We start from the raw sequence: 55,988 nt of genomic DNA, 5'->3' as shown, positions 1-55,988 counted from the left end.
GGCCGGCGAGCTCGACGACCTTGGCGTTCGCCTTGTCCTTGAGCTGCTCGCCGATGTAGTGCCCGGCGTTGAGACCCATGCCGTAGTTGTCGCCGCCGACCCAGCAGCGGTAGGCCTGCGGTGAGGCGAAGATACGGTCCAGGTTGACGACCGGGATGCCCGCCTTCATGGCCTCGAGGCCCACCTGGGTGAGTGCCTTGCCGTCCGCGGGAAGGATGACGAGGACGTCGACCTTCTTGTTGATGAGGGTCTTGACCTGGCCGATCTGGGCGGCGGTGTCGTTGGATCCCTCGGTGATCTCCAGGGTCACCTCCGAGTACTTCTCCGCCCGCGACTTGGCGTTCACGTTGATGGCGTTGAGCCATCCGTGGTCGGCCTGCGGCCCGGCGAATCCGATGGTGACCGGGGTACCCGGCTTGTCGTCGGCGGCGGGCTGGTTGCTCGGCGCGGCGGCCGCCTTGGGCTCGTTGCTGGTGCAGGCGGTGAGGAAGGCTCCCGCGGAGACGGCCGCGGTGCCGAAGAGCAGTCCTCTGCGGCTGGTTTCTGGCATGGCTGTGGAACCCTTCATCCGGGTGGTGCGTACGGAACAACGGGTGGGTGATCAGTGCTCCGGCGGGGAAGCGGCGCTCTGTTCCAGGGGAGCTGCTCCGTCAGGGAGCAACCGCTCCGTCACGGAAGAGCTGCTCTCCGCCGCAGGCGGAGCTGCTCAGGTCTCTCCGCCCCGCAGGGTGCGGCGCTGGACGAGGACGGCGGCGACGATGATGGCGCCCTTGGCGATCTGCTGGACGTCGCTCTGAAGGTTGTTCAGGGCGAAGATGTTGGTGATCGTGGTGAAGATCAGGACTCCGAGCACGGAGCCGACGATGGTGCCCCGGCCTCCGCTCAGGAGGGTGCCGCCGATGATCGCGGCGGCGATGGCGTCGAGCTCGTACAGGTTGCCGTTGGTGTTCTGGCCCGACCCGGACAGGATGACGAGCATGAAGGCGGCGATGCCGCAGCACAGGCCGGAGAGCAGGTAGAGGTAGAGGCGCTGACGGCGTACGTCGATGCCCGCGAGCCTGGCGGCTTCCGCGTTGCCGCCGACGGCGACCGTACGGCGTCCGAAGGTCGTCCGGTTCAGGACGAGCCAGCCGGCCACGGTCACCGCGGCGAAGACGAGGACCAGCGGCGGGATGCCCAGGACGTAGCTGTCGGGCAGACCGAGGTCCAGGACGGACTGGACGGTGACGATCTGCGTCTTGCCGTCGGTCAGCTGCAACGCCAGGCCGCGCGCCGAGGCGAGCATGGCCAGCGTCGCGATGAACGGGACCAGCCCGCCGTAGGCGATCAGCAGCCCGTTGACGAGCCCGGCGGCGAGGCCGACGACCACCGCGGTGAACAGGATGCCCGCGAAGCCGTACTCCTGCGTGGCGAGGGTCGTCGCCCAGACGGAGGCCAGGGCGACCATCGCCCCGACCGAGAGGTCGATGCCGCCGCTGATGATGACGAACGTGACGCCGACGGTGACGACCCCGATCACCGAGGACTGCGTCAGGATCAGCTGGAGGTTCCCGGTGTCCAGGAACGCGTCCGGTTCGGTGAGGCCTCCGACGGCGATCAGGACGGCGAGGACACCGAGCAGCGACAGGTTGCGGACATCCGCGCGCAGGCCGAGTGCGCGCAGGCCACCGCTCTGCTTCGAGGGCGGTGCGGCCGCGGGACCGGGCACGGTCCCCTTCTGCGGCCCGTGGTGCTGCGCCGACGGTGCGGGCTGTGTCATGACGTCGGGCTCCCTTCCATGACGAGGTCGAGGACGCGGTGCTCGTCGAGCTCCCGGGCGTCGGCCGTGTGCACGACACGGCCCTCCCGGAGCACCAGCACCCGGTCGGCGAGGCCCAGCACTTCGGGCACTTCGCTGGATACGAGCAGTACGGCGAGGCCTTCGTCGGCCAGCCGGCGGATCACGGCGTAGAGCTCGGCGCGGGCGCCGACGTCCACACCGCGGGTCGGTTCGTCGAGCAGCAGGACCCGGCAGCCGCGCAGCAGCCAGCGCGCCAGGACGGCCTTCTGCTGGTTGCCGCCGGAGAGGGTGCGCACGGCGGCGTCGGGATTGTCGGGGCGCAGGGAGAGTTCGCGGGTGGCGGTCCTGGCTGCCTCGCGCTCGGCGCCCCGGTCGAGCCAGCCGGCCCGGGCGAAGCGGGACAGCGAGGAGACCGAGACGTTGCGGGTCACCGACTCCGTCAGCAGCAGGGCCTGCGCCTTGCGTTCCTCGGGGGCCAGACCGATTCCGGCCGTCACCGCCGCCCGGACGCTGCCCGGCCGCAGTGGTGCGCCGTCGACGAGGACACGGCCGGCGGTCGGCTTCCTGGCGCCGTAGACGGTCTCCAGGATCTCGGACCGTCCGGAGCCCACGAGGCCGGCGAGGCCGACGATCTCCCCGGGCCTCACCACGAGGTCCACGGGTTCGAACTCGCCCTCGCGGCAGAGCCCTTCGATGGTGAGTACCGGCTGGGCGGCATCGCGTGCGCCGGGCGCGGGACGCTCGGGGAAGACGTACTCGACGTTGCGGCCCGTCATCATGGCAACGATGTCGCGCGTGGGGGTGGAGTCGGCGGGGAGGCCGACCGCGACGGCCCTGCCGTCCTTGAGGACCGTCACCCGGTCACCGATGCGGCGGATCTCCTCCAGCCGGTGCGAGATGTAGACGACGGCCACCCCGTCGGCGGTGAGCCCGGCGACGATGCGGAAGAGGTTGTCGACCTCGTCGGGGTCCAGCGCCGCCGACGGCTCGTCCATCACGATGAGCCGTACGTCGTGGGAGAGGGCCCGTGCCATGGAGACGATCTGCTGGTGGGCCGCGGAGAGGTCGCCGACCAGGCGCGCCGGGTCGATCTCAGGGTGCCCGAGGCGCTTGAGGAGGGCGGCGGCCCGGGTGCGGGCCTCACGGGTCCGTACGACGAACCCGGCGCTGGTGGGCTCGTGCCCCAGGAAGACGTTCTCGGCGACCGACAGCCCTTCGACCAGGTCGAGTTCCTGGTAGATGGTGGCGATGCCCAGCCGCATCGCGGTGATCGGTGAGGAGAGCTGGACGGTCTCCCCGGCCCAGGTGATGGCGCCGCCGTCGGGCTGGTGGGCACCGGCGAGCACCTTGATGAGCGTGGACTTTCCGGCGCCGTTCTGGCCGAGGAGGCAGTGCACTTCACCGGCCAGCACCTCCAGGTCCACGCCGTCGAGGGCGCGCACACCGGGGAACGACTTGGTGATGCCGGACATCGTGAGCAGGGGTGGTTCTGGTGCCATGACGAATCCCCTCGGCGAACGGGGTCTCCCCTGCTCGGACGGGACCGAGCTGCTCGGGGAAGGCCGGTGAGCGGGCAGGGCGCAGTGCCGGCGGTGCCGTACTGCTGACGGGACTGCTGGGTCTGTCTACTGGTGCGCGGTGCTCGTGCGGTGCGGTGCGGTGCGGTGCTCGTGCGGTGCGGTGCTCGTGCGGTGCGGTGCGGTCCTGCGTGCGGTGCGGTCCTGCGTGCGGTGCTCGGGACAGGCTGCTTACGGAGGTGGCTGCGGAGCGTGTGCCGTACGGCGCACCGGCCCGGACATCAGGCCGGCGAGAACAGGTGGTCGCTGATGAGCCTGGCCGCGCCGGTCACTCCGGCGACGGGCCCCAGCTCACCGAGGACGATGGGGAGGTTGCCCGTGGCCAGGGGCAGCGACTGCCGGTAGACCTGGGTACGGACGCTGGCCAGCAGGTTGTGGCCGAGCCCGGTCACCCCGCCGCCGATCACGACGAGGCCCGGGTTGAAGAAGCTGACGAGTCCGGCGATGACCTGGCCGACCCGGTTGCCGCCTTCGCGGATCAGGTCCAGCGCGGTCGGGTCGCCGGCAGCAGCGGCGGCGGCCACATCGACGGCCGAGAGCTTCCCCGCCGCGTCCAACCGGGAGGCCAGCTCCACGGACAGTCCGGCGCGGGCCGCGTCCTCGGCGTCGCGGGCGAGTGCCGCGCCGCTGAAGTGGGCCTCCAGGCAGCCCCGGTTGCCGCAGGCGCAGGCGCGCCCGTCGGGTTCCACCTGGATGTGCCCGATGTCTCCGGCGCTGCCCGTCGTACCGCGGTAGACCTCGCCGCCCACCACGATGCCGCAGCCGATGCCCGTACCGATCTTGACGCAGAGGAAGTCGCCCACGGAACGGGCGACGCCCGCGTGCTGCTCCCCCAGCGCCATCAGGTTCACGTCGTTGTCGACCATGACGGGGCAGCCCAGTTCCTGGCTGAGCGCCTCCCGGACCGGGAAGCCGTCCCAGCCGGGCATGATCGGAGGTGCGACCGGAATGCCCTCGGGGAACCGGACGGGCCCCGGCACACCGATGCCCGCACCGTCGAAGCCTTCGGCGAGGCCGGAGGCCCGGAGCTTGGACGCCATCTCCAGCACCTGCTCGAAGACGGCGACGGGCCCGTCCCGTACGTCCATCGGGTGGTTGAGGTGGCCGAGGACCTCCAGCTCGGCGTTGGTGACGGCCACGTCGACGGAGGTGGCGCCGATGTCGACGCCGAGGAAGCGCAGTCCGGGGGCGAGCCGGATGTTGTGGGACCGCCGTCCGCCGCGGGAGGCGGCGAGTCCGTCGGCGACGACGAGTCCGGTCTCCAGGAGCCGGTCGACCTCGACGGCGAGCTTGGAGCGCGAGAGGTCGACCTGGTCGCCCAGCTGCGCACGGGAGTTGGGTCCCCCGTCGCGCAACAGTCTGAGCAGCCGCGCCTGATGCGTGTTCGCGGGTCGTGCCGTCATGCGTCTCACGCGTCCCTCCCCCGCCACTTCGGTCAGTCCGTCTGGCTTTCGAGGGGAACGTAGCAGCGGTTTACCTGAGTGGGAAGAAGTTGAGCAGGAATCCGATCCAACTTTCTCCACACTCAGGACAAAGGTGGGCCCGCGGAGGAACGGACGGTCTCCGGCCGACGGCCCGCACGGCGGGTCCGCCCCTCTTCCGGCGCACCGCCGAGACGGCCCGTCCTCACCCGTACGTACGCAGTCCGGGCCACATGGCGCCCCAGCGCCGGCGGGGGCCCGTGCACGCGTAGACGTGACCGCCCCATTCGATGGTGTGCACCCCCTCGGGGCTGGAGAGGGTGGTGGCCACCGAGACGTGGCGGAAGTACCGGCGCAGGTGGCCGGCCACAGCCGCAGACCCGCTTCCGAGACCCGGACAGGGACAGCGAGCCCCCGGCCAGCAGCGGTGCGAGCAGCGGCTGGTCGACGTAACCCGCCTGGAGGTGCCGGGCGGAGTCGAGGAAGTAGAGCTCGTCGATGGGGAAGCCGCAGCGCGGGGGGCAGTGCCATCAGCACGGCGAAGACCGCGCCTGCGACGGCGAACACCCGCCGGTCCAGCGGCGCGATCCGCCCACCGGCCGCCCCGGCTTCGCCCGCGCTCCCGATGTCCTTTCCGTACGCCGTGCCGCCACCCCCGGTCCCCGCCGCACGACCGCTCCGTCGGCGGCGGGGGCGGCCCGGGTGCTCACGGCCGCCGGGCCGCTCGCACTCTGTGCCTCCGCTCCGTGAGCGGCGAAGTCCCTCCGGACGGTGGGCGTATGACGGACCGGGCGGCCCTTGCGGAGAGGCGACGCGCCCGGACGCCGGGGTCTTCCGTCGCCGGGAGCGTCAGGACCGTTCGCGCTGGTGATACGTCTCGCGCGTGTGCTCGGTGTGGGCGCGCATGATCGCGGTCGCCCGCTGTTCGTCCCTGGAGGCGATCGCTTCGATCAGCTCGCGGTGCTCGATCCAGGACTGGGTGCCGCGCCGGCGGGCCACCGGCGTGTAGTACCAGCGGACACGGCGGTCCACCTGGGCGGCGAGCTCGGACAGGACCACGTTGCCCGCCAGCTCCATGACCTTGGCATGGAAGGCGGCGTTCGTGGCCACGGCGAGGTCCACGTCGTCGGCGGCGACCGCCCGCTCCCCCTGCGAGCAGAGCTCCTCCAGGGCCTCGATGCCCGGCCGTCCCGAGTGGGCGGCGGCCAGCCGGGCGGCCTCGGCCTCCAGCAGGGTGCGGACCGAGAGCAGTTGGTCCGCCTCCTCCTCGGTCGGTTCGTGGACGAAGGCGCCCTGCGCGGGGCGCAGATCGACCCAGCCCTCGGTGTTCAGCCGCTGGAGTGCCTCGCGTACCGGCTGCCGCGACACCCCCAGATGCCCGGCCAGTTCACTCTCGACCAGATGCTGGCCGGGGCTGAGGGCGCGCGTGGTGATCAGCTCGAGGAGAGCCTCGTAGACACGCTCGCGCAACGGCCCCGGCCGCTCCAGCTTCGGCACCGTTCCTTGCGGCAGTCCTGTGGACAACATCGCGGTCCCCCTCCGGGCGCCGGGCAATTGCTTATCGTCTACAGTCTACCGAGCGCAATGCCTCGACGGGGGACTCAGGGACAGCGGATCACCTGGCCCGCGTACGAGAGATTCCCGCCGAAGCCGAAGAGCAGGGCCGGCGCACCGCTCGCGACCTCGCCCCGCTCCACCAGTTTGGACAGGGCCATCGGGATCGACGCGGCCGAGGTGTTGCCGGAGTCCACCACGTCCCGTGCGATGACGGCGTTGACCGCGCCGATCTTCCGGGCGACGGGTTCGATGATCCTCAGATTGGCCTGGTGCAGCACCACCGCGGCGAGATCCTCGGGCGCGAGCCCCGCCCGCGCGCAGACCTCACGGGCGATCGGAGGCAGCTGCGTGGTGGCCCAGCGGTAGACGGACTGGCCCTCCTGCGCGAAGCGCGGGGGCATGCCCTCGATGCGTACGGCGTTGCCCATGGAGGGCACCGACCCCCACAGGACGGGGCCGATCCCCGGCCTGTCACCCCCGTCCGGATCCGCGGTGACGACGGCGGCACCCGCACCGTCGCCCATCAGCACGCAGGTGGAACGGTCCGTCCAGTCGACGATGTCGCCCATCTTGTCGGCACCGATGACGAGGGCGCGTGCGGCGGCACCGGCCCGGATCGCGTGGTCGGCGGTGGCCAGGGCGTGGGTGAACCCGGAGCAGACGACGTTGATGTCCATCACGGCCGGAGCGCCCATGCCCAGGCGCGCTGCGACCCGGGCGGACATGCTCGGGGAGCGGTCGACGGCCGTGGAGGTGGCCACGAGGACCAGGTCGATGTCCGAGGGCTGCAGTCCGGCCGAGGCGAGTGCCTTGGCCGCCGCGTGCGCGGCCAGTTCGTCCACGGGTTCGTCCGGGCCGCCCACGTGCCGGGTCCTGATGCCGACCCGGCTGGTGATCCACTCGTCACTGGTGTCGACCATGGCCGCCAGGTCGTCGTTGGTGAGGACCTTGGCAGGCTGGTAGTGGCCGAGCGCCACGACACGTGAGCCGGTCATGTACGGGTTCCCCTCGCTACGTTTGGCAGGAACTATCCAGTCTTGGTTGCTACCGATCGGTACAGAGGCATGTAACCCCACAGGAATCCGGCCCTGAGGTTGGAGCGTCTCGAACAGCTCCCCGGGAACTTTCACGGACATCCCCGCCACGACCGGGACACCGGCCCGGCAGGCCGTGCTCCTCGGCTTCGCCCGCCGGGGGCCTCGTAGCCCGACGAGCTGGACGTCCCGCTCACCTTCGAGGGCACCCGTGCGGCCGGCACGACGCCCGGTTCGGTGGCCTCGTCGACGGACCTCTCGACCACCCGCGCGCCGCCGAGTGGGCCGAGGAGTACGCGGCGCGGCCCGGACGCTTCGGCGCCGAGGCCGCCCGGGCCGACGAACAGTGCGTGTCACGGGCACAGGGGGACGAGACCGCGCAGACGCGGACCACGACCGTCTGCGCGTACTGCGGAACGGGCTGCAACGTGACACCCCCCGTGCAGGAGAACGAGATCGTCGAGGCCACCTCGCCGCACGACAACCCGGTGACCCGTGGCAACCTCTGTATCAAGGGCCGTTTCGGCTTCCAACACGTACAGAATCGGGATTGACGGCTATGGGACGGGTCACCGAGCGTCGCCGCACCATCCGCATCCGGGACGGGGCGGTCACGACCCGCCCCGACACCCTCGTCGCGGAGGAGCCGCTGGAGATCCGGCTCAACGGCAGGCCGCTCGCCATCACGATGCGGACCCCGGGCGACGACTTCGCGCTCGCGGCCGGCTTCCTGGTGAGCGAGGGCGTGATCGGCGAGGGCTCCGAGGTGCAGTCGATCGTGTACTGCGCCGGGGCGACGGCCGACGGTGTGAACACGTACAACGTGGTGGACGTGAAGCTCGCGCCCGGCGTCGTCGTCCCCGACATCACGCTGGAACGCAACGTCTACACCACCTCGTCCTGCGGCCTGTGCGGCAAGGCGAGCCTCGACGCCGTACGCACCACGACCCGCCACCCCGTGTCCGACACTCCCCCGGTCCGGGTGACGCCGGCCCTGCTCTCCGCCCTCCCCGACCGGCTGCGCGAGGCGCAGCGGGTGTTCGACCGGACCGGGGGCCTGCACGCCGCGGCACTGTTCTCGCCGGAGGGCGAGCTGCTCGACATCCGGGAGGACGTCGGCCGCCACAACGCCGTCGACAAGCTCGTGGGGCGCGCCCTCACGGACGACCGCCTGCCGCTCTCCCGGTCCGTCCTGCTGGTGTCGGGGCGCGCCTCCTTCGAGCTGGCGCAGAAGGCGGTGATGGCGGGGATCCCGGTGCTCGCGGCGGTCTCCGCGCCGTCGTCGCTGGCCGTGGACCTCGCGGCCGAGAGCGGACTGACCCTCGTCGGCTTCCTGCGGGGCCAGTCCATGAACGTGTACGCGGGAGACCACCGCATCGCCCTCGGGGCGGCGGTGGGCCAGGGCTGAGACCGGCCCGCACGGGGCAGGGGTCCGGCCGGCGGGGAGCGCCCCGTGCCGGCCGGGCCCTCTCAGGCGTGCGTCAGCTCACGGGAACGGGGTGCTGCGCCACCGTTCCGGTGTCCGGCTGAAGGTCGCGGGAGCGGCGCTTGGCGATCACCGCACAGACCATCAGCTGCATCTGGTGGAAGAGCATCAGCGGCAGCACAGCGAGGCTCGCGTGCGCACCGAACAGGACGCTCGCCATCGGGAGCCCGGCCGCCAGGCTCTTCTTCGACCCGGCGAACTGGATGGCGATGCGGTCCTCACGCCCGAAGCCCAGGCGCTTCGCGCCGTACCAGCTCAGCGTGAGCATGAGGGCGAGCAGCACGGCCTCGGCGGCGAGCAGCCCGCCGAGCCGGAGCGGGGTGACCTGGTGCCAGATCCCGGCCACCATGCCCTCGCTGAAGGCCGTGTAGACCACGAGCAGGATCGAGCCGCGGTCGACGTAGCCCAGCACCTTGCGGTGGCGGCCGATGAATCCGCCGACCCAGCGGCGCAGCAGCTGTCCCGCGAGGAAGGGCACGAGCAGCTGGAGGACGATCTTCACCAGGGCGTCGGTGGAGAACCCTCCCGCGCTCCCGCCGAGCAGGACCGCGGCGAGCAGCGGGGTGAGCACGATCCCGGCGATGCTGGAGAAGGAGCCGGCGCAGATCGCGGCCGGCACGTTGCCGCGGGCCATCGAGGTGAAGGCGATCGACGACTGGATGGTCGACGGGACGAGGCACAGGAAGAGGAAGCCGTCCTGGAGCTGCGGGCTCAGCACGTAGGGCACCAGCCCGTGGCCGGCGAGCCCGAGCAGCGGGAACACCAGGAAGGTGCAGGCCAGGACGGTGAGGTGGAGCCGCCAGTGCTTCAGCCCGTCCAGCGCCTCGGCGGTCGACAGACGCGCGCCGTACAGGAAGAAGAGCAGGGCCACCGCACCGGTCGACGCGCCGCCCGCGATGTCGGCGCCGGTCCCCGACACGGGGAGGAGCGCCGCGAGGACCACCGTGCCGATCAGCGCCAGGATGTACGGGTCGACCGGCAGCCAGGACGGCAGCGCGGGTATACGGCGGCTGGTGCGGCGGCTCATGTGCTCCGTGCCCTCTCGGTGGAATCGTGGCCTCCCATCCTGCTCCTGAACACTGCGATCGGGAATCCGGTACACCGCACTGACTGTCATCACGAAAGGCGATAGCCTCGGCCGCGTGTACGACCCCGTCCAGCTCCGCACCTTCCTGGCCGTCGCCCAGACCCTGAGCTTCACCCAGGCGGCGCGCCGGCTCGGCGTGCGCCAGTCGACCGTCAGCCAGCACGTCCGCCGCCTGGAGTCCGAGGCAGGCCGGCAGCTGTTCGCCCGGGACACGCACCGGGTCGACCTCACCCAGGACGGCGAGGCCATGCTGGGGTTCGCCCGGACGATCCTGCAGGCCAACGAGCGGGCGGCGGCGTTCTTCACCGGCACGCGGCTGCGCGGCCGGCTGCGGTTCGGAGCCTCGGAGGACTTCGTCCTGACCCGGCTTCCTGAGATCCTGGAGTCCTTCCGGCGCGATCACCCCGAGGTCGAGCTGGAGCTGACGGTGGAGCTGTCCGGTGCGCTGCACCGCCAGCTCGCGGCGGGCCGGCTCGATCTGGTGCTGGCGAAGCGCCGTACCGGTGACACCCATGGTGAGCTGGTCTGGCAGGACACCCTTGCCTGGATCGGCGCCCCGCAGCTGCGGATCGACCCGGACCGCCCGCTTCCGCTGATCGCCTTCCCGCCCCCCGGCATCACCCGGGCCCGTGCGCTGGAGGTGCTGGAGGAGCACGGCAGGGCCTGGCGCTTCGCGTGCACGAGTGCGAGCCTCAGCGCGCTGGTGGCGGCGGCGCGGGCGGGCCTGGGGGTGATGGCGCACACCCGGGGGCTCATTCCGCCGGGTCTCGTGCCGGTGCCCGCCCGGGCCGGCCTGCCGGAGCTGGGAGATGTGGATTTCGTGCTGCTGCACGGACGCCGCCGGGACACGGCCCAGGAGGCCGCGGACGCCCTCGCGGCGGCGATCCTGGCGGGCGGGGACCGGCTCCACCGCGGTCCGGTCCTGCCCGCGCACCCGGATCCGGCGTAAGCGCCGCGTACAGATTCGGTGGAGATTCCCGCCCCAGCTACTTACCCGGTGGTCAGAAGTGCGCCCGAGCCTTGCCCTTCTGGCCCGATTTCTACGGTCGGACTGGCCAGATGCCACGTTTTCCGGAGACTTCGGACCCTCCCGGATGCCCACGCGGTGAGGTAGCGTCGCGGCGCCGTGCGGAGCCACAAGGAGCAGGTCATTGCGTGAGTTCACCGTCCCACCCATGGCCGCTGCCCCTCAAGTCGGCGGTCTTGCCGATACCGTCTTCGATTTCGCGGAGGAGGATCCGCACCGGACCGCCCTCGGCCGCAAGGACGCGGAGGGGCACTGGCACGACGTCTCGGCCGCAGCGTTCCGCGACGAGGTGCTGGCCCTGGCGAAGGGGCTGATCGCCCAGGGTGTCCGCTTCGGCGACCGGGTCGCCCTGATGTCCCGTACGCGCTACGAGTGGACGCTGTTCGACTTCGCCCTCTGGACCGTGGGCGCCCAGTCCGTGCCGATCTACCCGACCTCGTCGGCCGAGCAGGTCCTGTGGATGCTGCACGACGCCGAGGTCGCGGCCGTCATGGTCGAGCACGAGGACCACGCCATGACGATCGGCTCCGTGATCGACCGGCTGCCGCATCTGCGCCGGCTCTGGCAGCTGGACGCCGACGCCGTGGCCGAGCTCACCGAGGCCGGGGCACTGATCGACGACGAGGTCGTCCACCGGCACCGCCGCGCGGTGACCCCCGACTCGGTGGCGACCGTGATCTACACGTCCGGCACGACGGGGCGCCCCAAGGGCTGTGTCATCACCCACGCCAACTTCATGTTCGAGGCCGACACCATGGTCGCCCGCTGGCACCCGGTGTTCCTCTCCAAGCCGGGCGAGGAGGCGGCGACGCTGCTCTTCCTCCCGCTCGCTCACGTCTTCGGACGCATGGTGGAGATCGCGGCGCTGCGCGGCCGGGTGAAGCTGGGGCACCAGCCGGAGCTGTCCGCGAAGGCGCTCATGCCGGACCTGGTGGCCTTCCGGCCCACCTTCATCCTGGCGGTGCCCTACATCTTCGAGAAGGTCTTCAACGGCGCCCGGCGCAAGGCGGAGTCCGAGGGCAGGGTCGGAGCCTTCGACAAGGCCGTCGACATCGCGGTGAAGTACGCCGAGGCCCTGGAGGACCGCGCCTTCGGTACCGGCCCCGGACCGTCCGCCGGGCTGCGCATGCAGCACCAGTTCTTCGACAAGGTCGTCTACCGCAAGGTCCGCGAGGCGATGGGCGGCCGGGTGAGGCACGCGATGTCGGGCGGCTCGGGCATGGACCGGCAGCTCGGCCTGTTCTTCGCGGGCGCGGGCGTCACGGTCTACGAGGGCTACGGGCTCACCGAGACGACCGCCGCCGCGACGGCCAATCCGCCGGAGCGGACCCGCTACGGCACGGTCGGCCAGCCGATCCCCGGATCCTCGGTGCACATCGCCCGCGACGGGGAGATCTGGGTGCACGGCTCCAACGTGTTCTCCGGCTACCTGGGCGACCCCAAGTCCACCGACGCCGTGCTGAACGACGGATGGCTGGCCACCGGCGACATCGGCTCGCTCGACGACGACGGCTATCTGACCATCACCGGCCGCAAGAAGGAGATCCTCGTGACCTCCGGGGGCAAGAGCGTGGCCCCGAGCGGCCTGGAGGAGCGGGTGCGCGCCCATCCGCTGGTCGCGCAGTGCATCGTCGTCGGGAACGACCGGCCGTACATCGCGGCGCTCGTCACCGTGGACCACGAGTCGGTGGAGCACTGGCTCGCCATGCAGGGGCGTACGCCGATGCGCGCCGCGGACCTGGTGCGCGACTCCGAGCTGGAGATGGAGGTGCGCCGGGCGGTGGTGGCCGCGAACACGGCGGTGTCGCAGGCGGAGTCCATCCGCACGTTCCGCATCCTGGCCCACCAGTTCACCGAGGAGCACGGACTGCTGACCCCGTCGCTCAAGCTGAAGCGGAAGGCGATCGAGACGGCGTACTCGGCCGAGGTCGACGCGCTCTACCGGTGAGCGCACCCCGGCCGGTCTGACGCGCCATCAGGGGCACCCCGTCCGGTTCACCGGATCGAGGAAGCCGGGAATGCTCGGGCCGCCCCGATCGTTGTCCCCACGAGAACCGACCGACAACGTAAGGATCGACTGCTCGTGAGCCAGGTCCCCACCATCACCCTCAACAACGGCCTCGAGATGCCACAGCTCGGCTTCGGCGTCTGGCAGGTGCCGGACGACGAGGCCACGGCGGCCGTGACCACGGCCCTGGAGGCCGGGTACCGGAGCATCGACACCGCCGCGATCTACGGGAACGAGGCGGGAACCGGAAAGGCGCTGGCCGCTTCCGGTGTGCCCCGTGAGGAGCTGTTCGTCACCACCAAGCTGTGGAACAGCGAGCAGGGCCACGACTCGACGCTGCGCGCCTTCGACGCGTCGCTGGACAAGCTGGGTCTCGAGTACGTGGACCTCTACCTCATCCACTGGCCGGTGCCCGCGAAGGACGCCTACACCGACACGTACAAGGCCTTCGAGAAGATCCTCGCCGAGGGCCGCGCGAAGGCCATCGGCGTCTCCAACTTCCACCCGGAGCACCTGGAGCGCCTGCTCGGCGAGACCTCCGTCGTCCCGGCGGTCAACCAGATCGAGCTGCACCCGCAGCTCCAGCAGGCCGGGTCCCGCGCCTTCCACGCCGAGCACGGCATCGTCACCGAGGCCTGGTCGCCGCTGGGCTCTGGCAAGGGCCTCCTGGACGTCCCCACGGTCGTCGCCGTCGCGCACAAGCACGGCAGGACCCCTGCCCAGGCGGTGCTCCGCTGGCACCTCCAGACCGGCCACGTGGTGATCCCCAAGTCCGTGACGCCGTCACGGATCGCGGAGAACATCGATGTCTTCGGCTTCGAGCTGGACGCCGACGACCTCGCCGCGTTCGCCGCCCTCGACGAGGGCAAGCGCCTCGGCCCGGACCCGGCCGAGTTCAACGCCGGGGCCTGAGCCCCTTCCGTTCGCATGAGGGTGCCCCACCGTGTCCGCGGTGGGGCACCCTCATGCGGGCGTCCCCCGGACGGGACGGGGCAGGCACCACGCTCACCCGCGTGCCCGGAACGCCAGCAGCCGGTACGCCGGGTCGGCGCGGGGGGTGTCGGGGTCGGGCAGCGCGACGAGTTCGTCCGCGAGCCGGGTGGCGTCCGTCCCGGACAGGGCCAGCCGCGACGCGTAGTCCCCGCGCAGCACGGCCCTGGCCACACGCCGGGGCGAGCGTCCCTGCCCATGACCGGCGAACCCGGCGTCACCGGCCGGTTCCAGGCCGACGTGGCCGGCGTACCCGGTGACCAGGTCCGCGGCGTCGGCGGGCCGGGCGCTGAGACAGGGGGCGAGCACCGCGTCGATGTCGCTGCCCACGTCGTGGCCCGCATCCTTGTCGACGGTCGCGACGAACACCCCGCCGGGCCGCAGCACACGGGCCGCTTCCGCCACCACCTCCCGGACCAGGCCGTCGCCGCGCAGCAGATGCAGCAGCCAGACCGCGCTCACCACGTCGACCGTGCCTGCGGCCAGGGGCAGCCTCCGCACATCGGCCAGGGCGACCGCGCCGACACGCTGCCGGGCGAGCCGCGCCATGCCGTGCGAGGCGTCCGCGCCGAACACGCGGAGCCCGGGGCGCCCCAGCGCGATCCGCTCGGTGACCAGCCCGGTCCCGCAGCCGATGTCCAGCAGGGTGCGCGCGGTCGGAGGCACGAGCCGGAGGACCGCACCGGCGGCGGCCTCGGCGCGCGGCGTCCCGCCCCGGGTGGCGTCGTAACGAGCGGCTTCCGTGTCGTAGTCCAGCACGGGACGATCCTACGAGGATGCCGGTGTCCGGTGCGGTGGCTCCTCACGACGAGCACCACGGACGAGGGGCCCCTGGCTGCCGTCGAGGCGTGCGGGCCGGCCGCTCCTTGACCCTGACACCGTGTCAGATGCTGAACTCGGAGACATCATGTTCACCATCGGAGACTTCGCCCGCCACGGCCGCGTCTCGGTCCGGATGCTGCGCCACTACGACGCGACCGGACTGCTGCGCCCCGCCCATGTCGACCCCGCCACCGGCTACCGCTCCTACACGGCCTCCCAGCTCGGCCGCCTCAACCGCGTGATGGCGCTCAAGGACCTCGGCCTCACCCTTCGGCAGGTCCGGCGGATCCTGGACGAGGAGGTCAGCACCGAGGAGCTGCGCGCCATGCTGAGGCTGCGGCAGGCCGAACTGGAGGCAGGCATGGCGGCGGCCGCCGCGCGGCTGGTCCAGGTCGAGGCGAGGCTCCGGTCGATCGAGAGCGAGGGGCGCATGCCCACGGACGACATCGTCATCAAGAGCCTTCCGGCGATCCGGGTGGCGGAGCTGACCGCGACCGCCGCGAGTTTCGAACCCGAGGACATCAGCCCGGTCATCGGGCCTCTCTACGAGGAGCTGTTCAGCCGCTTGGAGGCGGCGGGCGTCGTGCCTTCGGGTCCCGGGGTCGCGTACTACGAGGACGCACCGGAGGGCGGAGGCCGGATCAGCGTCCACGCCGCCGTCCAGGTCTCGGCCACGCTCCGGGACGGTGGCTACCAGGTGCTCGACCTGCCGTCCGTCGATCAGGCGGCGACCGTGTTGCACCACGGCTCGATGGACACCGTGCTGCCCACGTCGCAGGCGCTGGCCCGCTGGATCGACGGCAACGGGTACCGCTCCACCGGCTACCCGCGGGAGATCAGCCTGGAGTGTCCACCGGACCGGGACGAGTGGGTGACCGAGCTGCAGGCGCCGGTGGCCGGGTCCTGACACGCGGGCACCGCGGGCACGGCTGACCGGTCACCTCGGCCGCGCAGGACGGCCGGCCGGGGGCCACCGGGACCTCGGCCGGTTGCTCCGGGCCGGGAGCCCCTTGGCCGGGAGATCCCGGCCAAGGGGCTCCCGGCCGGGCCGCCTCAGGAGCGAAGCCTCTCCACGTATTGCCGAGGGACGCCATCGCCCCTACCGTGCGCGCATGGAGCTGGAGTTACGTCATCTGCGTGCCGTACGGGCCATCGCCGACACCGGCAGCCTCACCAAGGCCGCGGCGGCTCTCGGGCTGGCGCAGCCCGCACTCAGCGCCCAGTTGCGGCGGATCGAGAAGACCCTCGGCGGGCTGCTCTTCGAGCGGGACCACACGGGCGCACGGCCCACCCCGCTCGGCGAGTTGGTGCTGGAACGCGCGCGGGTGGTGCTGCCCGCGGTCAGCGGGCTCCAGGAGGAGGCGGTGCGCTTCGCCAACGCGTGGGCCACCGTGGAGCGGTTCCGGCTCGGCGGCACGCACGGCCCTCTGCTCGGCGGGCTCGTCGACCGGCTGGCCGCCGCGCATCCCTCGGCACCGGTGACCACGCACACCTCGTGGTCGGTCGCGGAGATCGCGTCGCTGCTGATCGACGGCAGGCTCGACTTCGCGCTGATCGGCGCCTGCGGGGAGAGCCCGCCGCCGATGGCCGAGCGGCTGGTCTGGGAGGTGATCGGCGTCGACCCGGTGTTCGTCATGCTGCCCGAGAACCATCCGCTGGCCGGTGAACAGGAGCTCGGGCTCTCCGCGCTGGCGGACGAGTGCTGGGCGGACGTGCCGGGCGACGGCTGCTTCGCCGACTGCTTCACCACGGCCTGCGCACGCGCCGGCTTCACCCCTGTGTCGGTGTACGAGACGGACACGGCGTCCGTCGTCCACCTGGTCCAGGTGGGCAGGGCGATCGGACTGTGCCGGGCCACCTTCCCGCCGACGCCGGGCCTGGTGACCCGGCCCCTCGCGGGCTCACCGCTGAGCTGGCGCCATCTGCTGGGGCGGCACCCGCGCTCCGTCGCCGCGGGTGCGGCGGCCGCGGCGGTGACCGGGCACACCCGGGCGGCGTACGCTCAGGCGGTGCGGCGCAGCGGCAGCTACGCGGGCTGGCTCGCCGCACACCCCCGGTTCGGTCCGGCGCTCTGATCTCCCGTACGGCGGCGCCTACTTCGCCCCGTGCCCCGCAGCGATCGCCTCGACGCGCGCCGCCAGCGCGAGGTCCTTCCGTGTGACGGCGCCGCCCGCGTCGTGGGTGTGCACGGCGAGGGCCACGGTGTTGTAGCCCAGCGTCAGGTCGGAGTGGTGGTTGAGCTCCTCCTGGATCTGGGCGACGTGGACGGTCAGCCCCGCCGCGGCGAAGTGGGAGGGCAGCCGGTAGGTGCGGGTGATCCGGTCCCCCTCCAGCTGCCAGCCGGGCAGTTCATTCAGTCCTGCCTCGATGTCGTGTGCGGAGAGCGGTTCGGCGGGCATACGGCGACTCCTGGGGCGTATCGGTGCGGGCAACAGTGCCCGTGACGTTACGGTCCGGGTCCGCCGGCTGTCGCGCCCGACACAGGACGAAGCCGCCCCCGCGGCCCGGCCCGCTTCATCCGGCTTCGGGCGGCCGTGTCCAGGGGGCGTCGCTCCGGGCGAACAGGGTCGCCGCGGTGGTCACCGCGGCGAGGAGGACCACGGCGATCAGCAGGGGCAGGGCCGTGTGCCCGTTCAGCAGGGCCAGGGCCCCGAGGAAGGCGCCGGCCAGCATGGCCGCGGCGGACAGGGCGCGCCGCCCCGCCCGACTGCCGGGCCCCTTGGCGAGCCGGCTGTCGGCGATGGTCCCGGTGAGGGTGCGGGTCAGCACGGTCGTGGTGAGATCGGGCACCGCGAGTGCCCGGACGACGGCGTTCTGCACGCCGAGTCCCAGGCCGAGCAGCACGATGAGCGCGAAGCGGGCCCCTCCGGTGTACGGCCCTCCGGAGACGAGGGCCACCGTCAGGGCGGCGGTGACGAGGACGGTCTCGACGAGGAGCGCGTGCTGCAACTGCCGGCCCCGGTGGGCCCCTGCCCGGTGGACGGTGAAGCCTCCGGTCAGGGCCCCGGCCGCGAACGAGGCGAGCGCAGCGGCGGAGGCGGGCGTCGAGAAACCCGGTGCGCCGGCGAGGGAGAAGCCCATGAGGACGACGTTGCCGGTCATGTTCGCGACGAAGACATGTCCGAGGAGCAGGTAGCTGAACGCGTCGACCGCCCCGGTGAGCACGGTCAGCACCAGCATCACCGGCGGCAGCGGCCCGTGCGGCCCGGCCATGTCGGGTACGAGCGTGTCCCGGGCGTCACGCAGCACGGCAGGCACGAGCGGCACGCTCCGTTCACTGGTCGTGGTCAGGATTGTGCCGCAGCCCGCCGGGCTGCCCGGCCCGTACGCGCCGGACGGGGTGCACCGGGGGTGCGGGTCCACCCGGCCCGGCGCGTACGGGCCCACGGGCTACACACGTGCTCCCGCGTCGTCCGGGTACCGGCGTGTCCGCCCGCGCTTCGTCCCGCGCTGCGGCGCCCGCTTCCCTGTGGGAGGCGGGGCCGTGCGGCGCCTCTCGAGAAGGACTGCTCCCGGCACCGCGGTCAGCACCGAGGAGTAGGTGCCCACGCAGATGCCGATGAGGAGGGCGAGGGCGAAGTCCGCGAGCGAGTCACCGCCCAGCACGGCGAGGGCGACGAGGATGAACAGGGCGCCCATCCCGGTGTTGACGGTGCGCGGGACGGTCTGGAGGACGGCGCGGCCGGCCACCTCGGCGAACGGGGTGCGCCGGCTCCGGGCCCACAGCTCCCGTACCCGGTCGAAGACCACGACGGAGTCGTTGACGGAGTAGCCGATGACGGTCAGAAGGGCCGCGAGGAAGATCCCGTCGACGGGGCGGCCGAGCCACGCGAAGGCACCGACGAGCACGACGACGTCGTGCACCAGCGCCCCGACCGAGGCCACGGCGAACGTCCAGCGGAACCGGACCGCGAGATAGGCGAGTTGCACGAACACGGCGATGCCCAGGGCGATCAGGGCGTTGCGCCGGAGTTCGTCGCCGAAGCTGGGCCCGATGAGCTCGTCCCGCACCTTGGCCGTCGCGCCGCCCTCCTCGGCCAGCGCGGCGCGCAGGGCGTGTTCCCCGTCGTTGTCCAGCGTGCCGGTGCGTACGGAGAGGTCGCGGTCGCCCGCGGTGGTGACGTCGGCATCGGTGAAGCCGGCGGCGGCGATCGCGTCCCGGGCCGCCTCGGCACCGACGGGGCGGCTGGTGGAGTACTCCATCAGCCGGCCGCCGGTGAACTCGACACCCAGGTCGACGCCGCGCACGAGAATGCCGGTCACGGAGAGGAGGACGAGTGCGATGGAGACCGTCAGCCAGCGGCCCGGCGACCGGAGGAGCCGGGGGTCACGCGTACTCAGCCAGGTGCGCAGGCGCCCGGGGCGCGCGATGCCGTTGACACCCGGGTAGTCGTTGACGAAGCGGGAGCCCGCCGCGATCTCGGTGAGCGCCCGGGCGATGACGAGCGCCGAGAACATGGAGGCCATTACGCCGATGCCCAGCGTGACCCCGAAGCCCTTGACCGGTCCGGAGCCCAGGAGGAAGAGCAGACCCGCTGCGATGAGCGTGGTGACGTTGGAGTCGGCGACCGCGCTCCGCGCGTGACAGAAGCCTGCCGTCAGTGCGGAGCGGAGCGGTCGGCTCGTCCGGTGCGCGTACTCCTCGCGGGCCCGTTCGAAGACGAGGACGTTGGCGTCGACCGCCATGCCGATGGCGAGGACGAATCCGGCGAGGCCCGGCAGGGTCAGGGTGACTCCGAGAGCGACCAGGGCGGCGTAGGAGATCACCCCGTACGCGGCGAGCGCGAGGGCGGCAAGGGCTCCGGAGAGCCGGTACGCGTAGGTGATGAAGAGGGCGGTGGCCGCCGCGCCGATGAGTGCGGCCCTGGCGCTCGCGTCGATGGCCGCGGCGCCGAGTGTCGGCCCGACGGTCCGCTGTTCGACGATCTCGACGGGCACCGGGAGTGCGCCGCCCTTGATCAGCAGCGCGAGGTCACGTGCCTCGTCGGCGCTGAAGGAACCGGTGATGCGGGTGGAGCCGGAGGGCAGTCCGCCCTCGCAGGCGACCGACGGATCGACCTGGGGCGAGGAGATGACCTTGCCGTCGAGGACGATCGCGACGCGTCGGCGTTCGTCCCCGGCCGGATGGCAGGCGGCGTCCCCGGTGAGCCGCTTCCACTCCTGTCCCGCGTCCTGGTGGAAGTCGAGGGAGACCGCCCAGCCCGTGCCCTGCTGGGCGTCGAAATCCGCGGTGGCGTCCTCGACCCCCGCGCCGGTGAGCCGCTCCGGGCCGAGGACGAGGAGAGCGCCCTGTTCGTCGGGCAGGGTCGTTCGCCCGTCCTCCTCCGCCCCGGTCCCCCGCACGGGGTGGAAGCCGAGCTGGGCGGTCCTGCCGATGACCTCGGCGGCCTGGCGCGGGTCCTGGACATCGGGCAGTTCGACGATGATGCGGTCCTCGCCCGAGCGGGTCAGGACCGGTTCGGCGACACCGAGCGAGTCGATGCGCTGCCTCAGCACCTCCAGGGTGCGATCGGTGCTCTCCCGGTCGGCCTTCGCCGTTCCGGAGTCCTTGGCCTGCAGCACCATCCGGGTGCCGCCCCGGAGGTCGAGGCCGAGTCCGGGTGACATGGTCAGCGTGATGAGCACGGCGACGAGCAGCACGGCGGCAGCCAGAACCGCTCGCACCGTGGTGGCGCGAGACATGGGATTCCCCTCGGATGGGCGTCGTCCACCCCGGGCTCAGAGGGGTCGGGACGACAGGTCTGCGAAACGGGACCGGTGGACGGCCGGCTGAGCGGCCGTCACACCCGGAGGTCCCCGTACACCGGGAAGCGCCGCCCCGGTCCGCACGACGACGAGGGGAACGGCGTCTGTCGTCCCGGGCCCGACACCGCGCAGGGGAAGGCCCTGTGCGCGGTGTGGCAGGGCGCCGTGGCCCGGCGGGGGCGTGGGGTGCGAGGAGTGCGGCCGGTCGGCGCCCGCGCGCGGCCGGGGTACGGGGTCGGCGTCGGCCCGCACGGCGCGGGCGGGCCGGGTCGCCGCCGACGGCCCGGAGACGTCCGCGACTCCGTGGAACGCGGACGCGCCGCCCCGGATCGTGTGCGCGGTCAGGTGGGCGGCATACGTGTGCCGGAGCACGACCGGGCTTGCCGGAAGGCCGGCGTGCGCGGCCGGGCCTGCCGGACGGCCGGCGTGGGCGGCCGGGCCTGCCGGACGGCCGGCGTGCGCGGCCGGGCCCGAGGGATGGCCGGCGTGGGCGGCCGGGCCCGAGGGATGGCCGGCGTGGGCGGCCGGGCCCGAGGGATGGCCGGCGTGGGCGGCCGGGCCCGAGGGATGGCCGGCGACCGTGGCCGTGTGCAGGGGGAGCGCGGCGCCGGCCGTCGCCGGTGCGCCGCCGAGCAGCGTCAGGACGGCGAGGACCAGCCCGGCGAGGAGGTGCCGTGCCCCTCGCGGCGGCATCGAGTCGTGCGGCGGGGTGCGGCGGGGCCGTCGTGTGCGGTGCGGGCCCGCCGGAGGCGCGTTCCCCCGGGGTGCGCCCGGGAGGGGGCTCACCTCGGCCGGACCGGGGCGGCGTACGCCACGTGCGCACCCGGAGCACGCAGGGCGGAGCCGAGGATCAGCGCGGCGCCCCGCACGACAGCGGTCGCCGGGTCGTGGTCGACGCGCACCGGCACCCCGAGGCTGTCCGCGATCCGGGCGGTGACGTCGCTCCGCAGCGCTCCGCCCCCGGTGAGCACGGGACCGCGGCGCAGCGCTCCGCGTACCGCACCATGCCGGTCCTCACGCCACATGGACGCGATCATTCCGAGCACGTGGCGTACGACGCACGAGGACAGCGACAGTGCGTCGAAGTCGCTGAGCCCCACGTCGGCCTGGCGGGCGTCGACGACCGCTCCGTCGACGAGCAGGGCCACCTCGGTCAGTTCGGCGCCCATGTCGACCACCAACACGGGGCCTCTTCCGGGACTCCCGGCGCAGGCGGCGGCCGCACCGGCGCTGTTGAGGACCACGACGCCGGACGGCCCCAGGGCGGCGAGGAGTTCCCTGGCCGACGACCGGTGCTCCGGTCCGGCCAGAACCGGATGACTCAGCACGATCACACTGTCCCGCCGGTGCTCCCCCAGCGCGCGGTCGGCGACGCGGTCCAGCAGCCGGGCACATGACTCCGCGTCGACGATGCGTCCCCTGCGCACCGGGCGGACGGCTTCTTCGTCCCAGCCGGCGGGCCCGCAGGGGACGAGGCCCTGCCCCAGGACCCACGCACGGGTCCCGGAGCTGCCGAGGTCGATGGCCAGCCCCGGGGCGGGGCGGGGGCCGCGACCGGCGGCGGTGAGGGTGCCGCGCCGCCGATGGAGCTGCGGGCCACGCCGCCGTCCGTCACGCGAAGAACGCATCGACCCTCATCCTCCGGTCCCCACCACACACCCGCGCTATGGATAGCAAGGCATGATCGAACCCTCACTATGCAACACGGAGGCCGGAAACACCACCGCCTGGGCAAATCCAAGGTCCGTCGCCGCGGGTGTCGTTCATGCCCCCGAGGCGAGGTGCGCCTCGACCAGCTCCGCGAACTCCTCAGGGGCAGCTATTGGGACCCCCAGATCCTCGGCCTTGGTCCGCTTGGATCCGGCCTTCTCCCCGGCGACGAGCAGACTCGTGCGCGTGGAGACCGAGGAGGAGGACTTCCCTCCCGCCCGCTCGATCAGCTCGTTCATCTGGTTGCGCGAGAGCTTCTCCAGGGCCCCGGTCATGGCCCCGGTGACCACGACGGTCATGCCGGCGAGCGGCAGTCCTGTCTCACCCTGCGTCTCGGCACCGGCCTCCGGCTCGGCGCCGGGCTCGGGCGGCGGGGTCGCGCCGGGCTCCGTCATGTTGACCCCCGCCGACACGAGCTTGGCGATCAGAGGAGCCAGCTCCGCCAACTCCGTGACGACGGCGGCGGCCTTCTCCTTGCCTATGCCGTCGACCCGCTGCAACCCTTCCGCGTCGGCGGCCACGATCAGCTCCATCGAGGCGAAGTACCGTGCGATCCTGCGGGACATGGAGCGCCCCGTGCCACGGACGCCGAGGGCGCAGAAGACCCGGGAGAGCGGCCGGTCCTTGGCCACGGCGATGGCCGCCAGCAGGTTGTCGGTGGACGTCTCCCCCATCCGGTCCAGGGAGAGCAGCTGGTCCCGCTCCAGCGTGAAGAGGTCGGCGAAGTCCTGGACGAGGCCCGCGTCGACGAGCTGGACGACGCGGGTGGCGCCGAGACCCTCGATGTCGAGCTGATCGCGGCCGGCCGCATAGGAGACGGAGGCGACCAGGCGACAGTTGCGACCGCGGGTGCAGCGCCAGCGCTGCTCGCTCATGTCGATCTCCGAGCCGCACTGCGGGCACACCTCGGGGAACTCGACCGGCTGCTCCTCACCCGTCCGCAGATGCGCCACGGGGGCCTCGATGCGGGGGATGATGTCACCCGCCTTGTAGACCATGACGTGATCGCCCAGGCGCAGGTCACGACGGGTGATGTCGGCCGGGTTGTGCAGCGTGGCGTAGCCGACGGTGGATCCGTCGATCTCGACGGGCTCCAGCACGGCACGCGGCGCGATGATCCCGGTCCTGCCGACGTTCCACTCGACGGAGAGCAGCCGGGTCACCTTCTCCACGGCCGGCAACTTGTAGGCGATGGCCCAGCGCGGCGCCCGCGTCCCGGACCCGGCGTCACGCTGGTCCGCGGCCAGGTCGGCCTTGATGACGATGCCGTCGATCCCGAAGGGCAGCGAGGCGCGCAGGGCCGCTATGCCCTCGACCCCGGCCTGCACCTCCTCGACCGTGGTGACGGTGCGCGGGGCCACCGCGGTGTCCGCCGCCGTGTGCACGCCGAGCCCCGCGACGTACTCCAGGACCTCGCTGTGCGGGAGTTCGGCGAGGGTCTCCGTCAGCCCGCCCGAATCCGGGAGGGCGAGCGCGCCGTAGGCGAAGAAGGTCATCTCCACCCGGTACGGGCGGTCCTTGGCGCGCAGCGTGCCGGCAGCGCCGTTGCGCGGATTGGCGAAGGGGGCCGCACCGTGCGCGGTGCGCACCGTGTTCGCCTGCTCGAACTGCTCGTCGGTCATGAGGATCTCGCCGCGCACCTCGAGGGTGACGGGAGCTCCGAGCCGCTCGGGCAGGCCGAGCACCGTGCCGATCGCGTGCGAGACGTCCTCCCCGGCCGTCCCGTCGCCGCGGGTGATCAGCTGGTCGAGGCGGCCCTGCCGGTAACGCGCGGCGACGGCCAGTCCGTCGAGCTTGGGCTCCACGCTCCAGGCGGTGACGGGCCTGCCGATGCGCCGCTCGACGGACGCGGTCCAGGTGACGAACTGCTCTGCGGAGAAGACGTTGTCCAGCGAGAGCATGGGCACGGTGTGCGGCACGTCCCCCGACACCGCTCCGCCCGCCACCTTCCCGGTGGGCGAGGATCCCAGGACCTCCTGCGGGTGCTCCTCCTCGTAGGCCGCGATCGCGCGCACGAGCCGGTCGTAGGCGTCGTCGTCGAGCCTGCTCTCGCCTGCGGTGTAGTACGCGGCGGCGGCACGCTCGGCTTCTTCGACCGCGGCGGCGTAGGAGGCGGTGTCGGCGAGCGCACCGGCTGAGTTCGTCGTCATGACCACCATCCTGCCGTTCCCCACTGACAACGCCCTTCGGCCACCGTTCGGACCACCTCCCGAGAGAGCGCTCTCCCGGTCAGGAAACCCCGAACTCCGCGCAAAATGGACATAATTGAGGGTCACCGCCAGAGTCTTGACATGCTTCGGTCACACTTCTACGTTCCATGAGAGAGCGCTCTCCACCCTGGCCGGACCACCGGTCAGAGGAACCCCACTTCCTCGGAACAGGAGTGCCGTGCCCTTCTTCACGAGACGCACGACCGAACACCGCGCGCGCAGAACCCTGGCGCCCTGGCGCTACCGGATCGCGGGCCTGGCAGCCGCCGCACTGGCCCTCTCCCTCGTCCAGGCCACCGCGGGCAACGCCGCCGGCGACCGTGCCCCTCAGGCCGGGGCCGCGGCGGCCGCCGACGTGGTCAGGGTCGCCGAGTTCCTCGCGGAATGCCCCTACACGCACCGGGCCCCCGACGACCCGATCGTGCTGCCCGGTCTCCCCGGCGCCTCGCACATGCACAGCTTCTTCGGCAACGACACCACCAACGCCCACTCCGACCTGGCCTCGCTGGAGAAGGGCCGCACCAGCTGCGCGCCCACCACCGACCTCTCCTCGTACTGGGTCCCCACGCTGTACGACGGCGACAAGGCGGTGGAGCCGACCGGCACCACCTTCTACTACCTCGGCGAGGGCGTGCGGGACGACATCATCCGGACGATCAAGCCGCTCCCCCGCGGGCTGCGCATCGTCGCGGGCAACGCCAAGGCCACCGGGCCGGACGACAACACCATCTCCCGCTGGTCCTGTCTGCACCACGGCGAGGTCGACCCGTCCCACGACTTCGTCAACTGCCCCGCGGGCTCCATGATGGAGAGCTACCTGGACTTCCCGCAGTGCTGGAACGGCAAGGATCTCGACTCGGCCGACCACAAGAGCCACATGGCCTATCCGGTGGGCGGGGCCTGCCCGTCGACCCACCCGGTCCCGGTTCCGAAGCTGCGTCAGGTCCTGCGCTATCCGGTCAACGGCGACCCCGCGCGTCTGAGGCTCGCCTCCGGGCGCGGCTACACGATGCACGGCGACTTCTTCAACGTGTGGCCCGAGGCGGAGATGGCGCAACGGGTGCGTGACTGCATCAACGCCATCATCAAGTGCGGTGCCGACGGCACCCCCTGACTGCACGTCATCCCACCGTCCGACAGTGCCCGTCCGGGTCCCAGCGGCCCGGACGGGCGCCCCGCGCAAGGACTTCCTGCCGATGGCTGCTCTCCGTACCGCAGCGCTGCTGCTCCTGCTCGCCCTCCTGACCGCGTGCACCGGGGAGGGAGACCGCCGATCGGATCCGGTGTCCGGCCCGTCCCCCACGACGGCCCCTCCCGCACCCTCCGCGAACCCGACGGACGCCGCATGGGTCCAGCTGATGATCCCGATGGACGAACAGGCCCTCGCCCTGCTGGACCTGGCGGCCGGGAAGGCCACCACCCCCGGGCTGCGGTCCTGGGCGGCCGGCCTGCGGACCGGGCAGGCCGGGGAACTGGCCGGGCTGCGGGGGCTGCGGGACCGGATGGGGCTGCCGGACACCGATCTGCACAAGGGCCACGACATGCCGGGCATGGTGACGGCCGGGGATCTCGACCGCGCCCGCGCCGCCCGGGGCGCGTCGTTCGACCGCCTGCTCGTGACGCAGATCCACGACCATCTGCGCCAGTCGGAGCAGGTCTCCCGCTCCGAGACGTCCGCCGGCGGCTCTTCTGAGGCCAGATCGCGGGCACGGACCCTGGTCGCCGCGCGCGGGGAACAGCTGACGGCGCTGACGGAGCTCTGCGCGGGCAGGGCCGCTGACGTGCCGGAACCCTTCGCCTGCCCATCGGATCACCCGGTATAAAGACTGCATGACTGCCGACGTCTCACCGCCCGTACGCCCCGCCACCTTGGAGGACGTGGCCGCGGTGGCTGGCGTCTCCCGGGCCACCGTGTCCCGCGTGATCAACGGAGCGACCACGGTGGACCCGGCCCTGCGGCGCGTCGTGGAGGAGGCGGTGTCCACCACGGGGTACGTCCCCAACCGTGCGGCGCGCTCGCTGGTGACCCGGCGGACCGATTCGATCGCCCTCGTGGTGTCCGAGCGCGAACGGCGGGCCGTCTCCGAGCCCTTCATCGGCCGGATGTTCTCGGACCCCCACTTCGGGCGGGTGGTCGAGGGGCTGATGGATGTGCTGCGCCCCGCCGGCATCCAGATGGTGCTGATGCTGTCCGACGACGAGGCCTCCCGGAACCAGCTCCTGTCCTACCTGCGCCAGGGGCACGTCGACGGGGTGGTGCTGATCTCCTCGCACGCCGATGATCCGCTGCCCGGCCTGCTCCACGACACCCGGCTGCCCGCCGTGCTGGCGGGCCGGCCCCGCCGCCCCTCGCCGCTCACCTACGTCGAGGCGGATCAGCGGGCCGGGGCCCAGATGGCGGCCGAGCATCTGGCCGTTCTCGGGCGGCGTCGCATCGGAACGGTGGCGGGCCCGCAGGACACGCCGGCCGGGCAGGTGCGGCTGACCGGCTTCCTGGACGCGCTCGAACAGCACGGCATCGGGGACGTGGTGACCGCCGAGGGCGACTTCACCCACGCGGGCGGGGCCTCCGCGATGCGGCAGCTGCTGCGCGAGCGACCGGACCTGGACGGGGTGTTCATCGCCTCCGACCTGATGGCGCTGGGCGCCCTGCCCGTGCTGCTCCGTGCGGGCAGGGACGTCCCCGGGGACGTGGCCGTGGTGGGCTTCGACGACAGCAACGCGGCGGTGGCGTGCGATCCGCCGCTGACGACCGTGCGTCAGCCGGTGGAGGAGATGGCCTCCGAGATGGCCCGGCTCCTCCTGAAGCAGATCGGCAAGCCCGCCGACGGCCCCGCACCGTCCGTGGTCTTCCATCCGACGCTGGTACGGCGCGAGTCCGCCTGACGCCGCGGCCGGTCACCCGCGAGTGCCCGGCACGGCGTCGCCGGGATCAGGGACGGCGGGGAGCGGTGCGACCGCGCGGGCAGGAGCGTCGGAACCGTGCGCACCCTCCGGACGGACCGGCCGGCCGTCGGTCCCGTCGGCCGGCCGGATCGGGGAGGACGCGTCCGGGAAGGGCTCGTCCGCCCGGGCCGGCCCGGTGGAACCGGCCTGCCCGAGCGGCACCTGGGGTCCGGAGAGCTCCCTGAGCCAGCGGGCCAGCACCCGGTGCACCGCCTCCGCCCCCACGGGACCTGCCTGAGCCACCCCCGCGGGACCCTCCGCGGACGTGCCCGGGGGCGCGTCCGCAGCCATCGCGTCGAGCGGGTTCGTCAGCGTCCGCGGCCAGAGCAGGAACGGGCGGGACTGTTCGCCGCCGAGCCCGCCGTGCGAGCCGATCTGCTCCTCGAAGGCGTGCACCCGGCCGGTCCCGGGGTCGTACATGGAGTTGACCATGACGTCCGCGACGTGCGGGAACCCGTCGGTCCTGCGCACCGCGTCCGCCGCGCCGGCCCCGAAGACGGCCATCGGTCCCTCACCGTCCGTCAGTTCGGCCACCGGGATCTCCGCCCCTCCCCCGCCGAGCACCACCGAGCCGTGCTTCTCGCTCCGCACGAGCAGGAAGCCGATTCCGGGATGGGCCGCCAGGGTGCTGAGCAGGGCGGGGTGGCGGCGGTCGAGCTGCTCACGCGAGGCACGCCCCTCCATGTCCGGGAACGAGAGCAGCCCCAGGTTCCCGGAGGCGAGCACGACCGGGTCGGAGGATTTGGGGTGGTCCGACTCCTGCTCCCCGGCGACCGGCCGGTGCAGGGCGATCCGCACGGCGTCGCGGGCCTCCGAGGCACTGCGGGTGCGCTGCGCCCTGCGGGGCACGGGGAGGCCGCATCCGGCCCGTACGAGGTCCTTCAGCGTGAGGCCGTACCGCCCCGCGAAGGTCTCCCCGGGGCTCTGGCCGTGGTCGGACAGCAGCACGATCCGGTAGGCGCGCGGGGTGTGGTCGGCGATCTTCAGGATGAGGCCCAGCGAGCGGTCGAGCCGTGCGAGGACCTTCTCCGCGTCCCTGCTGTGCGGCCCGGAGTGGTGGGCCACCTCGTCGTAGGCGACCAGGTCGGCGTAGACGGCGGTGCGTCCCGCGAACATGTCGCCGATCACCGCCGCGACCACCACGTCGCGCTCCACGACGGTGGCGAAGGCCCTGATGAAGGGGTAGAGCCCGCCTCGCTTCACCCGGGGGGACTCCTTCCGCACCCGTGCGCGCACCGACTGGCCGATCTCGCGGCCCACCTCGGCGACGAAGGAGAGTGCCGTGCGGACGGCGTTGGCCGGGTCGGAGAAGTAGGCGAAGTAGCCCGAGCGCGAGCGGCGCCCCTTGCCCAGCCGGGCCGCCATGGACAGGACCAGGGCGAGCTGGTCCGCCCCGCCGCTGAAGAGGTTGCCCCGGCTCGCGCCGTCGACGGTGAGCAGGCCCCCGTCACGGGTGCGGGCGATGGCTCTGCGCTGGAGTTCGAGTGCGCTCGCCGGTCTGCTGGAGACCATGACGGTGCCGCTCTCCTTCTCGAACCAGCGGAACGCCGGGACGTCGAAGTTGCTGCCGTGCAGGATGCCGAGCTGGCTGGCTCCCGTCTGGCTGGACCAGTCGGTGGTCCACGGGGTGAGCCGGTGGCCCGCCTCGTCGGCGAGCAGACCGGCCACGGTCGGCATGATCCCGTCGGCCGCCGCCTGTTCCAGCACGTCGTGGCCCACCCCGTCGAGCTGGACGAACACGATGCCGGGCGGCCCGGCGCGTCCGCCGTCCGCGCTGTGCGGGACACCGCTGCGTCTGCGGCGCCGGTCGGCGAGCCGGGAGAGCCTGCGCCGGTAGGCGTCGTCGTCACGTACCGCGAGGGCCGTGGAGACCGCGGAGGCGACGGCGGACATCACGGCTGCCACGACGACGGCGGTCTCCGGGTTGGCGTCGCCGCGGCCGTCCGGGATGAGCCGCAGGGCGATGAGCAGCAGCGAGCCGTTGAGGAAGAAGACCAGTGCGCCCAGCACCAGGGCGGGCACGATGAGCAGGGCTCGGACGAGCACGGGCCAGACCAGGGCGGAGAGCAGGCCGAAGGCGCCCGCCCCCCAGGCCGCGGTGAAGGCGGTCCTCGTGACGGTGTCGCCGTCGTCGGCCTGGAGCTGGAAGTCGGGCAGGATCCCCGCGAGCGCCAGCAGGGTGAGGGTCGAGACGCCCCACACCGAGACCACGCGTATGAGGGTTCCCCCGGCCCTGCGCCATCGCCCGTCGCTCACGTCGTTCCACCTCACGTCCGGGCCCGGTGTCCGTGATGGGCCCGGACCAAGCCTGTCACAGCCCGTTCCGGCGCCCCCGGGGCCCCGGGGCCTCCGAGGGGGTCAGCAGCCGTCGTACCCCGCGGTGGGCATGGAGAGCCTGCGGTGCACGCTGGCCTTGGTGCGCGCGGTGTAGACGGGCTCCTCCAGACCGGCGAACGCCAGGCGGACGCCGCGGCGCTCGCACTCCGCGGTGAAGTCGGACACCGAGACCAGCGCCCGGGCGAGCACCCGGTCGTTGGGCGCCACGAACAGCTCGACCTGTCCGCCCTCGACGCCCGCCCACAGCGCGTGGTGGTCGGAGCGCAGCCCGTAGACGCGGAGCTGGCGTGTGACGACGTACCCCTGGTCCTCGGCCCAGCGGGCGCACATGGCGTGCTGGCTGCGGGTGTCGACGAGGAACGGGTCGCCGTCGAGCTCCTCCAGCGGTGTGAGACTGGCGATGGCCGCCACCCGTACGTCTGCGACGACGTCGTCCATGAACGGATCCCCCCGCACTCGGATGCTGGCCATGACCCTACCCCCGTCGTAGCGCTCCGTAGCCGCCCGGTACCGTGCCGGGAACGGCGTGAAGGAGCACTCCGGCGTGGGGAGGGCGCGGAGCGCCTACGCTCGTACGCGTACGGGAACGGCGGAACCACGGACGAGGAGGCGGGGCGGTGGAGGTCACCTGGTGGGGTCATGCCACCTGCACGATCGAGGACACCGGGGTCCGGGTGCTGACCGACCCGCTGTTCGCGCGGCGCTTCGCGCATCTGCGCCGGCGCCGGGGCGAGGTCCCGCCGCCGGAGGCCGCGGTCGCCGACGCGGTGCTCATCTCGCACCTGCACTCCGACCATCTGCATCTCCCCTCCCTGGCCCGGCTCGCCCCCGGGAGCCTGGTGATCGTGCCCCGGGGCGCGGTCCGCGCCGTCCCCGGCCTTCGGGTGCTGCGGCGGCTGCGCGGTCTGCGGATCCTGGAGGTGGGTCCTGGTGACGCGGTGCGGGTCGGTGAGGTCCTGGTCCGCGCGGTCCCGGCCCTGCACGACGGACGCCGTCTGCCGGTCGGCCCGCACCGGGTGCCCGCCCTCGGGTACGTCGTGGAGGGCGAGGCCCGCACCTACTTCGCCGGGGACACCGGGCTGTTCGACGACATGGCGAAGGCCGTGGGGCCGGTGGACGTGGCGTTGCTGCCGGTCGGCGGCTGGGGGCCCAATCTGGGCCACCACCATCTGGACGCGACCCGCGCCGCGCAGGTGCTGACGCTGCTGGAGCCGCGGTCCGCGGTGCCGGTGCACTACGGCACGTACTGGCCGATCGGGATGGACGGGATCCGGCCGCACGAGTTCCACGCGCCGGGCGACGAATTCGTGAGGCAGGCGGCGCGGGTGGCACCGGACGTGGCGGTGCACCGGCTGGGCCACGGCGAGCATGTGAGACCGGAGGCCCGTAGGTGATCGACGAAGTACTGCGGCAGCTGCCGACCGAGTCGACGCAGCAGGCCGTGGGCTACCCGACGCTGTTCCTGCTGGTGGCTGCGGGATCGCTGGTGCCGGTGGTGCCGACGGGGGCGCTGGTGAGTACGGCGGCCGTGGTGACGTTGCACCAGACGTCACCGTTCGCCCTGCTCGTGGTGTTCGCCGTGGCGTCGGGCGCGGCGTTCCTCGGGGACATATGCCTGTACTGGCTGGGGCAGCGCGGGGTGCGGTCCAGGAACGGTTCGAAGTGGCTGGGGGCCATCACCCGCAGGGCCGCTCCGGAGCGGCTCGCCCAGGCGCAGCAGAAGCTGGACGATCACGACACGATGGTGCTGGTGCTGTCGCGGCTGGTGCCGGCCGGGCGCATCCCCGTGATGCTGGCGTGCCTGCTCGGCAAGATGCCGCTGCGGCAGTTCGCCCGCGGCGATGTGCCCGCGTGTCTGGCGTGGGCGGCGACGTACCAACTGATCGGGATCCTGGGCGGTTCGCTGTTCGCCGAGCCGTGGGAGGGCGTGCTCGCGGCGGTCGTGCTGACGCTGCTGATCAGCGGGACCCCGGCGCTCTGGAGGCGGCTCCGCGCCCGCATGGCCGGCTGAGGGGCTCGGGCGCCGGCCGGTCACGGTTCAGCCCTCCAGGACCCGTGAGCCGCCGACCGGAAGGTCCCAGAGGTCGGTGCGCGGGTGTCCGGCCCGCTGCCAGGCGGTGCGGAGCCGGGTGAGCGGTTCGAGCACCGGTTCGGCGGAGAGCACGAACGTCGCCCAGTGCATCGGGGCCATCGCCCGGGCCCCGAGGTCCTCGTACGCCTGCACCGCCTCTTCCGGATCGGTGTGCACGTCCGAGAGCCACCAGCGCGGTTCGTAGGCTCCGATCGGCAGGATGGCCAGGTCCAGGCCGGGGTAGCGGCGGCCGATCTCCTCGAACCAGTGGCCATAGCCGGTGTCTCCCGCGAAGTAGAGCCGCCGCCCCTGCGCGTCGCCGAGCACCCAGCCGCCCCACAGGGAGCGGCAGGTGTCCAGGAGGGTGCGCTTGGACCAGTGGTGGGAGGGGACGAAGTCGAAGCGGACCCCGCCCAGCTCCACCGACTCCCACCAGTCGAGCTCGGTGACGCAGGTGAAGCGGCGGCGCCTGCACCAGCGGCCGAGACCCGCGGGGACGAGGAGAGGGGTGTCCCGGGGGAGCCTGCGGAGCGTGGGGGCGTCCAGGTGGTCGTAGTGGTTGTGGCTGATGAGTACGGCGTCGATGCGCGGCAGCCCCTCCCACGGGACGCCGACGGGGGTGATCCTGGCGGGGGTGCCGAGGATGCGCCGCGACCAGACCGGGTCGGTAAGAACGGTGAGCCCGCCGATGCGGACGATCCAGCTGGCGTGTCCGGCCCAGGTGACGGCCGTCGTGCCCGCGTCCACGACGGGCAGCGGCCGGGGTGCGTAGGGCAGCCGGTGGATGCCGCGGAGCCCCTCGGCGTTGGGCCGGAGGGCGCGCTCCCTGGCCAGACGGGTCATGCCCCTGACACCCGGCAGCGGGGCGGTGAGCCGGTCGGCGAAGGAGCGGGGCCAGGTCCTCGACTCGCCGAGACGGCGCGGAGGGGCGGCGGGACGCCCCGGGGGTGCGTGGCCGGCTCCGGCGAACGGACGCTCGGTCTGTTCCGTCATCGAGAGGCTCCTGTCATCGGAGTTCATCGAGGGCTGCTGCGAAAATGCTCAGTGCTCGGGCGACATGGGGCAATTTCAAGGGCTCCACCGCAGTGAGGGACTCCGTCTGCTGCTCCGGGGTTGCGCCGAGCAGTGGTCCGGTGCTCAGCCGCACCCGCAGCGCGCCCAGTTCGTCGCCGAAGCGGTGGCCCCCGGGGGCAGGCGCGCCGAGACGTTCCGTCAGGTACTCCTCCAGTTCCATGGAGTCCGTGACCCCCCGGGCGGCCAGCCGGGTGCGCAGGGGCCCGAGGTCGGCGTAGAGATGGCGGCCGGCCTGCGGAGGCCTGGCCAGTGCGCCGACGGTGAGCACGGCGCGGTGGGCTGCGGACGCCACCTGGGCCTGGAGGCGGGCGGCCTGCCCGATCCGGGCCCTGACGGCCTCGGGTTCGTCCAGCGCATGGGAGGCGGCCCTGGCGACCGGCTCCGCGACGAGCGCGCCGAGCGCGGTGAGGATGTCGAGCACCCGGGCACGACGGGCGGCGGCCTGCGCGGTGGCCGGGAAGCGTGCGACGGCGACCGGCCACGCGGAGGGGGTGAGGGCTCCCGCCAGGTCGGACAGAACAGTGACGTCGTCAGGGCACATCTCGGCGGGGCTGAGCAGGACGGTGTCGTGGGGCTTGTGCAGGGTGTCGCGCCAGGTCTCGTCGCTGACGACGTGCAGCCCCTCGGAGACCGCGGCCTCGCAGGTCTCGCGGACCAGTTCCGGCGGGGCGAGGGTCGCGGTCGGGTCGTCGGCCACGGAGATCAGGAGGAGCCGCGGTCGGCCGCCCTCGGCGCGCACCCTGCGTACCGTCTCCAGCAGGGCGTACGGGTCGGGGATACCGCCGCACTCGGCGGGCGTCGGCACGTGGTAGGCGGGCCGGCCCAGCAGACGTGCCTGCGGCATCCACGTGGCGGGGCAGGGCCGGGGCATGAGCACATCGCCGCCGTACGCGGCGATCAGCGCGAGGATCAGGGGCTGGGCACCCGGGGCGGCCGCGATGTCCTCGGGGCCGCCGTGCAGGCCCCGCCGCCCCCAGTAGCCGCTGGCCGCCTCCCGCAGGATCGTTCCGCCACCGGGTGGCTCGGGCCGGGTCCGCGCGGCGGACGCGGCCAGCACCGCGGCGAGCTCGGGCAGCACGGGCAGTCCGGGGTCGGGGGCGGGCGGCCCGTAGCGGACCGGGCCGTGTCCCTCCCCGAGGGGGTGGGGCCGCGTCCGCTCGCTCCGGTGCATCCCGGGGCCTCCCTCCGCCTGCGTCGCCCTCAGGGCCCTTTATACGGAGGTTCCCCGGGGTCCGCCCCCGCACCGGCTCCGACGGGCGGCGGAAGGACGTGTCCCGGCACCCGCCCGCTCAGCCGGCGAACGGTGTCCCGGGCAGCCCCTCCCCCGCGTCAGGGAGCACGAGCAGGGAGCCCGAGAGCGGGTGGGGGGCGTCGAGGCCCGTCCGGGCGGTGGAGACGTACAGGTCACGGAGGCCGGGCCCGCCGAACGCGCACGCCGTGGGCCGACGGACCGGAAGCTCCACGACCCGGTCCAGCCGGCCGTCGGGGGTGTAGCGCCGGACGGCCGCGCCGTCCCAGAAGGCGACCCAGACACACCCCTCGGCGTCCACCGTCAGCCCGTCCGGCCATCCGGGCCGCTCGGTGGCGACGAAGGGGCGCCGGTCCAGGACGCGCTCCCCGTCCACGTCGAAGACGTCGACGCGGCGGGTGGGGGTGTCGATGTAGTACATCAGCCGGCCGTCCGGACTCCAGCCGGTGCCGTTGCTGACCGTCACCGAGTCCAGGACGGGTCTCACGGTGCCGTCCGGGGCGATCCGGGACAGGGTCCCGCCCCCCTCCGCCTCGTCGTAGCGCATGGTGCCCGCCCAGAGCGCGCCGTCCGGCGCCACGGCCGCGTCGTTGCCCCGCCGCCCCGGGACGGGGTCGCGGACGAGCCAGGAGAAGGAGCCGTCGGCGTCGTACAGGCCCGTGCCGTCCCGCAGGGCGACGACGAGGCCGCCGTCGGCCCGCGGTTTCGCCGCCCCGACGTGCTGGCCGGTGTCCATGACCGTACGGCGCCCCGTCGACGGGTCGTAGGTGTGGACGCGGGAGGAGAGGATGTCGACCCAGATCAGCCGGCCCGCGGCCGGGTCCCAGGTGGGGCCCTCTCCCAGCTCGGCCGCGGCCCGCACGGCCACCTCGGGGGACGTCCTCACACGCGGCGTCCTCACACCTGGCTCCGGTGGTGGCCGAGCCGGCCGGACAGCGCGTCCGCGCCGCCCGCGGCGAGCTGTGCGAGCTCCGCCTCGCGCTCCTCGCTCCAGCGGATCATCGGCACGGAGATGGAGAGCGCGGCGACGACGCGTCCGGAGCGGTCCCGGACGGGCGCGGCCACGCAGCTCACGTCGGGGTTCGACTCCCTGTGCTCGACCGCTATGCCCCTCTTGCGGGCGACGGCGAGCGCAGCCCTCAGCTCCACGGGGTCGGTGAGGCTGTTGTCGGTCATGGCGGTGAGCTCGCGCCCGTCGAGGCGGGCGTCGAGCTCCGCCTCCGGGAGCGCGGCGAGCAGCAGCTTGCCGACGGAGGTGCAGTGCGCGGGCAGCTTCCGTCCGGCGGCCGAGACCATGCGGACGGCGTGGGTGGAGTCCACCTTGGCGATGTAGATGACCTCGGTGTCCTCCAGGATCGCCACATGGACCGTCTCGCCGCAGGTCTCGGCCACCTCGCGGGCGACCTGCTGGCCCTCGGCCGCGAGGTCGAGCTGCTCGGCGTAGCGGCTGCCCAGCTGGTACGTGCGCACGCCCAGCCGGTAGCGGCCCGGCTGCTCCGGGACCGTGACCAGGTAGGACCGCGCGGCGAGCGTGGTGAGCAGTTCGTGGACGGTCGTCCGCGGCAGTTGGAGCTTGCGCGTGACCTCGGGAGCGGAGAGAGTTCCCTCACCCTGGAGGAAGAGTTCGAGAACATCCAGCGCCCTGGTCACCGCAGGGACGAGTCGCCCCATGATCGCCTGCCAATCCTGTTCGACACTCCGGTCAATGGCCGGAATCACGAACGCAGGCTAACGTCAGGGAACTTGTCCGGGCAATGTCCGCGGCACGACGCCGTGGAGCGGAGGGGACCTTTCGCCGCATTCTCCGTGTTCCGATCGGAGACCATGCCGGGATCCGGCCGGAATCCGACGGATGAACGTGCGCGCGCCTCCTGGTTCACCGCCCGGTCGCAGGGTATTCGCTGTCCCATGTCGACAACGAGCAGTCTCTCCTCCCCCGGCCGCTGGCGGGCCTGGTTCCACCAGCGCGACCTCGCCGCGTTCCAGCGCGTGGCCGAAAGACACTGGCCCGGCGCCGAGCCCGTCCTGCCACGGCTGAGCCGCAGCGCCAACCACGGCCTGCTCTGGTTCGGGGCCGCCGCGGGCATGGCGGCGCTGGGCTCCAGCGCGCGGTCGCGCCGGGCGGCGCTGCGAGGGGTCGCCTCGCTGGCCGTGGCCTCGGCCGCGATCAACACCGTGGGCAAGGGAGCCGTACGCAGGGACCGGCCGATAGTGGATCTGGTTCCGGTCATACGGCAGCTGAAGCGCCAGCCCTTCACCACGTCCTTCCCGTCGGGGCACGCGGCGTCCGCCGCGGCCTTCGCGACGGGTGTCGCCCTGGAGTCGAAGGGCTGGGGCGCGGTCGTGGCCCCGGTGGCCGCGGCCGTGGCGGCGTCCCGCGTCTACACCGGTGTCCACTATCCGAGCGATGTGGTGGCCGGTGCGGCACTCGGTATCGGAGCGGCGTTCGCACTGCGGGGCGTCGTACCGACCCGTGGACAGCTGCCCGCCCCCGGCAGACCGCCGGCCGAGGCCCCTGCCCTGCCCGCCGGCAAGGACCTGGTGGTGGTCGTCAACCGGGAGTCCGGCTCCGCGACTGCGGCGGCCTCCCTGATCCGCGACGTGCTGCCCCTCGCGGAGACGGTGGAGTGCGCGCCCGCCGACCTGCCGGGTTGCCTGGAGGAGGCCGCGCGGGAGGGCAAGGCCCTGGGCGTGTGCGGGGGCGACGGCACCGTCAACATGGCGGCGGCCGTCGCGGCGACCCACGGCGTGCCGCTGGCCGTGTTCCCCGGCGGGACCCTCAACCACTTCGCGTACGACCTCGGCATCGAGACCGTGCACGACACGGCGACGGCGCTCATCTCCGGCGACGCGGTCCGCGTCGACCTCGGCCGCTTCCGGCCGGGGCCGCAGGGGCCGGGCGGGGCGCACGGGTACTTCCTCAACGCCTTCAGCCTGGGCGTCTATCCGGAGCTGGTGCGCACCCGGGAGCACTGGGCGCCCAGGATCGGCGGCTGGCCGGCAGGGGTGCTCGCGGCCTTCGAGGCGCTTCGGGGGTCCCGCCCCCTGACGGCCGAACTGCAGGGCAGGCGACGTCCGCTGTGGCTGCTCTTCGTGGGCAACGGGCTGTTCCGCCGGGTGGGGCCCGCTCCGGGGCGCCGCCACAACCTCGCGGACGGGCTGCTCGACGTACGGGTGGTCCACGGCGGCCGGACCCCCGGACTCCGGCTGCTCGCCGCGGCGATCGCCGGCCCGCTGTCCCGCTCCCCCGTCCACGCGGCCGTACGGCGCCGCGCGGTGCGGATCGCCGGGCTCACACCGGGCACCCCGTACGCCTACGACGGTGAAGTGGCGCACTCCGGAAAGGAGTTGCTGATCGACAAGCTGCCCGAGGCTCTGACGGTGTACTGCCCGATGCCTGCATAGGAGCGCCCATATGATGAGACGGCTATCTCAGGATGCGACATCGCGGCGTACCTTGGGTCCATCGCCCGCGACTGAGTTCCCGGAGAGGACGTACGGTCATGCCGAAGGAAACCGCCGTCTACACACACGGCCACCACGAATCGGTCCTGCGCTCGCACCAGTGGCGCACCGCCGCCAACTCGGCGGCGTACCTCATCGGTGAACTCCGGCCGGGCCAGGCGGTTCTGGACGTCGGCTGCGGGCCGGGCACCATCACCGCGGACATCGCCGCGCTGGTGGCGCCCGGGCGGGTGACGGCGGTCGACACCGGCCGCGACATCCTGGACCGCGCCGCGGCGGCCGCCGCCGAACGCGGGCTGGAGAACGTGGAGTTCGCGGTCGCCGACGTCCACTCCCTGGACTTCCCCGACGACTCCTTCGACGTCGTCCACGCCCACCAGGTGCTCCAGCACGTGGGTGACCCGGTCCAGGCACTGCGCGAGATGCGACGCGTCTGCCGCCCCGGAGGCGTCGTCGCCGCGCGCGACAGCGACTACGCGGCGATGACCTGGTACCCGGAGGTGCCCGGGATGCGGGAGTGGCAGGACCTGTACGGCCGGGTGGCCCGTGCCAACGGCGGCGAGCCCGACGCGGGCCGCCGGCTGCTGTCCTGGGCTCAGCAGGCCGGCTTCGCCGACATCACCCCGACGGCGGGCGCCTGGTGCTTCGCCACCCCGGAGAACCGGGCCTGGTGGAGCGGGCTGTGGGCGGACCGCACGACGGCGTCCGTGTACGCGCAACTCGCCGTGGAGGGCGGACACGCGAGCACCGGACAGCTGACGGCGGTCGCGGAGGCCTGGCGCGCCTGGGGCGAGGAGCCCGACGCGTGGTTCATGGTGCCGCACGGCGAGGTGCTCTGCCGGGCCTGACCCGGTGGTGGGGGAAAGAACCGATCACATCGCACCGGGACGGCAACTACCCTCGTGGGCATGGAAATCCTGGGAACCACGCTGCGGATCTGTGTCGACGACCTGGAGGCCTCGGTGGCCTTCTACGAGGGCCTGACCGGCACTCCGGCGCTGCGCTTCGAGCGCGGTGGGGTCTCGGTGGCCGCGATCGGCTGCTTCCTGTTGATGAGCGGCCCGGAGGCGGAGCTGGAGGTGCTGCGGAAGGTGTCGGCGACCATCGCGGTCAAGGACGTCGACGAGGCCAACGCGGCACTGACCAGGGTGGGCGCGAAGGTCGTCGCGGGCCCGGTGCCCACCCCTGCGGGCCGCAACCTGATCGCCCTGCACCCGGACGGCTCGGTCTTCGAGTACGTCGACCGGAACGTGTCCGCCTGACGGTGAGCGGCCGGCGGACGCCGTGACCTGATCCGCCGGCGGTCAGCCCTGGGACCGGGCGGCGCCGTGGGAGGGCAGGGGGCGCAGGGCGGGCCATCGCTCCATCAGGCGCACGGCCAGCACGCCGCCCAGACGGCCGAGCGCGTGCAGGTGGTCGTGGTCGCGGGTCAGGCCGGCGACCACGCCGAGCCGGTGGACGAGCCGCTCCCGGGCGGAGACGCGGCCCCACGCGAAGTCCTCGGCCGGCACCCGTGCGAGGTGGTCGGCGGTCCCGCGGTGGGCACGTTCGACGAGTGCGTCGCCGCGGATCAGCCAGCCGGCGCAGGCGTCGGCCGGATCGCCGGGGACATCCGTGCCGGTGAGGCTGCGCCAGGTGGCACGGTAGACATCCTCGGCCTCCGCGAGGGGTGCTGCCGTCACCGACATCGCGCACCAGCATGTCGGGAACCCGATGCGGAGGTAGGCGAGTTCGACCAGACCGTTGCCCGACGCCGCCTGCTCGAAGTCGACGAAGCGGACACCGGTGGCGGTGCGCAGATCGTTGCCGGGACAGGGGTCACCGTGCAGCAGGGCGTGGTGGGGCGTGGGGTCGAGCCGGTCGATCAGTCCGGCGAGTTCGTCGGGCACCGCGGGCGGGACGGGGACCTCCAGCGCCCTGGCGAGGGCGAGGAACGACTCGGCGTCGGCGGCCGTCGGCCCCGACCAGGCGGGAAGCGTGCCCGTGTCGGCCGGCCCGGTGAGCGCGTGCAGCCGGGCGAGGGAGTCCGCGTAGCCAGGCAGCCAGTCGTCGGTCGCACCGAGGTCGTCCAGGTGTTCGAGGACCATCACGCGGGCCGCCGCGTCCGTCCCGAGCAGGGCGGGGGCCACGGCCGGCGCGGTCGCCCTCCCGGCGAGCCGCAACGCGGCGACCTCCCGCGCGTAGCGGACGTCCGGGTCGGACCCGGCTCCGCCTCCGTCGGTGATCTGTTTGACGACCACCCGGCCGCCGCCGCGCAGTTCGACCCGCCACACCCGGGAGCGCGGGCTGCTGTCCAGGAGCACGGCCCCCGCCGGGTCACCCAGCGTGGCACGCAGTTCGCCGCTGAGCGGCACCCGGTTCGGCATGAGGATCAGCGTAGGGCTCTCCGGGACCCGGTGCGGTGCGTTCCCGTCCGAGCACGCCGTCCCGCGTCTCGGGTACCCCGATGTGATGCGCGTCACGGTACGGACGGATGGGGGCGGTCCTGCGCGATCATGAAGGGATGGAAGCTCGTTTCCTCGGCATCCCCGAGCTCGTCGAAGCCCCGCACGTGGCGGTCGTGGTCGACGTGATGCGCGCCTTCACGGTGGCCGCCCTGGCCTTCGCCCAGGGGGCGGAGAAGATCGTTCTCGCCGAGTCGCCGGAGGAGGCGCTGGCCCTCAAGGCCCGCAGTCCGGACTGGGTGGCGCTCAAGGACGGCCCGCCCGTGCCGGGGTTCGACACCGTCAACTCACCGGGAATGCTGAGGTCCGTCGACCTCCGGGGACGGACGGTGGTGCAGAAGACCACGGCGGGGACCGTCGGCGCCCTCGCGGTCAAGGAGGCGTCGCTCGTCCTGTGCGCGAGCTTCGTGGTGGCGGAGGCGACGGCCCGGCTCCTGCGGACCCGCGCGCGCGACGGTGTCACGTTCGTGGTCACCGGTGAGGACGGTCGGGCCGACGAGGACCTGGCGTGCGCCGAGTACATCGCCCTCAGGGCCGACGGGGCCGAGACGGACCCGGCGGAGTTCCTCCGCCGCGCCGCCGAGTCCCGTGCCGCGTACGAGCTGGCCCACGGGGTGCGTCAAGGAGTGCACCCCGATGACATCGCGCTCTGCCTGGAGCTCGACCGGTGCCCGTTCGCCATGGTGGCGGCCCTGGAGGGCTCGCTGATGGTCCTGCGTCCGCACCCCGTCCCTCCGCCGGCCGGGGAGGCTTCGCCCTGATCGCCGCTGGGCCCGGGCGCCCACGGCACGACAGGACGCGGAACCCGGGCCGCTCCGGGCCGGGCACGGGCCTTCTCCGGACGGGGGGCGTGCTTCTCGACGTGCCGCTGCTCCGTGGCCGGGTCAGGAACCGCCGGGAACCGCACTCCTCCGCGCCCTGCCGAAGGCGCCTGCCGGGACCTTGCCACCCCGGTGGTCAACGGTCGGGCGATTCCGGTCCCGTTTCGGCGAAGGCGTCGACGATCAGGTCGGTGAGCAGCGCGCCTGCCGTGCCGTCCGGGTCGAGATCGGGGTCGTAGATCGTGACGTTGAGCCCCACACAGCGGGGTGACCGCACGAGGGTGCGCAGCAGCACGGCCAGTTCGCCGGGGAACAGGCCGCCGTCGTCCGGGCTGTCGACGGCCGGCATCACACTCGGGTCGAGCACATCGGCGTCGAGGTGGACCCAGAAGCCGTCGAGGACGGGGACCTCCAAGGTCTGCACCACGGCGCGGGCGATGGCGGCGGGGCCCCATTCCCTGATCTCCCCCACCGTGGCGTTGGAGATCTTCAGGGCGGTCATCTCTGCGCGGTCCTCGTCGTCGTCACGCATGCCGAAGAGGCGGATGTCCTCGTCCTTGAGATAGGGGCCCAGCCCTTCGAGTCCGGTGAGGTCGGCCTGCCCTCGCCCGGTGGAGAGAGCCAGCTCCTCGCCGCCCGCCGCGCCGATCCGGTCGCTGTTGCCCGGGTGCCGGAAGTCCGCGGAACCGTCGATCGCGGCGAGCCCGTACCGGCCGATGCGGCGCAGCGCGAGGGTGGCGCCGAGCTGGATGGAGCAGTCGCCCCCGAGGACGACCGGGAACTCTCCCGCCCTGACATGTTTTTCGATCCGGTCGGCGAGTGTGCGGGTGTAGCGGGCGATGGCCGCGGCGTTGAAGACGCCGTCACCCTCCTTCCAGTCACCCCGGTCGTAGCGTGGCGGTACGACGACACCGCCCTCCAGCGCCCGGAGACGCTGCACGATGCGCTGCTCGCGGAGCGCGCCGGCGAGCTTGTAGCACCCGGGGACGACACCGGGGGCGGGGGGCCTCAGCCCCAGGTTCGAGGGGGCATCGAGGACGACACGTGTACGCATACGGCCATCCTCACCGCCCCGGCCGCGCGATGTCTCCCCTTTTCCGGGGAAGTTCGCGGCTCGCGCCCCGGGGACCCGTGCGGGAGAGGTGCCGGCCGCGCTCCCGCCCGGGATGTGAGGTCCGGGCAGGCCGCGTAGCATCGCTGATGAGCGCGCGCGCCGTTCCCGCCCGTTCCGACGTCCGTGTGTGGAGGCGCCCCCATGGCCCTGCGCCACCAGCTGATCCCCCACCCGCCCGCAGCACTGTGGGCGGTCCTCGAACAGCCCGGCCTCTACGGCACCTGGGTGGTGGGAACCCACGACTCCGGCCCCCTCGAGGGACATTGGCCCGACGTCGGTTCCTCCATCGCGTACACGCTGCGCCTCGGCCGCAGGGAGTTCCGGGGCCACACCACGGTGCGGCGGCTGGAACGGCCCGGCGTGCTCGAACTGGAGGCGTACAGCGGGCCCCTGGGGACGGCGCGCATCGCCTTCGACATCCGCCCCTGGGGTGACGAGACGCTGGTCCTGCTCAACGAGCACCCGCTGCGCGGGCTCGGCGGCAGCCTCCACAACGCCGCGCTCGACGCCCTGCTCCAGATCCGGCACCGTGCCATGCTGGGACGCCTGTCCGAGGCGGTCGAGGCACAGGCCACGGGGCGCCTCTCCGGGTGACCGTGCGGCCGCCGGGCACCGACGGCACGCCGTCGGTCAGCCGAGCGTCCTGGCGGCGCACTCGGTGACGACCTTCCGGAGGCTGTCCGAGCCCGCGAGCAGGTCACGCTGGGCCCGGGCGCCCGTTCCCCGCTTCAGCACCGCGCCGAGCGCCTTCTCGGCCTCCAGGAGGTCCCCGCTGTCCTCCAGGGCCTCACCCACGTGGGCGAGCAGCGCGTGCGCGACGTCCGCCGCCGGCTCGGGCCGGAGGGTGAGCGGATGGATCAGCCGGCCCTCCAGGCCCGAGCGCGCGGCCTGCCAGGAGGCCATGCGCAGCACGCTCACCGACGCGGGGTCCGGTGGGCCGCCGGCGCGCCAGGCGCGTGCCGCCGTCTCGACCAGCGCGCGTACGAGCGTGGCGAGCAGTACGGTGTCCGCCGGGTCCAGGCACACGTCCGCCACCCTCACCTCCACGGTGGGGTAGCGGTGCGAGAGACGCGCGTCGAAGTAGATCATCCCCTTGTCGCGCAGGACCCCCGTGTCGACCATCGTCCGGACCTGCTCGTGGTAGCGGCCCGCGGAGCCGAACACCTCCACCGGACCGGCCGAGGGCCACCGGCCCCAGACCCTGCTGCGGTAGCCGTCGTACGCCGTGTCCTGGCCCTGCCAGAAGGGGGAGTTCGCGCTGAGGGCCAGCAGGACCGGCAGCCAGGGCCGCACCCGGTCCAGTACGGCGACGCCCTCCTCGTCGGACTCCACCGACACGTGCACGTGGCAGCCGCAGGTCAGCTGCTCCTGAGCGGTCAGGCCGAAGCGCTCCGCCAGCCAGCGGTAGCGCTCGTCCTGACCGATGGAGGGGCTGACCGGCATCGGGGAGGTGGCGAGTGCGGCGACGGCGGCGCCCACCTCCGCCGCGCTGCGGGCCGCCTCCGCGCGCCAGCGGCGTATCTCCTCCGCCAGGTCCGCCATCGCCTCGCGCGGCTCGGTGCCGAACTCCAGCTGCTGGTCGTGCAGCTCCGACTCGAAGACGAAGTCGCCCTCGGCCCGGCGTTCGGCCAGGGCCAGCACCGCCGTCGACAGCGTCCGGGGGTCACCGCTCTCCGCGTCGACGAGCAGGAGCTCTTCCTCGACTCCGACAGTCCGCACGTCCATGTCCTCTCCGCCGCCGCCCGGTACGCCCCGTGGCGGGTGATGACCCGCGCGTACCCCCGGTGCCAGCGTTCAGGCAGGGAGCGGGGAGCGGATCGGTCCCGGTACGCGGCGTCGAGGGGCCGCGGACGGCGGGGCGGGGCGGCCCTACCGCGCGGCGCGCCTGCGGAAGAGGTAGGCGCCGCAGAGCCCGCCCGCCACGAAGACCCCGAGCAGCGCCGCCCAGAGCGGCATCGTGACCTTGGGGATGATGACGCGGATGGTCACGTCGGCGGTGTTCACGCAGATGAAGACGATCGTCAGCACGGCCAGCACGGTGACGGCGATCCGGGCGGGGGTGAAGGCGCTCGCGGTGTCGCCGGATACGTCCTTGGGGCTCATGAGCCGCCCTCCCTGAGTCCTGGTGCCGGGGCCGGGAACGGCGGTCCCCGAACCTCAGGATGACTGTGTCCCGGGTCCGGGGAGCGGTGGAGCAGGGCCGTACGGGTGACGGTCAGCCGACCACGGGGAGTTCCAGGACGCCGGTGTCCTGCGGGGCGCTGACCACGGTGACCGGCTTGACGCCCCGGTTGCCGAAGTACGCCGTGTCGCTCCCGGCGATCACGAACCGCAGCCGGTGTCCGGTCTCGTACCGGTGCACGATGCCCGGGAGCTCGACGGTGAAGGGGCGGGTGACGTCGGGGACGCGCACCGGGGCGACCAGGCGGTTCACCAGCTTCTGCGACCCGTCGGGGGCCACGTCGTAGACCTTGGCGAACAGGACGAGCTTGTCCGCGGCGTCGCCGCTGTCCTGGACCCGCTCCGTCTTAGGCGAGACGACCTTCAGGGTGGCCTTCGGCGCGCCGACGACGTCGACCGGCGCGGTGAGCGGCGCGCTGGTCCAGCCGAGGTAGGTGCCCCTGGTGTCGTAGGGCGCCGGGTCGGAGAGCCCGATGAGGCCGGCGAGGGAGCTCTCGGAGTGGCTGGTCGGCAGGAGCCAGTTGGTGTACTGGCGGGTTCCGCGGGTGACCTTCGCACGACTGTCCACCAGGGCGCCGTCGCCGGACAGATACATGGTGCGGGACGCGGCGGGGACGGCTGCCGCGGTGCCGTAGCCGCTCTCCCAGTCACGGTAGTAGGCGAACTCGGGCCCGGTGGCGGTGCTCTCGTCGTGGTGGAGGTAGCGGTCGAACCAGGCGAGGATGCGCTGCCCGACGTAGCTGGTCTCCAGGTTGCCCGTGGAGAGGTCCAGTTCACCGGGCACCTGGCCGCCGCTGTGGCCCCATGCCTGCCAGATCATCTTGGTCGGGGTGCCCTGGGCCTCGAGCGCCCGGTAGGTGGCGGTGGCCTCGTTGAGGTTGAACAGGCTGTCGGCCTGCCCCTGCACGAGCAGCGTGGGCGCGGTGACACCCGGGAGGTACGAGGCCGGCGAGACGCTCCGCGCGTACGTGAGCATCCTCCGGGTCTCGTCGGCCGGGTAGCGGCCGGAGTTCAGGAGGCGGATGGTGTCGCAGGCCCGCGCGGAGAAGTGCAGGCAGGTGAGGCTGCCGAAGCGCGAGGGGTCGAGGCTCGGGACGAGCAGGGGCTGCGCCTCCCCCATCAGGTAGAAGCCGTTGGTCCACTGCCACTTGAAGACACCGGGCGTGTCGGAGGAGACGCCGCGGGCCGCTCCGGTGCTGTTGGGTGCGAGCGAGTACGCCAGGTCGTTCCAGGTGATCAGCGGGACGAGCGCGTCGACGCGGCGGTCGGCGGAGGCGGTCGCCAGCTGGATGGCGCCTCCGTACGAGCCGCCGATAATGCCGACCACCGGGTCGCCCGGCCCGTCCGAGGTGACGTAGTCGGCCTCGGTTCCGTCGTCGGCGGCGCGGGTGCCGGCGAGGAAGTCGACGAGCCCGGAGGCCGCCTTGCCGTCGATCGCCGGGTCGTCGAGTGTGATGAGGCAGCCGGACCGGCCGAAGCCCAGGCCGGAGTAGACGAGGGAGACGTAGCCGCGTTCGGCGAAGGCCTTGCCGATGACGTCGGTCGAGCCGTCGTCCTTGCTGCCGCCGAAGCCGTTGGTGGCGAGGACGGCCGGGGCCGGGTGCTGCGCGTCGACGCCGGCGGGGCGGTAGAGGTCGGCGTCGACGGTGCAGGACCGGTCGCCGGCGCGCACGGTGAACTCCAGGGGCGTGACGGTGTACCGGTCCGCCGCCGATGCCTTCGGAGTGCCCGTCAGGGCGAGCGGGGCGAGCAGGGCCGCTCCGGCGAGCAAGGTCAGTGGACGACGGAATCTGGGTACAGCACGCGACACATGGACCTCCACACCGAGGACACCTTACCGACCGGTAAGTACCGAGCCGGGCCCATGGTGTGACACCGGTCATATCGCTGTCAACGCACGGGGGACGAGTTTTCCGAGTTGCTCCGCCGCGCGCCCGCCGCCGGACAGGCCGTCAGACCAGCGCGGGCACACGGGCGGTGAGGGTGCACCGGCCGCCGTCGGCAGGCGCGTCCAGCACGGCGGGAACGCCGAGCGGGACGGTCAGCGCCGTGGGGCCGTGACCGAAGCCGAGCTCCTCGACGACCGGGATCCCGAGACCGCCGAGACGGTCGGCGAGCACGGCCCGCACCCCCTCGTACGGTCCGCAGGCCTCCCAGGAGCCGCACACCACCCCGGATATCCCGTCGAGGGCGCCGATGCGCAGCAGCCGGGTGAGGATGCCGTCCAGCCGGTACGGCTCCTCCCCGGTGTCCTCGATCACCAGCAGCCCGCCCCGCGCGGAGGTCCGGGCCCCGGGGGTTCCGGCGTCGGCCGCGAGCAGGCTCACGCAGCCGCCCCAGGTGATCCCGCGGGCCGTGCCGGGGACCAGAGCGGCCGCCGCGTCCAGCCCCAGGGTCTGCACCGACTCGGGCTCGAAGAGGGTGGAGCGCAGGGCCTGCCGGGTGGCCTCGTCCTTGAGGAAGACCTCGGTCCCGATCATCGGACCGTGCAGGGTCGAGAACCCGGCCCGCAGGGCGAACGCCTCGTGCAGCACGGTGATGTCGCTGTACCCGACGAACACCTTGGGCCCGGCCGCGCGGATGGCGTTCCAGTCCAGGAGGTCGACCATGCGGTGGGCGCCGAACCCCCCGCGGGCGCACAGCACGGCGTCCACGGACGGGTCGCACCAGGCCTCCTGGAGGTCCTGGGCCCGGTGCTCGTCCGTCCCGGCCAGGTGGCCGAGCTCCGGGTGCGTGTCGAGGGCGTGGGGGGCCACGACGGGGTCGAGGTCCCAGCCGCGCAGCAGGTCGAGACCGCGCTCCATCCGTTCGGCGGGCACGGGCCCGCTGGGGGAGACGACCACGACCCTGGCCCCGGGCCGCAGCCTGGCCGGGCGGGCGAGGGGCTCCAGGGTCACTTCCCCAGCTCCAGCCGGGGTACGTCGGTCCGGTCGAGCCCGAACGTCTGCGCGTAGAGGGAGAGTTCCGCCTCCAGTGCGCGCCTGACGGTGTCCGCGCGGCGGAAGCCGTGGCTCTCCCCCTCGAAGGCGAGGTAGGCGTGCGGGATCCCGCGGCCCTCGATCGCGGCGAGGAAGCGCTCGCACTGGACGGGCGGGCAGATCGGGTCGTCGAGCCCCTGGAGCAGCACGAACGGCGCCGTCAGCGTGTCCGTGCGGTTGATCGGCGAGCGTTCCCGGTAGCGCTCGGGGACCTCGGCGAGGGGGCCCACGAGCGATTCGAGGTACTGCGACTCGAAGTCGTGGGTCTCGCCGGTCGCCCAGCCCTCCAGGTCGAGGATCGGGTAGCTGATCGCTCCGCAGGCGTACACGTCCGTCTGGGTGAGGGAGGCGGCGGTGGTCCATCCGCCGGCGCTGCCGCCCCGGATCGCCAGCCGGCCGCGGTCCGCCGAGCCCTCCTCGGCCAGCCCCAGCGCCACGGCCGCGCAGTCCTCCACGTCGACGACGCCCCACTGCTCGCGGAGCCGTTCGCGGTAGGCACGGCCGTAGCCGGTCGAGCCGCCGTAGTTGACCTCGGCGACGCCGATGCCACGGGAGGTGAAGTAGGCGATCTCCAGGTCGAGCACGAGCGGGTCGCGGCCGGTGGGGCCGCCGTGCACCCAGATGACGTACGGCGGCAGCTCACCGTCCGGGCCGGCGCGGTCGGGGTGGCGCGGCGGGTACACATGGGCGTGGATCTCACGGCCGGCGGGCCCGGTGAAGGTGCGGATCTGCGGCTCGGGGCAGTAGGCGGGGTCGACCGCGTCCTCGTGGGGCACGCCGATGGTCCGGGTGTGGCCCGTGGCGGTGTCCAGCTCCACCACCTCGTACGACGTGTACGGGCTCGCGGCGATACCGAAGACCCTGGTGTCCTGCACGGCGAGCGTCTCCGCCCACGCGGTCCAGGGGCCGACGGCGTCGACGAGTTCGCCGGTCTCCGGGTCGAGCACACCGAGCGCGGTGGTGCCCCGGCCGTGGATGACGGCGATCAGCCCGTTGTCCAGGAGCTGGAACCAGCGCAGGCCGATCTTCCACAACGGTCCGCCGAACTCCTCGCTCCGGCCGCCGCAGAGCCGGGCGGCGGGAACCACCCCGCCGGTGGCCGCGTCGGGCCTGAGCCGCTGGAGCTCCCACCAGCCCGCGACGTCCGACACGAAGAGCAGCGAGCCGTCCCGGTCCCACTCCACCTGGACGACCGACTCGTCGGTGCCTCCGGCCAGGGACCGGACACCGGTGAAGGAGCCGTCGTCACCGACGTCGGCCGCCATCGCGACGGTTCCGTCCCACGGCATCTGCGGATGGTCCCACGCGATCCAGGCGACCCGGCGCCCGTCGTGCGACAGCTTGGGTCCGGTGACGAACCGGTGCCGGTCGTCAGTCAGTTCGCGTACGGCACCGCGGTCACCGGCGGCCGAACCGTCCAGGGGCACCGCGGCGATCACCCGTCGCACGTCGGTGGGGGCCTCGCCGGTGAACTCCTCCAGCACACACCACACTTCACCGCGTCCGAGATGCAACTGCGGGTCCACCCAGCGCAGTCCGCCACCGATGTCCGACACCGGGGTCAGCGGCCACGGCTCACCAGGCCCGTCCGGCGCATAGGCGTACAGCCGCTGGTCGGGGAAGTGGACGAAGACGACCAGCGGCCCGCCCTCCTCACGCACCCCGCCCGCCCAGGGCGCACCGCCGTACTCGATGACGCGGCTGCGCGGGTTCCACGGCTCGGGGAGCACCGAGTGGGTGCTGCCGTCCGCCCTGCGGCGCACCAGAGCGCGCCTGCCCCCCTCGGCGGGGCGCGGCTCAGTCCACCACACCTCGTCGCCGACGGTGCCGACGAACTCCGGCCGGCCGTCGTGCGAGGCGGCGAGTGCCGCGTCGATCGGTGACGGCCATGTGCCGTACGCCGCTGTGGACACCATGGTCGGTTCCCCCTCTTTCCGGTCAGGCGGTTCGGCCGGCGGGCCGTTCGGTCCGCCGGATGGTGCGGTCCGTCAGGCGGTGCGCAGGAAGTGGTCCAGGACCCGGACGCCGAAGTGCAGGGCATCGACCGGGACCCGCTCGTCGACACCGTGGAACAGCGCCTGGTAGTCGAAGCCGACGGGCAGCTTGAGCGGGGAGAAACCGTAGCCGGTGATGCCGAGACGGGAGAACTGCTTGGCGTCCGTGCCGCCCGACATGCAGTAGGGGACCACGTGCGCGCCGGGGTCGAACAACTCGACGGCCTCGCGCATCCTCCGGAACGCCGGCGAGTCGACCGGGGCTTCGAGGGCGACCTCGCGGTGGTCGAACTCCCAGTGGACACCGGGACCTGTCAGCCGGTCCAGCGTCTCGCGGAACTCGTCCTCGCCGCCCGGCACCATGCGTCCGTCGATGTGCGCCGTGGCGTGCCCCGGAATCACGTTCACCTTGTAACCGGCGTCCAGCATCGTCGGGTTGGTGCTGTTGCGCACGGTGGGCTCGATCAGCGCGGCGGCGGGGCCCAGCTTGCCGAGGAGCTCGTCCACGTCGAACCCGGGCGCGTCGGGGTCGACACGGATGTGGTGGAGCGCCGCGATCTCGGTGAGCGCCGCCCGGACCGTCGGGGTCAGCCGCACCGGCCACTCGTACGCGCCGATGCGGGCGACCGCGGCGGCGAGCCTGCTGACGGCGTTGGCGCGGTTGACCTTGGAGCCGTGTCCGGCCTTGCCCTCGGCGGTCAGCTTCAGCCAGCCCGTCCCCCGCTCCCCCGCCGCGACGGGGTACAGCGACATCCCGGGGCCGGCGTGGAAGGTGAAGGCCCCGGACTCGCTGATGCCCTCCGTGCAGCCCTCGAAGAGCTCGGGGTGCCGGTCGGCCAGGAAGCCGGCGCCGTCGTCCGCGCTGGCCTCCTCGTCGGCCGTGTAGGCGACGACGATGTCGCGGCGCGGGCGTACGCCCGCGCGCGCCCAGGCCCGGACGACGGAGAGGACCATCGCGTCCATGTTCTTCATGTCGATGGCCCCACGCCCCCACACGACGCCGTCGCGCACCTCTCCGGAGAAGGGGTGGACACTCCAGTCGGCCGCCATGGCGGGCACCACGTCGAGGTGACCGTGGACGAGGAGGGCGTCGGCGGACGGGTCGGTGCCCTCGATCCGGGCGACGACGTTGGTCCGTCCCGGCGTGCGTTCCAGGAGGGTGGGCTCCAGGCCCGCGCCGGCCAGGCGCTCGGCGACGTACTCGGCGGCCGGGCGCTCCCGGCAACTGCCGTCGCCGCGGTTGGTCGTGTCGATCCGGATGAGCTCGGAGGTGAAGGTCACCGACTCCTCGAGCGCCCGCTCGTCCACGGGTCCGGTGGGGTTGCCCGCCTCAGCCATACTGCTCCTCCACGGCGGCCGACACGATCGTCGTCACCGCCTTGAACGTGCGAATTCCTTCGTACATCGTCCCGCTGGTGTACGCGACGCGCCGCTCGCCGCTGGGCGCCACGCCGGGAACCACGGTCGCCGCACCGGCCAGATGCTCGGCGTCGAACTCCAGCTCCACGGTGAAGGTGCCGCCCGTCACGGGTGCGTGACGCACGGCGAGTTCGGCCGCTCCGGCCGCGGCGGCCCTGATGTCGGCGGCCGTACGGGCCGGGGTGCGGCACACCGCCGCGTACCGCGAGACGTGGTCCTTCACCGCGACCGTGCGTGCCGCGGGGGCGTAACCGGCGGCGTCCACGCAGGTCAGATCGTCGCCGGTGACGAGGACGACGGGCACGCCGTACTCCGCCGCCACATGGGAGTTGAGCAGCCCCTCACTGGCGCGGACACCGTTGAGCCAGACCCCGGTGATGGAGTTGGCCAGGTAGGTGTGGGCGAGCACGCCCTCCGTACCGGCGCCCGTGTGGTAGCCGACGAACGCCACGCCGTCGACGTCGCCGTGCTGGATGCCCTCGACCATGGAGAGGGTCTTGTGCCTGCCGGTGATCATCTGGACGCGCTCGTCGAGCCGCTCCAGCAGCAGGTTGCGCATGGTCCAGTGGGCCTCGTTGACGAGCACCTCGTCGGCGCCCCCGTCGAAGAAACCGAGGGCGGCGGCGTTCACGTCGGAGGTGAAGAGAGCGCGGCACCGCTCCCACTGCGGAGTCCCGGGCAGCACGTCGGCCGGCCAGGTCACTCCGGTCGCGCCCTCCATGTCGGCGCTGACGAGGATCTTCACGTGGTGCTGTCCTGTCACTGGTCGGTCGCTCCCCCGCCCGCTCCCGGGAAGAGGATCTTCGTGCCGGATCACGGTACGCGCCGGGACAGCACCGGGCCAGGGCCTCGGTGATCTGTCACTGGTCCAGTCCGGTGAAGCCGCCCGCCGCACGGGGCCGTGCGGCGGGCGTCTCCAGGTCAGGGGCGGACGGTGCCCTTGACGAGCTCCTCGATCCGGGCGAGCTCGTCGTCGCCGAACTCCAGCCCCCGGACGGCCGCGACGCTGTTCTCCAGCTGCGCGACGCTGCTGGCGCCCACGACGGCGGAGGTGACCCGGCCGCCGCGCAGGACCCAGGCGAGTGCCATCTGGGCGAGGGACTGTCCGCGCTCCCGCGCCAGCTCGTTCAGCGCGCCCAGCCGGTCCACGAGGTCCGGGGTGACGGCCTCGGCCGACAGGAACGGGGAGGCCCCGGCGGCGCGCGATCCCTCCGGGATGCCGTTCAGGTAGCGGTCCGAGAGGATCCCCTGCTCCAGCGGGGAGTAGGCGATGGAGCCGGTGCCGAGCTCGTCCAGGGCGTCCAGCAGCCCGTCCTCGACCCAGCGGTCGAGCATGGAGTAGCGCGGCTGGTGGATGAGGAGGGGGGTGCCGAGGTCGTTCAGGATGCGGGCGGCCTCGCGGGTCTGCTCGGCGGAGTAGTTGGAGACGCCCGCGTAGAGCGCCTTGCCGGAGCGCACCGCCGTGTCGAGGGCGCCCATCGTCTCCTCGAGCGGGGTGTCGGGGTCGAAGCGGTGCGAGTAGAAGATGTCGACGTAGTCGAGCCCGAGCCTGGTGAGGCTCTGGTCGAGGGAGGAGCGCAGGTTCTTCCGGGAACCCCACTCCCCGTACGGGCCCTCCCACATGTGGTAGCCCGCCTTGGTGGAGATGACCATCTCGTCCCGGAGCCCGGCGAAGTCGGTCCTCAGGGCGCGGCCCATGGCGATCTCGGCGGAGCCGGGCGGCGGCCCGTAGTTGTTGGCGAGGTCGAAGTGGGTGATGCCGAGGTCGAAGGCCCTGCGCAGGATCTCGCCCTGGCTCTCGGGGGTCCGGTCGCCTCCGAAGTTGTGCCAGAGCCCGAGCGACAGGGCGGGGAGCAGCAGGCCGCTGCGTCCGGTGCGCCGGTAGGGCATGGCGGTGTAGCGGTCGGCGGACGGAAGGTACATACGGGCACTCCACGGGACACGGCGTAGCGCGCCAGGTCTGGTGCGCGCCCTCAAGACTGACGGAGATGGATCCAGCAGTCCAACAGGAGATTCCGCTTGGATTCATCGTCTAGATTGCTCAATCATGGAACTGCGTCAGCTGGAGCACTTCGTCGCCGTCGCCGAGGAGCAGCACTTCACCCGGGCGGCCGAACGTCTCGCCGTCTCGCAGTCCGGGCTGTCCGCGTCCGTCCGGGCACTGGAGCAGGAGCTGAGGACGCCGCTCTTCAGCCGTACGACGCGCACCGTCCGGCTCACCGAGGCGGGCGCGGCCCTGCTGGTGGAGGCCGAGCGGACGCTGGCGGGCGCGAGAGCGGCACGGGACGCCGTGGACGCCGTACGGGGGCTGCTGCGCGGCACGCTGACGCTGGGGGTGGAGCAGTGCGTGGCCGGGGTCAGCACGGCCCGGCTGCTCGCGGCCTTCCACCGGGAGCATCCGCACATGGAGATCAGGCTCCGGCAGGAGGGCACGTCCAGCCTGCTGGAAGGGGTGGCAGGCGGCCGGCTCGACCTCGCGTTCGCCGCGACCGTCAGCCCGCCGGAGTGGCGGGGCGAGCTCGTGCCGCTGGCACGGGAGCCCATGGTCGTCCTGTGCGCCCCGGGTCACCGGCTCGCCGGGGAGGGCACGCCGGTCGCGTGGAACGCGCTGCGGGGCGAGTCGTTCATCGACTTCCATCCGGACTGGGGCCCCAGGCGGGCAGCCGACGAGGCGTTCGCCGCCGCCGGGACCCGCCGCACGGTGGCGCTCGAGGTCAACGACGTGCACAGCCTGCTGGAGCTGGTGCACGAGGGTCTCGGCATCGCGGTGGTGCCGCACCACTTCGCCCGTAAGCCGGAGGCACGCGGCCTGGTCGCCGTGGACCTCGGCGGAGCGGAGGGACCGGTCTACGAGAGCGTCGTCGTGCTCCCGCCCGCCCGGGCCATGAGCCCGGGGGCCAAGGCGCTGATGGTCCTGGTCCGGGAGGCCCCGCTGCGCTGACCGGGTCCGGCCGCGGGGCCGCTCTCACCCGCTCAGCGCCTCCGCGAAGGCGCCCGCGTCCTGGTCGACCCCGCTGCAGGTGTCGGAGGCCTTCGCGGTGTCCTCGTCCGCGCCGCACTCCCGGTCGCGGAAGGACGCCCACAGGGAGAGCGCGCCGACACCCTGCCGGGCGGCGAACGCGCGCAGGGAGGCGGCGTCGTCGAGGGTGAACGTCTCCCCCGCGACATCGTTGACCCCGATCATCACGGTGATGTGCAGCGCCTTCCACGCCGCGTCCCGCGACAGCGCGAGCACGTCCACGATCTGGTCGTGGGCGGCGGTGGCCGCCTGCTCCGCGTACTCCCCCATGTCGCCGCTGTGGGACGTGCTGTAGTTCATCGCCATGATGTTGACCGCCGAGACGTCGACCCCCTGGTCCACGGCGTCCTGGAGGACGGCGAGCCCGGTGTCCTCGAGCCCGTCGGGCATGACGGGCAGCGTGTAGGTGACGTCGAGGTCGCGCTTTTCCTGGAGCAGGGCGAGAGCCTCGTCGCGCCGGGTGACGGAGGCGGTGTCGGTGAGCGCGTCGCCCTCGATGTCGAAGTCGGCCTTCGTGGCCCCGACCGCGTCCAGGACCCCGGCGTAGGCGTCGGCCAGTTCCTCCGCGCTGTCGCAGGCCAGTGCGGCCTCCGTTCCCGCGGCCCCGCCGAAGGAGACCCTGAGGTCGGCCCCGGTCCCGGTGAGCGCCTCGGCCCGGGCGGCGACCGCGTCACCGGTTGCCGCCGGGGTGCCTCCCCAGAGGGGGGTGCACCCCGAAGCGGCCGAGGTGACGAACGCCAGGTTGTACGTGTCGGGGGACCCCGCGCCGTCCGTGTCCGCCGCCGTCGTGGCGCTCACGTACGGGGTGTACGCGGTCTCCGCGGCCGGCGGTGGCTGCGCGCTGCCCTGCGCCTGGTCGGCGACGCCGCCCGTCGTGCAGGCCGAGCACGCGAGGCCCAGCGCGATCAGTGCGGCGAGGGCTGAGGAAACCCGTGTGCGCCTTTGCATGACCTGTGTGCACCTGCTCTCGGAAGGCCGTCCGGAACGGCAGCCGGTGCTGCCTGGACACCACGAACCTCTCACATCAGGGCACCTCCCGAAGACACAGACAACTCATGGGAACAGCCCGCCGGAACCCCGAACAGACCATCAACTCGCTTGCTGACAGGGGTTCGAGGGAGACGGGGCAGGAGTCACGCACCCGCCGCCCTCTCAGCACTCCGACAGTTCGGAGCCGGTTTCACAGCGTGTGGCCAGGAAAGCTCCAGACTTCGCACATCAACCTTCGCCACCATGCGCACATGCAATCCGACCCCGTCATCGAGAAGGACCCGGCGCACCGCGGCCGCCGCCGGGCACACGCCGGCCCGGCCGCGCGCCGCCGGGCGCAGGAGGGGCCCGTCTTCGTCGACAGCTCCGGGCGCCGGGCCAGGCTCCTGCGCCACGCGGGCATGCTGCTGGGCACCGTCTGCGTCGGCTACGCGGCCGTGCTGGGGCTCGCCTTCATGGGCGGCATCTCCCTGACTCCCTCCCAGCTCCTCCCCTTCGACGGCGGCCCGGCTGCGGAGGCCGGACCGGGTGGCGGGACGCGGCCCGGTTACGGTCTGCCGCCGGGCGGCGCCGCGCCCCCGAGCGGCGCTCCGGCGCCGGGGCAGGCGACACCGTCGGGGCAGGCTTCGGCTTCGGCTTCGGCTTCGGCTTCGGCTTCGGCTTCGGCTTCGGCTTCGGCTTCGGCTTCGGCTTCGGCTTCGGGCGAGGCGAACTGATGGCCGCCTCGCGCCGCAGGCACGCCACGCCCGGCAGGATCGGCCGCGTGGGCCGCGTGGGCCGCCAGGCCGTCCCCCGGCCCCGGGTCATCATGGCCCTGGTGCTGTTGCTGGGGCTCGTCTGCACGATGCTGCTGGACGGCTACCTGCGCGCCGAGGTCGGCGACGACCAGCGGGTGCGCTCCGACGCCTCGGCGGACACGGTGCCCGACGACGTGCTGGAGGGCGGGCCCATTCTGAGCTTCGCCGGCGGCACCGCCCGTACGCAGTCGGTGCCGGACAAGACCATCGTGCTGACCTTCGACGACGGGCCCGATCCCGAGTGGACCGGGAAAGTCATGGACATCCTGGACGAGAACGACGTGCCGGGCACCTTCTTCCTCGTCGGCTCGATGATCACCCGCTATCCGGACGTCGTCCGCAGGATGGTCGACGAGGGGAACGAGGTCGGGGTCCACACCTTCACCCACGTCGACCTCTCCTACCAGAGCGAGGCCCGCGTCAAGCGGGAGATCGCGCAGACGCAGCTCGCCCTCGCGGGCGCCGCGGGCATCACGACGACGCTGTTCCGCGCTCCGTACTCCTCGCGGACCGACGCGATCGACGACTACAGCTGGCCGGTCTACGAACGCCTCGGGGCGATGGGCTACACCAGCGTGTTCATCGACACCGACAGTGAGGACTGGCAGCAGCCGGGTGTTTCGAAGATCGTCACG

Annotated in this window: 51 protein-coding genes and 1 pseudogene (2 of these 52 only partly in view); 20 read left to right on the top strand and 32 right to left on the bottom strand. The window is 72.9% G+C overall.

From position 1 onward, the window contains the following. The 7 genes from ACFC51_RS15640 to ACFC51_RS15610 all read right to left on the bottom strand — a co-directional run. Positions 1 to 550, bottom strand: the 5' portion of a protein-coding gene (locus ACFC51_RS15640) for a substrate-binding domain-containing protein (protein WP_376370194.1). The gene continues 485 nt to the left of window position 1, outside the view; only the first 550 of its 1,035 coding nucleotides appear in the window; the start codon lies at positions 548 to 550; its stop codon lies beyond the left edge, outside the window. 156 nt (positions 551 to 706) lie between these two features. Further along, positions 707 to 1,759 (bottom strand): ABC transporter permease, encoded by a 1,053-nt coding sequence (locus ACFC51_RS15635; protein WP_376370196.1) that lies wholly within the window; start codon positions 1,757 to 1,759, stop codon positions 707 to 709. After that, a complete protein-coding gene (locus ACFC51_RS15630; protein ID WP_376529078.1) occupies positions 1,756 to 3,279 on the bottom strand; it encodes a sugar ABC transporter ATP-binding protein in 1,524 nt (507 codons plus the stop codon). Before ACFC51_RS15630 ends, ACFC51_RS15635 begins: the two co-directional genes overlap by 4 nt. 299 nt (positions 3,280 to 3,578) lie before the next feature. Further along, positions 3,579 to 4,760 (bottom strand): ROK family protein, encoded by a 1,182-nt coding sequence (locus tag ACFC51_RS15625; RefSeq protein WP_376370199.1) that lies wholly within the window; start codon positions 4,758 to 4,760, stop codon positions 3,579 to 3,581. Positions 4,761 to 4,983: 223 nt separating this feature from the next. Continuing rightward, positions 4,984 to 5,148: a hypothetical protein gene (locus tag ACFC51_RS15620; protein WP_376370201.1), complete on the bottom strand. Its 165-nt coding sequence runs from the start codon at positions 5,146 to 5,148 to the stop codon at positions 4,984 to 4,986. A 479-nt stretch (positions 5,149 to 5,627) separates the two neighbouring features. Next, positions 5,628 to 6,305 (bottom strand): GntR family transcriptional regulator, encoded by a 678-nt coding sequence (locus ACFC51_RS15615; RefSeq protein WP_376370202.1) that lies wholly within the window; start codon positions 6,303 to 6,305, stop codon positions 5,628 to 5,630. Positions 6,306 to 6,379: 74 nt separating this feature from the next. Then, the gene (locus ACFC51_RS15610) at positions 6,380 to 7,330 is read right to left on the bottom strand and encodes a beta-ketoacyl-ACP synthase III (protein ID WP_376529075.1); all 951 of its coding nucleotides are present in this window, start codon (positions 7,328 to 7,330) and stop codon (positions 6,380 to 6,382) included. A gap of 276 nt (positions 7,331 to 7,606) precedes the next feature. On the opposite strand from ACFC51_RS15610, the pseudogene ACFC51_RS15605 reads away from it, so the two are divergent. Both ACFC51_RS15605 and fdhD read left to right on the top strand, forming a co-directional pair. Then, positions 7,607 to 7,923: pseudogene (locus tag ACFC51_RS15605) on the top strand (hypothetical protein); the annotation flags it as partial. A 5-nt stretch (positions 7,924 to 7,928) separates the two neighbouring features. After that, positions 7,929 to 8,777 carry a formate dehydrogenase accessory sulfurtransferase FdhD gene (gene fdhD / locus ACFC51_RS15600; RefSeq protein WP_376370204.1) on the top strand — a complete coding sequence of 283 codons (849 nt, stop codon included), beginning with the start codon at positions 7,929 to 7,931 and terminating at the stop codon, positions 8,775 to 8,777. A gap of 73 nt (positions 8,778 to 8,850) precedes the next feature. On the opposite strand, the gene ACFC51_RS15595 is transcribed toward fdhD, so the two are convergent. Continuing rightward, positions 8,851 to 9,882, bottom strand: a complete 1,032-nt coding sequence (locus ACFC51_RS15595) for a bile acid:sodium symporter family protein (protein WP_376529072.1) — start codon at positions 9,880 to 9,882, stop codon at positions 8,851 to 8,853. 115 nt (positions 9,883 to 9,997) lie between these two features. On the opposite strand from ACFC51_RS15595, the gene ACFC51_RS15590 reads away from it, so the two are divergent. From ACFC51_RS15590 to ACFC51_RS15580, 3 genes are all read left to right on the top strand, one after another. Further along, positions 9,998 to 10,891 (top strand): LysR substrate-binding domain-containing protein, encoded by an 894-nt coding sequence (locus ACFC51_RS15590; protein WP_376370207.1) that lies wholly within the window; start codon positions 9,998 to 10,000, stop codon positions 10,889 to 10,891. Positions 10,892 to 11,117: 226 nt separating this feature from the next. Continuing rightward, on the top strand, positions 11,118 to 12,917 hold the full coding sequence (locus tag ACFC51_RS15585) for an AMP-dependent synthetase/ligase (protein WP_376370208.1): 1,800 nt from the start codon (positions 11,118 to 11,120) through the stop codon (positions 12,915 to 12,917). A 135-nt stretch (positions 12,918 to 13,052) separates the two neighbouring features. Beyond that, positions 13,053 to 13,889 carry an aldo/keto reductase gene (locus tag ACFC51_RS15580; protein WP_376529070.1) on the top strand — a complete coding sequence of 279 codons (837 nt, stop codon included), beginning with the start codon at positions 13,053 to 13,055 and terminating at the stop codon, positions 13,887 to 13,889. A 93-nt stretch (positions 13,890 to 13,982) separates the two neighbouring features. On the opposite strand, the gene ACFC51_RS15575 is transcribed toward ACFC51_RS15580, so the two are convergent. After that, positions 13,983 to 14,726, bottom strand: a complete 744-nt coding sequence (locus ACFC51_RS15575) for a class I SAM-dependent methyltransferase (protein ID WP_376370210.1) — start codon at positions 14,724 to 14,726, stop codon at positions 13,983 to 13,985. Between the two features lie 148 nt (positions 14,727 to 14,874). Between ACFC51_RS15575 and ACFC51_RS15570 the strand changes: the two genes are divergently transcribed. Next, complete coding sequence (locus ACFC51_RS15570) at positions 14,875 to 15,696, top strand: MerR family transcriptional regulator (RefSeq protein ID WP_376529237.1); 822 nt, start codon at positions 14,875 to 14,877, stop codon at positions 15,694 to 15,696. A 205-nt stretch (positions 15,697 to 15,901) separates the two neighbouring features. Next, positions 15,902 to 16,864 carry a LysR substrate-binding domain-containing protein gene (locus ACFC51_RS15565; RefSeq protein ID WP_376370212.1) on the top strand — a complete coding sequence of 321 codons (963 nt, stop codon included), beginning with the start codon at positions 15,902 to 15,904 and terminating at the stop codon, positions 16,862 to 16,864. Between the two features lie 18 nt (positions 16,865 to 16,882). On the opposite strand, the gene ACFC51_RS15560 is transcribed toward ACFC51_RS15565, so the two are convergent. The 6 genes from ACFC51_RS15560 to ligA all read right to left on the bottom strand — a co-directional run bounded on the left by ACFC51_RS15560 (position 16,883) and on the right by ligA (position 24,394). Further along, complete coding sequence (locus ACFC51_RS15560; protein WP_376370213.1) at positions 16,883 to 17,188, bottom strand: 4a-hydroxytetrahydrobiopterin dehydratase; 306 nt, start codon at positions 17,186 to 17,188, stop codon at positions 16,883 to 16,885. Between the two features lie 115 nt (positions 17,189 to 17,303). Beyond that, positions 17,304 to 18,047: a YoaK family protein gene (locus ACFC51_RS15555; RefSeq protein ID WP_376370335.1), complete on the bottom strand. Its 744-nt coding sequence runs from the start codon at positions 18,045 to 18,047 to the stop codon at positions 17,304 to 17,306. Positions 18,048 to 18,179: 132 nt separating this feature from the next. Continuing rightward, a complete protein-coding gene (gene secD / locus ACFC51_RS15550) occupies positions 18,180 to 20,471 on the bottom strand; it encodes a protein translocase subunit SecD (RefSeq protein WP_376529068.1) in 2,292 nt (763 codons plus the stop codon). Between the two features lie 36 nt (positions 20,472 to 20,507). Further along, positions 20,508 to 21,227: a hypothetical protein gene (locus ACFC51_RS15545; protein ID WP_376529065.1), complete on the bottom strand. Its 720-nt coding sequence runs from the start codon at positions 21,225 to 21,227 to the stop codon at positions 20,508 to 20,510. A gap of 89 nt (positions 21,228 to 21,316) precedes the next feature. Beyond that, positions 21,317 to 22,162, bottom strand: coding sequence for a rod shape-determining protein (locus ACFC51_RS15540; RefSeq protein ID WP_376529063.1), 846 nt, complete (start codon positions 22,160 to 22,162; stop codon positions 21,317 to 21,319). A 135-nt stretch (positions 22,163 to 22,297) separates the two neighbouring features. Beyond that, positions 22,298 to 24,394, bottom strand: a complete 2,097-nt coding sequence (gene ligA / locus ACFC51_RS15535) for an NAD-dependent DNA ligase LigA (RefSeq protein ID WP_376529061.1) — start codon at positions 24,392 to 24,394, stop codon at positions 22,298 to 22,300. A 238-nt stretch (positions 24,395 to 24,632) separates the two neighbouring features. Between ligA and ACFC51_RS15530 the strand changes: the two genes are divergently transcribed. The 3 genes from ACFC51_RS15530 to ACFC51_RS15520 all read left to right on the top strand — a co-directional run bounded on the left by ACFC51_RS15530 (position 24,633) and on the right by ACFC51_RS15520 (position 27,340). Next, the gene (locus ACFC51_RS15530; protein ID WP_376529059.1) at positions 24,633 to 25,568 is read left to right on the top strand and encodes a DUF1996 domain-containing protein; all 936 of its coding nucleotides are present in this window, start codon (positions 24,633 to 24,635) and stop codon (positions 25,566 to 25,568) included. 82 nt (positions 25,569 to 25,650) lie between these two features. Beyond that, complete coding sequence (locus tag ACFC51_RS15525; RefSeq protein WP_376529057.1) at positions 25,651 to 26,277, top strand: DUF305 domain-containing protein; 627 nt, start codon at positions 25,651 to 25,653, stop codon at positions 26,275 to 26,277. Positions 26,278 to 26,284: 7 nt separating this feature from the next. Further along, complete coding sequence (locus tag ACFC51_RS15520; protein ID WP_376370224.1) at positions 26,285 to 27,340, top strand: LacI family DNA-binding transcriptional regulator; 1,056 nt, start codon at positions 26,285 to 26,287, stop codon at positions 27,338 to 27,340. Between the two features lie 12 nt (positions 27,341 to 27,352). Here the strand turns inward: ACFC51_RS15520 and ACFC51_RS15515 are convergent, their stop codons facing one another. Beyond that, complete coding sequence (locus ACFC51_RS15515) at positions 27,353 to 29,656, bottom strand: alkaline phosphatase family protein (RefSeq protein WP_376529055.1); 2,304 nt, start codon at positions 29,654 to 29,656, stop codon at positions 27,353 to 27,355. A 102-nt stretch (positions 29,657 to 29,758) separates the two neighbouring features. Then, positions 29,759 to 30,175 carry a hypothetical protein gene (locus ACFC51_RS15510; RefSeq protein ID WP_376370337.1) on the bottom strand — a complete coding sequence of 139 codons (417 nt, stop codon included), beginning with the start codon at positions 30,173 to 30,175 and terminating at the stop codon, positions 29,759 to 29,761. Positions 30,176 to 30,354: 179 nt separating this feature from the next. Here ACFC51_RS15510 and ACFC51_RS15505 point away from each other — a divergent pair, with 179 nt between their 5' ends. Together ACFC51_RS15505 and ACFC51_RS15500 are read left to right on the top strand one after the other, a co-directional pair. Then, positions 30,355 to 31,131: an MBL fold metallo-hydrolase gene (locus tag ACFC51_RS15505; RefSeq protein ID WP_376370227.1), complete on the top strand. Its 777-nt coding sequence runs from the start codon at positions 30,355 to 30,357 to the stop codon at positions 31,129 to 31,131. Then, entirely contained in the window at positions 31,128 to 31,748 is a 621-nt protein-coding gene (locus ACFC51_RS15500) for a DedA family protein (protein WP_376370228.1), read from the top strand. The genes ACFC51_RS15505 and ACFC51_RS15500 overlap by 4 nt, the downstream gene beginning before the upstream one ends. A 27-nt stretch (positions 31,749 to 31,775) precedes the next feature. On the opposite strand, the gene ACFC51_RS15495 is transcribed toward ACFC51_RS15500, so the two are convergent. The 4 genes from ACFC51_RS15495 to ACFC51_RS15480 all read right to left on the bottom strand — a co-directional run bounded on the left by ACFC51_RS15495 (position 31,776) and on the right by ACFC51_RS15480 (position 35,802). Next, complete coding sequence (locus ACFC51_RS15495) at positions 31,776 to 32,801, bottom strand: MBL fold metallo-hydrolase (RefSeq protein ID WP_376529053.1); 1,026 nt, start codon at positions 32,799 to 32,801, stop codon at positions 31,776 to 31,778. Between the two features lie 13 nt (positions 32,802 to 32,814). Next, positions 32,815 to 34,053, bottom strand: coding sequence for an aminotransferase class I/II-fold pyridoxal phosphate-dependent enzyme (locus ACFC51_RS15490; RefSeq protein WP_376529051.1), 1,239 nt, complete (start codon positions 34,051 to 34,053; stop codon positions 32,815 to 32,817). Positions 34,054 to 34,171: 118 nt separating this feature from the next. Next, entirely contained in the window at positions 34,172 to 35,017 is an 846-nt protein-coding gene (locus ACFC51_RS15485) for an SMP-30/gluconolactonase/LRE family protein (RefSeq protein ID WP_376370233.1), read from the bottom strand. An 11-nt stretch (positions 35,018 to 35,028) separates the two neighbouring features. Continuing rightward, a complete protein-coding gene (locus ACFC51_RS15480) occupies positions 35,029 to 35,802 on the bottom strand; it encodes an IclR family transcriptional regulator (protein ID WP_376529049.1) in 774 nt (257 codons plus the stop codon). A gap of 237 nt (positions 35,803 to 36,039) precedes the next feature. Between ACFC51_RS15480 and ACFC51_RS15475 the strand changes: the two genes are divergently transcribed. The 3 genes from ACFC51_RS15475 to ACFC51_RS15465 all read left to right on the top strand — a co-directional run bounded on the left by ACFC51_RS15475 (position 36,040) and on the right by ACFC51_RS15465 (position 38,858). Next, a complete protein-coding gene (locus ACFC51_RS15475; protein ID WP_376370236.1) occupies positions 36,040 to 37,536 on the top strand; it encodes a bifunctional phosphatase PAP2/diacylglycerol kinase family protein in 1,497 nt (498 codons plus the stop codon). Between the two features lie 98 nt (positions 37,537 to 37,634). Then, positions 37,635 to 38,444, top strand: coding sequence for a class I SAM-dependent methyltransferase (locus tag ACFC51_RS15470; protein WP_376370238.1), 810 nt, complete (start codon positions 37,635 to 37,637; stop codon positions 38,442 to 38,444). A 60-nt stretch (positions 38,445 to 38,504) separates the two neighbouring features. Beyond that, positions 38,505 to 38,858: a VOC family protein gene (locus ACFC51_RS15465; RefSeq protein WP_376370239.1), complete on the top strand. Its 354-nt coding sequence runs from the start codon at positions 38,505 to 38,507 to the stop codon at positions 38,856 to 38,858. 42 nt (positions 38,859 to 38,900) lie between these two features. Here the strand turns inward: ACFC51_RS15465 and ACFC51_RS15460 are convergent, their stop codons facing one another. Further along, complete coding sequence (locus ACFC51_RS15460; protein ID WP_376529046.1) at positions 38,901 to 39,962, bottom strand: phosphotransferase family protein; 1,062 nt, start codon at positions 39,960 to 39,962, stop codon at positions 38,901 to 38,903. Positions 39,963 to 40,099: 137 nt separating this feature from the next. On the opposite strand from ACFC51_RS15460, the gene ACFC51_RS15455 reads away from it, so the two are divergent. Next, positions 40,100 to 40,801, top strand: a complete 702-nt coding sequence (locus ACFC51_RS15455; protein ID WP_376370242.1) for a 2-phosphosulfolactate phosphatase — start codon at positions 40,100 to 40,102, stop codon at positions 40,799 to 40,801. 196 nt (positions 40,802 to 40,997) lie between these two features. On the opposite strand, the gene ACFC51_RS15450 is transcribed toward ACFC51_RS15455, so the two are convergent. After that, on the bottom strand, positions 40,998 to 41,915 hold the full coding sequence (locus ACFC51_RS15450; RefSeq protein WP_376370244.1) for an arginase family protein: 918 nt from the start codon (positions 41,913 to 41,915) through the stop codon (positions 40,998 to 41,000). Positions 41,916 to 42,116: 201 nt separating this feature from the next. Between ACFC51_RS15450 and ACFC51_RS15445 the strand changes: the two genes are divergently transcribed. Next, positions 42,117 to 42,569: an SRPBCC family protein gene (locus ACFC51_RS15445; RefSeq protein ID WP_376370245.1), complete on the top strand. Its 453-nt coding sequence runs from the start codon at positions 42,117 to 42,119 to the stop codon at positions 42,567 to 42,569. 36 nt (positions 42,570 to 42,605) lie between these two features. Here the strand turns inward: ACFC51_RS15445 and ACFC51_RS15440 are convergent, their stop codons facing one another. From ACFC51_RS15440 to ACFC51_RS15405, 8 genes are all read right to left on the bottom strand, one after another. Further along, the gene (locus ACFC51_RS15440; RefSeq protein ID WP_376529043.1) at positions 42,606 to 43,700 is read right to left on the bottom strand and encodes a glutamate--cysteine ligase; all 1,095 of its coding nucleotides are present in this window, start codon (positions 43,698 to 43,700) and stop codon (positions 42,606 to 42,608) included. Positions 43,701 to 43,844: 144 nt separating this feature from the next. Continuing rightward, positions 43,845 to 44,078 (bottom strand): DUF1049 domain-containing protein, encoded by a 234-nt coding sequence (locus ACFC51_RS15435; RefSeq protein WP_376370248.1) that lies wholly within the window; start codon positions 44,076 to 44,078, stop codon positions 43,845 to 43,847. Between the two features lie 112 nt (positions 44,079 to 44,190). Further along, positions 44,191 to 45,966, bottom strand: a complete 1,776-nt coding sequence (locus ACFC51_RS15430; protein ID WP_376529040.1) for a CocE/NonD family hydrolase — start codon at positions 45,964 to 45,966, stop codon at positions 44,191 to 44,193. Between the two features lie 142 nt (positions 45,967 to 46,108). Continuing rightward, positions 46,109 to 47,053, bottom strand: a complete 945-nt coding sequence (locus ACFC51_RS15425; RefSeq protein WP_376529037.1) for an LD-carboxypeptidase — start codon at positions 47,051 to 47,053, stop codon at positions 46,109 to 46,111. Further along, the gene (locus tag ACFC51_RS15420) at positions 47,050 to 49,050 is read right to left on the bottom strand and encodes a prolyl oligopeptidase family serine peptidase (RefSeq protein ID WP_376529034.1); all 2,001 of its coding nucleotides are present in this window, start codon (positions 49,048 to 49,050) and stop codon (positions 47,050 to 47,052) included. The genes ACFC51_RS15425 and ACFC51_RS15420 overlap by 4 nt, the downstream gene beginning before the upstream one ends. Before the next feature lie 72 nt (positions 49,051 to 49,122). Then, positions 49,123 to 50,466 (bottom strand): M20/M25/M40 family metallo-hydrolase, encoded by a 1,344-nt coding sequence (locus ACFC51_RS15415; protein ID WP_376529032.1) that lies wholly within the window; start codon positions 50,464 to 50,466, stop codon positions 49,123 to 49,125. Further along, positions 50,459 to 51,292 (bottom strand): M55 family metallopeptidase, encoded by an 834-nt coding sequence (locus tag ACFC51_RS15410; protein ID WP_376370339.1) that lies wholly within the window; start codon positions 51,290 to 51,292, stop codon positions 50,459 to 50,461. Before ACFC51_RS15410 ends, ACFC51_RS15415 begins: the two co-directional genes overlap by 8 nt. Before the next feature lie 176 nt (positions 51,293 to 51,468). Continuing rightward, positions 51,469 to 52,470 carry an aldo/keto reductase gene (locus ACFC51_RS15405; protein WP_376370256.1) on the bottom strand — a complete coding sequence of 334 codons (1,002 nt, stop codon included), beginning with the start codon at positions 52,468 to 52,470 and terminating at the stop codon, positions 51,469 to 51,471. Between the two features lie 124 nt (positions 52,471 to 52,594). Between ACFC51_RS15405 and ACFC51_RS15400 the strand changes: the two genes are divergently transcribed. Beyond that, entirely contained in the window at positions 52,595 to 53,488 is an 894-nt protein-coding gene (locus ACFC51_RS15400; protein WP_376370258.1) for a LysR family transcriptional regulator, read from the top strand. A gap of 24 nt (positions 53,489 to 53,512) precedes the next feature. On the opposite strand, the gene ACFC51_RS15395 is transcribed toward ACFC51_RS15400, so the two are convergent. Next, entirely contained in the window at positions 53,513 to 54,514 is a 1,002-nt protein-coding gene (locus ACFC51_RS15395; RefSeq protein ID WP_376370259.1) for a chitinase, read from the bottom strand. Positions 54,515 to 54,807: 293 nt separating this feature from the next. Between ACFC51_RS15395 and ACFC51_RS15390 the strand changes: the two genes are divergently transcribed. Together ACFC51_RS15390 and ACFC51_RS15385 are read left to right on the top strand one after the other, a co-directional pair. Further along, entirely contained in the window at positions 54,808 to 55,272 is a 465-nt protein-coding gene (locus tag ACFC51_RS15390; protein WP_376529030.1) for a hypothetical protein, read from the top strand. Further along, a protein-coding gene (locus ACFC51_RS15385; protein WP_376529027.1) for a bifunctional polysaccharide deacetylase/glycosyltransferase family 2 protein crosses the window boundary here: on the top strand, positions 55,272 to 55,988 show its start. Its footprint extends 1,551 nt past the window's final position; only the first 717 of its 2,268 coding nucleotides appear in the window; the start codon lies at positions 55,272 to 55,274; its stop codon lies beyond the right edge, outside the window. The genes ACFC51_RS15390 and ACFC51_RS15385 overlap by 1 nt, the downstream gene beginning before the upstream one ends.

It is taken from the genome of Streptomyces sp. NPDC055962, from assembly GCF_042270185.1.
Lineage (GTDB): Bacteria > Actinomycetota > Actinomycetes > Streptomycetales > Streptomycetaceae > Streptomyces.
The sequence above is the reverse complement of the archived record's forward strand: the minus strand, read 5'-3'. Positions and strand labels throughout refer to the sequence as shown.

Bases quoted from the DNA above. Each gene is read 5' to 3' on its own strand.
- ACFC51_RS15455 (WP_376370242.1), top strand. From the start codon at position 40,100: ATGGAAGCTCGTTTCCTCGGCATCCCCGAGCTCGTCGAAGCCCCGCAC.
- ACFC51_RS15400 (WP_376370258.1), top strand. From the start codon at position 52,595: ATGGAACTGCGTCAGCTGGAGCACTTCGTCGCCGTCGCCGAGGAGCAG.
- ACFC51_RS15390 (WP_376529030.1), top strand. From the start codon at position 54,808: ATGCAATCCGACCCCGTCATCGAGAAGGACCCGGCGCACCGCGGCCGC.
- ACFC51_RS15420 (WP_376529034.1), bottom strand. From the start codon at position 49,050: ATGGTGTCCACAGCGGCGTACGGCACATGGCCGTCACCGATCGACGCG.
- ACFC51_RS15450 (WP_376370244.1), bottom strand. From the start codon at position 41,915: ATGCGTACACGTGTCGTCCTCGATGCCCCCTCGAACCTGGGGCTGAGG.
- ACFC51_RS15435 (WP_376370248.1), bottom strand. From the start codon at position 44,078: ATGAGCCCCAAGGACGTATCCGGCGACACCGCGAGCGCCTTCACCCCC.
- ACFC51_RS15415 (WP_376529032.1), bottom strand. From the start codon at position 50,466: ATGGCTGAGGCGGGCAACCCCACCGGACCCGTGGACGAGCGGGCGCTC.
- ACFC51_RS15525 (WP_376529057.1), top strand. From the start codon at position 25,651: ATGGCTGCTCTCCGTACCGCAGCGCTGCTGCTCCTGCTCGCCCTCCTG.
- ACFC51_RS15540 (WP_376529063.1), bottom strand. From the start codon at position 22,162: ATGCGTTCTTCGCGTGACGGACGGCGGCGTGGCCCGCAGCTCCATCGG.
- ACFC51_RS15445 (WP_376370245.1), top strand. From the start codon at position 42,117: ATGGCCCTGCGCCACCAGCTGATCCCCCACCCGCCCGCAGCACTGTGG.
- ACFC51_RS15585 (WP_376370208.1), top strand. From the start codon at position 11,118: ATGGCCGCTGCCCCTCAAGTCGGCGGTCTTGCCGATACCGTCTTCGAT.
- ACFC51_RS15490 (WP_376529051.1), bottom strand. From the start codon at position 34,053: ATGCACCGGAGCGAGCGGACGCGGCCCCACCCCCTCGGGGAGGGACAC.
- ACFC51_RS15520 (WP_376370224.1), top strand. From the start codon at position 26,285: ATGACTGCCGACGTCTCACCGCCCGTACGCCCCGCCACCTTGGAGGAC.
- ACFC51_RS15440 (WP_376529043.1), bottom strand. From the start codon at position 43,700: ATGGACGTGCGGACTGTCGGAGTCGAGGAAGAGCTCCTGCTCGTCGAC.
- ACFC51_RS15595 (WP_376529072.1), bottom strand. From the start codon at position 9,882: ATGAGCCGCCGCACCAGCCGCCGTATACCCGCGCTGCCGTCCTGGCTG.
- ACFC51_RS15405 (WP_376370256.1), bottom strand. From the start codon at position 52,470: ATGTACCTTCCGTCCGCCGACCGCTACACCGCCATGCCCTACCGGCGC.
- ligA (WP_376529061.1), bottom strand. From the start codon at position 24,394: ATGACGACGAACTCAGCCGGTGCGCTCGCCGACACCGCCTCCTACGCC.
- ACFC51_RS15470 (WP_376370238.1), top strand. From the start codon at position 37,635: ATGCCGAAGGAAACCGCCGTCTACACACACGGCCACCACGAATCGGTC.
- ACFC51_RS15570 (WP_376529237.1), top strand. From the start codon at position 14,875: ATGTTCACCATCGGAGACTTCGCCCGCCACGGCCGCGTCTCGGTCCGG.
- ACFC51_RS15615 (WP_376370202.1), bottom strand. From the start codon at position 6,305: ATGTTGTCCACAGGACTGCCGCAAGGAACGGTGCCGAAGCTGGAGCGG.
- ACFC51_RS15630 (WP_376529078.1), bottom strand. From the start codon at position 3,279: ATGGCACCAGAACCACCCCTGCTCACGATGTCCGGCATCACCAAGTCG.
- ACFC51_RS15545 (WP_376529065.1), bottom strand. From the start codon at position 21,227: ATGCCGCCGCGAGGGGCACGGCACCTCCTCGCCGGGCTGGTCCTCGCC.
- ACFC51_RS15610 (WP_376529075.1), bottom strand. From the start codon at position 7,330: ATGACCGGCTCACGTGTCGTGGCGCTCGGCCACTACCAGCCTGCCAAG.
- ACFC51_RS15565 (WP_376370212.1), top strand. From the start codon at position 15,902: ATGGAGCTGGAGTTACGTCATCTGCGTGCCGTACGGGCCATCGCCGAC.
- fdhD (WP_376370204.1), top strand. From the start codon at position 7,929: ATGGGACGGGTCACCGAGCGTCGCCGCACCATCCGCATCCGGGACGGG.
- ACFC51_RS15510 (WP_376370337.1), bottom strand. From the start codon at position 30,175: ATGGACGACGTCGTCGCAGACGTACGGGTGGCGGCCATCGCCAGTCTC.
- ACFC51_RS15395 (WP_376370259.1), bottom strand. From the start codon at position 54,514: ATGCAAAGGCGCACACGGGTTTCCTCAGCCCTCGCCGCACTGATCGCG.
- secD (WP_376529068.1), bottom strand. From the start codon at position 20,471: ATGTCTCGCGCCACCACGGTGCGAGCGGTTCTGGCTGCCGCCGTGCTG.
- ACFC51_RS15460 (WP_376529046.1), bottom strand. From the start codon at position 39,962: ATGCCGAACCGGGTGCCGCTCAGCGGCGAACTGCGTGCCACGCTGGGT.
- ACFC51_RS15625 (WP_376370199.1), bottom strand. From the start codon at position 4,760: ATGACGGCACGACCCGCGAACACGCATCAGGCGCGGCTGCTCAGACTG.
- ACFC51_RS15465 (WP_376370239.1), top strand. From the start codon at position 38,505: ATGGAAATCCTGGGAACCACGCTGCGGATCTGTGTCGACGACCTGGAG.
- ACFC51_RS15560 (WP_376370213.1), bottom strand. From the start codon at position 17,188: ATGCCCGCCGAACCGCTCTCCGCACACGACATCGAGGCAGGACTGAAT.
- ACFC51_RS15495 (WP_376529053.1), bottom strand. From the start codon at position 32,801: ATGACGGAACAGACCGAGCGTCCGTTCGCCGGAGCCGGCCACGCACCC.
- ACFC51_RS15475 (WP_376370236.1), top strand. From the start codon at position 36,040: ATGTCGACAACGAGCAGTCTCTCCTCCCCCGGCCGCTGGCGGGCCTGG.
- ACFC51_RS15635 (WP_376370196.1), bottom strand. From the start codon at position 1,759: ATGACACAGCCCGCACCGTCGGCGCAGCACCACGGGCCGCAGAAGGGG.
- ACFC51_RS15480 (WP_376529049.1), bottom strand. From the start codon at position 35,802: ATGGGGCGACTCGTCCCTGCGGTGACCAGGGCGCTGGATGTTCTCGAA.